Consider the following 56,296-nt stretch of genomic DNA (forward strand, 5'->3'; position numbering starts at 1 on the left):
GGCCGGACGAACTCCCACTCCGCATCGGACAGCTCATGACGACGAATCACCCCACCATGATCCACCAAGCAAGATCAATTGAAGACACGCCCTAGGGGGAATCCCCGAGAAAGTGGCGGCGTGTCGGGGTGGGCGGATCGGGGGTGGGTCCGGGTGGGGACCGGCCGTTCGGCCGATACGGGGGAAGGGGGCCGGGCCGGACGATGGTCGCATCGCATTCGGCACATCGACTTCGGGGGATCTCATGCACCTTCGCCGGACGACCGTCCTCGCCGCGTCGCTCTCCGCGTCACTCGCCCTGGCGCTGGCCGTCGGTCCGCTGGCGGCGCCGGTCTTCGCGGCGGGCTCGTCGGCGGGGGTCTGCGAGCCGGCCGGGACTTTGGCGGTGAGCCCGCAGGCGCCGGTGACCCGGATACCGGTCGCTCAGACGCCGTTCACGCAGACGTCGACCACTCAGACGCCGGCCCCGCAAGCGCCGATCACACAGGCCCCCGACGCGAAAGCCCTGAGCGAGGCCATAGCCGGGCTGCCGGGCTCCGACGCGACGGCCGCGCTGGTCCGTGTCGGAGGGACGGCCGGGTCCTGGCGGGGCAGTTCGGGTGTGCGGGACATCGAGAGCGGGGCCCCGGCCGACCCGAGCGCCCGGTTCCGGGCCGGCTCGACGACGAAGGTGGTGACGGCGGCGACGGTGCTGCGGCTCGCGGCGGAGGGGAAGGTGGACCTCGGGGCGCCCGTCCAGCGGTATCTGCCGGGCCTGCTCAGCCGGGAGTTCCAGCCGATCAGCATCCGGCAGTTGCTGAACCACACCTCGGGCATCCGGCCCGGTGACGAACTCGGTGACACCTTCGAGGAACAGTACGCCCACCGCTTCGAGACGCTGACACCCCGCCAGGTCGTGGCCTCGGCGGTGGCGAAGGGCCCCGAGTTCTGTCCCGGCGCAGGTCAGCACTACTCCAACATCGGGTACACGATCCTGGGCCTGCTGATCGAGAAGGTCACCGGTCGCCCGTACGCCACCGAGGCCACCCGCCTGGTGCTGGCCCCCGCCGGGATGCGCGACACGTACTTCCCGGGCGCCGACCCGCGTATCGCCGGCCCCCACCACCACCACGGCTACCAGGCGGTCCGGCGCGCCGACGGGACGACGGAGCTGGTGGACGTCACGGAGTGGAACCAGGCGGACCGTGCGGCGGCCGGCGACATGATCTCGACGACGGCCGACCTGGAGCGGCTGATCACGTCCCTCTTCCGGGGCCGGATAGTCCCCGGCCCCCAGCTGGAGGAGATGTTCACGGTCCCGGCCGGCATCACGGGGGCCACCTACAGCGCCGGGCTCCAGCGCGGTGAGGTCAACGGCAAGGTCTTCTGGCTCAAGACCGGCTCCCGTCCCGGTTTCATCGCGATAGCGGGGGCGACCAGGGACCTCTCGCGCACGCTGGTCTATTCGATCAACGCAACCGACGCGAAGGGGAAGGACATGAACGCGGTGGCCCAGCGGGTCGTGGGGGCGGCGGTGAGGTAGGGCGGGCGCGACCCCGGAGAGGGGCGGTGCGGGGGCGGGCCGGTACGGTGGCGGTCAGCTTTTCTTATACCCCACAGGGGTATAGAGTCAGAGCCCTGTACCCCCCTGGGGTATACCGTCGGAGAGGCAGAAGAGGGAGCCCGTCATGAGCCCACTCCAGAAGATCGGTGCTTTCGGTGCCGCGCTAGCCGTGTCGTTCGGGGCCGCGTACGGGGTGGGTGCGCTGGTCGGACCGTTCGACAGCGGCTCGAAGAGCGAGGCGAAACAGTCGGCACACCAGGGGGCGGGACATCAGGAGGCCGACGCCGAGTCGGAGACCGAGGGTGCTGCGAGCCCCGTCGTCCCGGCCGGGCTCCAGGTCACCGAGGGCGGGTACTCGCTGGATCTGGCGACCACGGCGCTGGTGGCGGACCGTGCGGGGGAGGTCAGGTTCACGGTGCGGGGGAAGGACGGCGCGCCGGTGACCTCGTACCGGGTGGAGCACGAGAAGGAGCTGCACCTGATCGTGGCCTCGCGGGACCTCACCGAGTACCGGCACCTCCACCCGACGCGGGCGGCGGACGGCACATGGAGTGCGCCGGTGACGTTGGAGGAGGCGGGCAGCTACCGGGTGTTCGCGGACTTCACGCCGGCCGGCGCGGCGAAGAACCTGACGCTGGGGTCGGATCTGACGGTCACCGGGGCGTACGCGGCGCGGCAGGCGCCGGAGCCGGTGCGGGAGGTGACGGTCGACGGGTACACGGTGAGGCTGGACGGCGAGCTCGTGGCCGGGAAGGGGAGCGAGCTGGGGTTCACGGTGAGCAGGGCGGGACGCCCGGTGGCGCTGGAGCCGTACCTCGGGGCGAACGGACACCTGGTCGCGCTGCGGACCGGGGACCTCGCCTACCTGCACGTGCACCCGCACGACGACAAGGCCGGCGCGACGAAGGTCGCGTTCACGGCGGACGTGCCGAGCACGGGGTCGTACCGGCTGTTCCTGGACTTCAAGGCGGACGGGAAGGTACGGACGGCGGCGTTCACGGCAGGTACGGACCAGCATGCGCACGGATGACCGTGCCATGGCGGTCTTGACCGGTGTTTGAGAGGTCGGCGAGCTGTCCATGGGAAGCCGTTGAACCCATCCTGACCTGCGACGACAGTAGATTGACAGGGGATTCGACAGGCTTGTAGGACGTGGGGGTCAGGCTCCTTCACAGGTCTTTCCTAAGGACGATCGTGTCCCTTTCTCCCCGTGTCCGCGTGCTGCGCGCGACACGTCTCATAGGTGTTCCGGCCGCAGCCGCGGCCCTCTGTCTGGCCGTCGCGGGCAGCGCGTCGGCGTGCGACATCCGTGACTTCTCCGCGTCGGCCGAGTGCGGCGCGGACGGTCACGGCTTCATCCGCGTCACGGACGTGGACCCGACCGGCACCCCGGCCACCGTCTCGGTGCAGATCAAGCTCTCGATGCCGGACGACCAGTACCGCGACGTCGGCAGCAGGACGATCGAGCACTCCAGCGCGCAGGGCACGAGCGTCGACATCCCGGTCGACTGGACGCCGGACTGGACGTACAAGATCCACGTCAAGGCGGGCGGGTACGTCGACGAGGACATCACGCCGATGCTGACGACCCCGTCGAAGGCGTGCCCGGCCTGGTACCCGTCGCCGAGCCCGACCCCGTCGGCCCCGGCCTCCCCCTCGCCGTCCCCCTCGGCCTCGCAGTCGACCTCGCCGTCGCCGCAGCCCTCCCCCTCCGACTCCACGCCGGCCGCCCCGACCCCCGCGGGCAACGCCCCCACCCCGGCGGGCGGTTCCACCCACCTGGCCGAGACCGGCGCCTCCGACTACACCGCCCCGGCCGCCGGTATCGCCGTGGGCATGATCGCCGTCGGCGCGGGCACCGTCTTCGCGCTGCGCCGCCGCAAGGCCGCCGGCAACTGAGCCACCCCCGCACCCGCGAAGGCCCGCAGCTCCCCCTGCGGGCCTTCCGCGTTCCTGTCGGGTTTTGACCATCGGCGGTCCGAAGCGCACCGGGACGATCCGGCCACACCCCCGTACGTTGAAACGGGGGCCCGCGGGTCCCCGGCAGGACGCACGGCGCGAGACGAGGGATGCGGCAGCGATGGTTCAGGACACCTTCCGTGACTGGCTGGACGAGGCGGACGGGGTGCTCGTCGCGGCGGGCGCCGGGCTGAGCGCGGCGGCCGGGTACGACTACGGCGACACCGACCGGTTCCGGGAGCTGCTGCCCGCGCTGCACCGGCTCGGGCTGCGCTCGCGCTATCTGCTGGGTGTGCCGTTGCCGCCGGACATGATGTGGGGGTACTGGGCGGTCCACATCACCGACATCCGGTTCGCCGCCGCCCCGAACCCCCTCTACCGGCGCCTGCGCGAGCTGGTCGGCGACCGTGACCACTGGGTGATGACCTCGAACGTCGACGGGCTCTTCGCCCGCAACGGCTTCGACGCCGACCGGGTCTTCACGCCGCAGGGCGACTACGGGTTCCTCCAGTGCAGGACGCCCTGTACGCGTGAACTCTGGCCGAGCGGGCCGTTCCTCGACCGGGTGCTCGCGGCGTACGACCGGGAGAGCGGGCGGGTGCGGGACGCGGCGGCGCTGCCGGTCTGCCCGAACTGCGGGGGTGAGGTGTTCCCCAATGTGCGGGTCGGGCCGGAGATGGTGGACGACCCGTACAGACCCGCCGGAGAGCGACTGGCAAAATGGCTGAGCCAATTCCAAGTGGCTGAGCCACTCAGCCACTCGTCCACTGAACCAACACCCGCCGCCCGACCGACGCCCACCACCCACCCGACGCCCGCCTCACCGCGGACGCGGACCCTCCTCGTCATAGAGATCGGCGCCGGCTTCAACACCCCCGGCGTCATCCGCCTCCCCCTGGAGAACCTCGTGCGACACACCCCCACCGCCCGCCTGATCCGCGTCAACCCCGACCACCCCGAAGTCCCCGCCGACCTGGCCGCGTCCGGAAGAGCGCTGCCGGTCCCCGCAGGGGCGGACGAGTTCCTGGTGCCCTGACATGCCGAACTCCCCCCTGACCCCGCCCCCCTCGCCCTTCCCCATCCCCCGAAGGGACCCCGCGGTCCTCCCCCTCTCCGCCTACCGGGACGCCATCGCCCTGGACACCCCCTTCACCCCCGCCGCACCCCCCTCCCCCGCGGACCGCCTCGACACCCACCTCCGCGAAACCCTGCGCCTGATGAACGGCGACCCCTCGATCGCCCGCCTCGGCCTCTCCCCCGGCTCCCTCCCGGAGCTGACGGACCCGGCGACCGCCCGTCAGGTCCTGCGCGCGCTCCTCACGGTCCGCGACCCCGGCTCCCTCCCCGAGGGCACGGACCAGGAACTGGACGCCCTCCTCGCCGGCGAACGCGACCTGCGTCCGACGACCCACCCGGCCGGCCTCCCGACCGTCGACGGCACCCCCGACGGCCGGACGAGCCTGTGGCGCGGCGACATCACCACCCTCGCGACGGACGCGATCGTCAACGCCGCGAACAGCGGCCTCCTCGGCTGCTTCCGCCCCCTGCACCCCTGCATCGACAACGCGATCCACTCCGCGGCGGGCCCCCGCCTGCGGGACGACTGCAAGACGGTGTACGACGCGCAGGGCGCCCCCGAGCCGACGGGCGTCGCGAAGGTGACCCGGGGCTACCACCTGCCCGCCCGGTACGTCCTGCACACGGTCGGACCGGTGGTCCAGGGCCGCCCGGCCGCCGGCGACGCCGAGGCCCTCGCCTCCTCCTACCGCGCCTGCCTGGACCTCGCGGCCGAACTGGACGACATCCGCACGGTCGGCCTCTGCGCGATCAGCACCGGCGTCTTCGGCTACCCGAAGGAGGACGCCGCCCCCGTCGCCGTCCGCACGGTCGCCGACTGGCTCGACGCGCACCCCGGCCGGTTCGACCGCGTGGTGTTCACGGTCTTCGGCGAGGACGACGAGAACGCGTACCGCCGGGCACTGGGCGAGTGACTCAGCGGTGGTGCGGCGACGTCAGGTAGTGCTGTCGCAGCAACTCCTTGCCGTAGTCGTTCCCGTTGGGCGTCCGGATGATCGAGTGGACGTGCTTCTGGGTCGGCGTCCCGCCCTGCGAGGCCCCGTACGCGCCGGCCAGCGGCCCCGGTGACTGGCAGTCGACCTCGACCCAGACGACGGGGCTGTGGACGCGGACGTAGAAGGCGTCGGCGTCGCCGGTGCCGCCGGCCCAGGTGACGTAGGTGTCGGACAGGTGCTTGCGCACCTCGGCGAGATGGGCCTTGGAGACGTCGGCCTTGGCCCGTCCGGCGAACGCCTCGACGATCCCCAACAGCTTGGTTTTCTGGGCCGCGTTGAGGACGTTGCCCCGCAACCCCGTGTACGCCTGGACGGTGTTGTCGGAGAACGCGCCCGCCTTCATCGACTCGTTGGACTTGGTCGCGGAGGCGACGGCGACCGAACGCTGGGCGTCGGTGAGGGAGTTGATGAAGGCGAGGGAGGCGGCGACCTCCTCGTGGCAGACGGTCACGGTCTCGCCGTCGATCTCCATGACGGTCGGCTCGGAGCCCCAGAAGCAGGGGCTCATGACGACCTGCTTCCCCAGCACGAAGTAGTTGACGACGAGATGGTGGCCGTCGAACTGGAACCCCCAGGGCTCGGTGGCCGACGGCGTGCCCATCACGGTCCAGTAGTAGGCGTCCTCGTTGAAGGACCCGGTGTTCCCGATCGCCTCCCCCGCCGCCTGGTTGATCCGCCGGATCTTCTCGGTGGTCTCCAGTCCGTCGGCGCTCAGCGCGGACCGCAACAGGGCGGTGCCGAGCGCCTTCTGAGCGTCCGTCAGGTCGGCGAGGGAGACACCCTGACGGCCGTAGGAGTCGATGTTGCTCCACAGGCGCCACTCCGTGGAGTGGACGGTGAACTGCGTCTCCGTCCGCTGCGCGTCGGTCAGTCCCGCGAGGAACGCGTTCGCGGCGGCGATGACGGGCGCGGTGTCGACGCCGGTCGAGTGGACCGTGAAGAGGTCGTCGATCCGCTTGCCGTCGGTCGTGAGGCCGAAGAACTCCTCGGTGAGCGACTGGTTCCCGGGCCCGCCGCCCCCGGGACCGCCGCTCGGCGCACCGCTCGACACCGCGCTCGGCTCGGCCGTCGGCGTCCCCGTCTCGTCGGCCGCGAGCGCCGTGAACGCGCCCGCCCCGCCCATCGCGGCGACGGCGGTCGCGCCCGACGCGAAGAACACCTTCCGCATGAAGTTCCGACGACCCGCGTGCTGCTCGCCCATGATTCCGCGCACTCCTCCCTCAGGGGGGCCTCAACGCCCCGTCGAACCCCACCCTGAGGCATCCAACTGAGGCTCACCTGAAGGGAGTTGAGAATCCCCGGCGAAAGGCAGCCACACCCTGAACTCCGTCCGCCCAGGCTCGCTCTCCACCCCGATCGACCCCCCGTGCGCCCCCACGATCGCCGAAGCGATCGCCAGCCCCAGCCCAGCCCCACCCCCCAGCCCAACTCCACCCCCCAGCTCACCCCCACCCCCCACACCCCGAGACCGAGAAGCCCCCTCCCGCGTGAACCGCTCGAACACGTTCGGCAACAACTCCCCAGGAATCCCCGGCCCGTCGTCCCGCACGACCACCAGACACCCCCCGCCCCCACTCCCCGCCCCCGCCCCCGCCTCCACAACCACCTCCACCCGAGTCCCCCCAGGCGTATGCGCCCGAGCGTTCGCCAGCAGATTCACCACCACCTGCGTCAACCGCCCCGCGTCCCCCACCACCACCGCCGGCTCCGCCAGCCGCAGCGCGAGCCCCCACTCGTGCGAACCCCCCGCCGCCCGCGCGTCCCACACCGCCTCCGCCACGAGCGTCGCGAGATTCACCTCCGCCCGCTCCAACGGCCGCCCCTCGTCCAGCCGGGCGAGCAGCAGCAGATCCTCCACGAGCCCCGTCATCCGCGCGGACTGCGCGGACACCCGCCGCCAGGCGAGCCCCGGCTCCAGCGCGGTCACCCCCTGGTCCATCAGCTCGGCGTACCCTGCGATGGAGGCGAGCGGCGTGCGCAGTTCGTGGCTCGCGTCGGCCAGGAACCTCCGCATCCGGTCCTCGCTGCGCTGCCGCTCCCCGAGCGACGACTCCACCCGGTCGATGAGCCGGTTCAACGCGGCCCCCACCTGTCCGACCTCCCCCTTGTCGGCCACCTCGACGACGCGCGGCAGCCCGCTCACCTCGCCCCGGTCCAGCGGCGCCCGCGCGACCTCGGCGGCGACCCCGGCGACCCGCCGCAGCGGCCGGAGCCGGCGTCGTATCACCACCGCGGACACCCCGCCCGCCACCACCAGACCGGCGGAGGCGATGACGGCCTCGGTGACGATCAGGTCGTGGAGGGTGTCCTCGACGCCGGTGGTGGGGAGGCCGGCGAGGACGCCGGGGCCGTCGCCGCTCGCGGCGGTCAGCCGGTAGGTGCCGAGCCCGGGGATCGTGCGGGTGTGCAGCGTGCCGTCCGCGGTGATCCCGGTGAGGGCCGCGCGCTGGGCGGCCCTCAGCACCGTCTGCTGGCCGTCGCCGGTCACGACCTCCGCCGCGACGACCTTCCCGGCCGTGAGCCGCGCGGCGACCGTCCCGGCGGGCTGTCCGCGTTCGTTGAGGAACCCCAGGTCGGTGGCGTCCCCGGTGCGCCGCTGGAGGCCGCCCTGGCTGCGGTCGGCGGCGTCGCGGACGCGCTGGTCGAGGGTGGCGTAGAGGTTGGCGCGCTGGACGAGGACGGTCGCCGCCGCCATCGTCGTACAGACCGCGACCAGCATCCCGGTGACGAACAGGACCAGCCGGCCGCGCAGGGAGTTCATCTCTCGCCCGCCGCCCGGATGACGTAGCCGGCGCCGCGCACGGTGTGGATCATCGGGGCCCGGCCCCGGTCGAGTTTGCCGCGCAGGCTGTAGACGTAGACCTCGACGAGGTTGCCCTCGCTCTCGAAGGAGCTGTTCCACACGTGGTCGAGGATCTGGGCCTTGCTGAGGACCTGCCGGGGGTGGCTGACGAGGAACCGCAGGAGGTCGAACTCCTTGGCGGTGAGCGGCACTTGCTCGCCGCCGCGCTGCACGACCCGGGTCCGCTCGGCGAGCACGAGGTCGCCGAGGACGTGCACGGACTCGTCGGCCGACGCATCCTCCGCGCCCGACCTGCGCAGCAGTCCGCGCAGCCGGAGCATGACCTCCTCCAGCGAGAAGGGTTTCGTGACGTAGTCGTCGGCGCCCGCCGAGAGCCCGTCGAGCCGGTGCTCCAGCGCGTCCCGCGCGGTCAGCATCAGCACGGGCAGGTCGGCGTTCTCGTACCGCAGCCGGCGCAGCACCTGGAGTCCGTCGAGGTCGGGCAGCATGCCGTCGAGCACGACCGCGTGCGGCGCGCAGCCCCGCGCCAGCGTCAGCGCCGTGCGCCCGTCCGGCGCGAGGAACGGCCGCCAGCCGGCCTCGGTGACCGCCAGAGCGAGCAGCTCGGTCAGCTCGGGTTCGTCGTCGACGATCAGGACACGGGTGGGCGCGGACATGCCCCGAGCCTCCCGCGACGGCCTGTCGGTTCCCTGTGCGCGGGCTGGGGACACCCCATGACGACGACGCGAGCCGCCGTCGTACGACAATCGCTTCGTACGACGGCGGCTCGCATCCCGAGCGGACCCGAACCCGCCCCGTTAGACCCGCACCGCTAGACCCGCACCGGCTCCTGCGCCGGTGTCTCGTCGGCCCGCTTCGTGAGCGCCTCGCCCTCGATGTCGACCTTGGGCAGGACGCGGCCGAGCCACTTGGGCAGCCACCAGGCGCGGTCGCCGAGGAGGGCGAGGACCGCCGGGACGATCGCCATGCGGACGACGAACGCGTCGAGCAGGACCGCCGTCGCGAGGCCGAAGCCGATCATCTTGATCATCGACTCGCTCTCCCCGATGAACCCGGCGAACACGGCGATCATGATGAGCGCGGCGGCGACGACCACGCGGGCGCTGTGCCGGAAGCCGGAGACGACGGCCTCGTGCGCGGAGTCGCCGTGGACGTAGCCCTCGCGCATCCGGGAGACGAGGAACACCTCGTAGTCCATGGCGAGTCCGAAGACGATGCCCACCAGGAAGATCGGCATCAGGCTCATGATCGGACCGGTCTGGTCGACGCCGAACAGGCTCGCCGCGTGGCCCTCCTGGAAGACGACCACGACCGCGCCGAGCGCCGCGAGGACGGACAGGAGGAAGCCGAGCGCCGCCTTGAGGGGGACGAGGACCGAGCGGAAGACGATCAGCAGGAGCAGGACCGCGAGGCCGACGATCGTGACGAGGTAGGGGATCAGCGCGCCCTGCACCTTGTCGGAGATGTCGATGTTGAGGGCGGTGGTGCCGGTGACCTCGAACTGCGCGCCGGTCCGCGCCTCGGTCGCCGGTCGCTCCGAACGGATCGTCTTGACCAGCGTCTTCGTCTGCTCGGCGGTCGGGGCGGTGGCGGGCGTCGCGCTGAACACGGCGGTGTCGCCGGCCTCGTTCAGCCGGGGCTGGGAGACGGAGACGATGCCCTTCGTGGCGGCGATCTTCTCGCTGATCGCCGCGGCGGCGGTCTTCGCGTCGCCGGTGCCCTTCGCGTCGACGACGATCGTCAGGGGGCCGTTGAACCCCGGTCCGAAGCCGTCGGCGAGCGCGTCGTAGGCCCGCCGCTCGGTCGTGGACGTCGGCTTCGCCTCGTCACCCGGCATGCCGAGCTGGAGCCCGGTCGCGGGTATCGCGAGCGCGCCGAGGCCGACGACACCGAGGATCAGGACGGGGAGGGGGCGGCGGAGGACGAAGCGGGCCCAGCGGGTGCCCATGTTGTCGGCGGGCGCCGACCCGGGAGAGACGCCGGTGCGGTCGTCGGCCTGCTCGGTACGGGCCGCCTTCTTGCGGAACCCGCGGCCTCGCGGAGCGGACGCGCCCCCCTTCCGCTCCGCCCGCTTCAGCACCGCGTTCGGCCAGAACCCCAGCAGCGCCGGCACGACGGTCAGCGCGACGAACACCGCGACGACCACCGCCCCCGCCGCCGCGAGCCCCATCTTCGTCAGCATCGGAATCCCGACGACCGCGAGCCCGGCCAGCGCGATGACGACGGTCAGCCCGGCGAACACGACGGCCGACCCGGCGGTCCCGACGGCCAGCCCCGCCGCCTCCCGGGGCTCACGCCCCCGCGCCCGCTCCTCCCGGAACCGCGACACGACGAACAGCGCGTAGTCGATCCCGACCGCCAGCCCCAGCATCATCGCGAGCGTGCCGGTGCTGCTGGACAGCCCGAACGCGTCGCCGAGGAGGGTGATCGCCAGCATCGTCAGCGCGACGCCGATGATCGCGGTCAGCAGCGGCAGCCCGGCCGCCGCGAGCGAGCCGAACGTGATGAGCAGGACGACCGCGGCGACGGCGATGCCGATGATCTCGGCGACCCCGCCGGGCCCGCCGCCCGCGTCCATCGCGGTGCCGCCCGCCTCGACGGTCAGCCCGGCGTCACGGGCCTGGCCGATCGCCTTGTCCAGCGCGGTGTGGCTGGCGTCGGAGACGTCGTTCGCGGTCACCTTGTAGGTGACGACGGCGTACGCGGTGGTGCCGTCCTCGCTGACCGCCTTCGCGGTGAACGGGTCGGCGACACCGGCGACCTGGGAGCCGTCCTTGAGGGAGCCGACGGCCTCCTCGATGGCCTGCTTGTTCTCGCCGGCGGTGACCTTCTGCCCGTCCGGGGCGACGAACACGACCCGTGCGGTGGCGCCGTCGGCAGCCGCGCCCGGGAAGCGCTGCTCCATGAGGTCGAACGCCTTCTGGGACTCGATGCCGGGCATCGAGAACTCTTCGTCGGTGGTGCCGGGGGCCTTCATGGCGCCGAGGCCCACGAAGGCCAGGACGGCGGCCCAGATCAGGACGACGTACCAGCGTCGTCGGAAGGCCAGGTGGCCCAGTCGGTACAGGAAGGTGGCCAAGGCGGTACTCCACATCGGGTCTCGGGTACGCCTCAAGCCTGGCCGGGCGGGGTGCCCCGGGGCATCGTCCCCCGATGGGCACTTCGCCCTGCTGAAACCGTGGAAGGCGGTACCGAAACCGTGGTACTTCCGGCCTCCCCCGCCTCCTACCCGAGGACTACACCCAGGACCGCCGCGGCCATCCCGGCCTCTCCCCGCTCGTTGGGGTGCACGGGCGCCGCGGGCGCGGTCGGCATCAGCGGCTCGACCCACCGCACGTCCTTCGCGGCACAGGCGCCCCGCCCCTCGGAGGGCCGGTACGTGTCGACGTACGACGCCCCCGCCCCCGAAGCGGCTTTGCGCAACGCCGAGTTGAGCCGCTGCTCCTGTTCGCGCAGGAAGCCGACGTCGCCCGGCGCGAGCCCGAGCTGCCCGCCGCAGGAGGCGGCCTCGTCGTCGCCGGGGAAGATCTCGGGGTACCCGACGACGTACACCTTCGCGTCGGGCGCCCGGCGTTCGATCTCCTGGAGGGCGCGGGTGAGTTTTCCGCCGAGGGCGCCGATCTTGTCGGTGACCTCGGTGTCGTACTTCTTCTCGCAGGGCGCGTCGGCGTCCGCCGATCTGAAGGCGCTCTCCAGCTGGTGGCGGACGCCGAGTTTGACGCACTCGGTGATCGTCGAGGCGAAGCCGACGTCGTTGCCGCCGATGCCGAGGGTGACCAGCCTCGTGTCCTTCGTCAGGGCGGTGAGCTGGGCGGGGTTGGTGCCGTCGTCGGTGTCCTGGGCGGCGCTCAGGTCGTCGAGGGTCGCGCCGGAGCAACTGACGTCCGTGAGGGGGGTCTTGAGCTGCCGGGCGACCAGCGCCGGGTAGTTCCGGTCGGAGCGTTCGCAGCCGGCGGGGGTCCCGGTCTGCGCGGGGATCTTCGGCCCCGAGGTGTACGAGTCGCCGAGCGCGACGTACGGCCCGACGGGCTTGCCGCCGTCTCCGCCCCCGCCGTCTCCGCCGTCCCCGCGCCCGATCCCGACCGCCGTCACCAGTACCGCGCAGGAGACGACCCCCGCGAGCCCCAGCCGTGTCCGCGTCCTCATACCCAGGGTGTCCCGTCTTCCGCCGCCGGCCTCACCCCTCCAGGCTCATCGACGGCCGCGCTCCCGTCGTCGTACCACCGCCGTCACCTGGGTACTGCGAACGCGGTACGTCAGAACGCGTGGGGGGACGGCCGTACCAGTCCTGTCTGGTAGGCGATGACGACGAGCTGCGCCCGGTCCCGCGCGCCCAGTTTGGTCATCGCCCGGTGGATGTGGGTCCGTACGGTGAGCACGCTCAGCGTCAGTTCGTCGGCGATCTCGTCGTTGGACTTCCCCTCCGCCGCGAACACGGTCACCTCCCGTTCCCGGGGCGTCAGTTCGGCCAGCCGTTCCGGGGTCGCCAGCAGGTTGCCGGGGGCGGCGGGGGAGGTGAGGAAGCGGGTGATCAGCGCCCGGGTGGCGCCGGGTGACAGCAGCGACTCCCCGGAGGCGACCACTCTGATCCCGGTCAGCAGGACGTCGGTGGTGACGTACTTGCCCAGGAAGCCGCTGGCGCCCAGGCGCAGCGCCTGCGCCACGTACTCCTCGGTCTCGAACATGGTCAGGACGAGCACCCGGGTGCCGTCCAGTCCGGGGTCGGCGCAGATCTCGGCGGTGGCGGCGAGTCCGTCGGAGCCGGGCATGCGGATGTCCATCAGCACGACGTCCGGTCTGCGCTCCCGGGCCAGATCGACCGCCTCCCGGCCGTTCGCCGCCTCCCCGACGACCTCCAGGTCGTCGCAGGAGTCGATGAGGAGCCGGAAGGTGCCGCGCAGGAGGGCCTGGTCGTCGGCGAGCAGGACACGGATGGTCACAGGGGGAACTCTTCCTCGGGGCGGGCCAGGGGGTGCAGGGGCAGGGCGGTCGTCACCTGGAAGCCGCCTTCCGGGCGGGGGCCGGCCTGGAGGTCGCCGCCCACCGAGTGGGCGCGTTCCCGCATGCCCATCAGGCCGAAGCCGCCGGGGGCGGGGGTGGCGGGGGCGGCGGTGTCCTCGTTGGTGACGGTGATGACGAGCCGGCCGCGCTTGTAGGTGAGCCGGACCTCGGCGCCGTGGCCGCGGCCGTGCTTGGTGACGTTCGTGAGGGCTTCCTGGATGATCCGGTACGCCGTGAGGTCGACGCCCGGCAGCAGGGGGCGCGGGTCGCCCTCGGTGACGACGCTGACGTCCAGGCCGGCCGAGCGGCAGCCGGCGATCAGGTCGGGGAGGCGGTCGAGGCCCGGGGCGGGTTCCAGGGGGTCGGGGTCGTCGGGGCGGCGCAGGATGCCGACGGTCGCCCTCAGCTCCAGGAGCGCCGAGGACGTCGTCCCCGCGAGTTCGGCGAGGATCTTCTGGGCCTGTTCGGGGTGGGTGCGGGCGAGGTGCGCGGCGGTGCCGGCCTGGGCGTTCGCGACGGCCATGTGGTGGGCCACGACGTCGTGCAGCTCACGGGCGATGCGCATCCGCTCCTCCGCGACCCGCAGCCTCGCCTCCTCCTCGCGGGTGCGTTCCGCGTGCGCGGCCCTGGCCTGCACCGACTCCAGGTACGCGCGCCGCAGCCGACTCCTCGACCCCACGGCTACCGGGAACAACAGCCACAGCCCGACGCCGACCGTCCGCAGCAGGAACAGGTCCCAGCTGGGGTTGGTCGCGACCCCGGTGGCCGCGAGCACCCCCGTCACGGTCCACCCGTGCACCCGGCTGGTCCGGTGATCGGTCAGCGCCGCCAACCAGTACAACGACGCCATCACCGGCGCCAGCAGCATCGGACTCGGCAGGTAGTTCATCGCCAGCAGCACCATCGCGCACCCCGTGGTGAGCGCCAGAATCCCCCGCGGACACCGCCGGCACCACAACACCGCCAGACACCCCACCACCGCCAGCACATCCGGCACCCACGTGTCCGGCGGCGGACTACTGCTGTCGGTCCCGATCGACGCCCCGAACAACACACAGGCGTACAACGCCACAACCGTCAGCACATCCACAGTCCGCGGATGCAACTCCGCATACCGCTCCAAACTGCTACTCATCCACCCTCTCCGCCCACCGACACCCGTCCACCCCCCACGATGCCGCCCCGATCCCACGGAAGCATCCTGCTGAGGCGGGGGGTGGGGGTACTGGAGGGGGAGGAGGGGGTACTACGGCTGCGGTACGCGGGTGCGGGGAGAATGACCTCGGCGGTCGCCGTCCGCCCTGTCCGAGGAGCGCGGGATGCAGTACGTCGAGACCGCCTGGGACTCCACCGGCTTCCGCCTGGACCCGACCGCCTACCTGGCCGCGCTCCCCGGCCTCCACGCCTGCCTGCCGCCCGGGGCCCGCTCCTTCGCCACCGATCCCGGGCACTACGACATCCCGGGCGCCACCCGTTGCGTGAAGGACCTGGAACTGGCGGACATCCGTCTCGCCACCGACAAGAGCGGCGGCCTGGTCCTGGAGTTCGCGCCGAACCCGTGGAAGCACGACACCGGCCTGCGCATCAGCTACTCCGGCGTACGCCACTTCTCCGTCGACTACGGCCACGCCATCGACTGGATGCCCGCGGACACCGTCCTCCTCGACGAGATCCTCCCGAACGACGACGGCTGCGTCCACGAGATCGCGCTGACCGACGCGACGATCACGGTGCGCTGCGCGGATCTGCGGGCGACCTGGGAGTGACCCTAGCCCCGCCCCCTACAACCCCACGATCCACAGGGGGTTGGCGGCGAGGGCGGCTGTGTCGGGGGATGCGCCCAGGAAGACGCGACGGGCGAGACCGGAGTCCCGCCCGCCGCGGCCGTACCCCGCCGTCTAGCCGTCCAGCGACGTCATCACGTGCTTGACGCGCGTGTAGTCCTCGAACCCGTACCCGGACAGGTCCTTGCCGTACCCGGACTTCTTGAAGCCGCCGTGCGGCATCTCGGCGACCAGGGGGATGTGCGTGTTGATCCACACGCAGCCGAAGTCGAGCCGCTTGGACATGCGCATGGCGCGCCCGTGGTCCTTGGTCCAGACGGAGGAGGCCAGCGCGTAGTCGACGCCGTTGGCCCACTCGACGGCCTGGTCCTCGTCAACAAAGGACTGGACGGTGATGACCGGGCCGAAGACCTCGTTCTGGATGATCTCGTCGTCCTGCTTCAGACCGGAGACGACGGTCGGTGCGTAGAAGTACCCGGTCTCGCCGACCCGGTGACCCCCCGCCTCGACCTTGGCGTGCGCGGGCAGCCGCTCGACGAACCCGGAGACCTGCTTGAGCTGGTTCGGGTTGTTGAGCGGCCCGAACAGCACGTCCTCGTCGTCCGGGTGCCCGGTCTTCGTCTCGGCGGCGGCCTTCGCGAGCGCGGCGACGAACTCGTCGTGGATCGACTCCTGGACGAGGACGCGCGTCGCCGCCGTACAGTCCTGCCCGGCGTTGAAGAACCCGGCGACGGAGATGTCCTCGACGGCCTTGGCGAGGTCGGTGTCCTCGAAGACGACGACGGGAGCCTTGCCGCCCAGCTCCAGGTGGACCCGCTTGAGGTCCTTGGACGCGGACTCGGCGACGGACATCCCGGCCCGCACGGACCCGGTGATGGAGGCCATGGCCGGCGTCGGGTGCTCGACCATCAGCCGCCCGGTGTCACGGTCGCCGCAGACGACGTTGAAGACGCCGGTCGGCAGGATCGACCCGAGGATCTCGGCGATGAGGACGGTCGACGCGGGCGTCGTGTCGGACGGCTTCAGCACGACCGTGTTGCCCGCGGCGATGGCCGGCGCGAACTTCCAGACGGCCATCATCATCGGGTAGTTCCAGGGCGCGACCTGCGCGCAGACCCCGACCGGCTCCCGCCGGACGATCGAGGTCATCCCCTCCATGTACTCCCCGGCGGAGCGCCCCTCCAGCATCCGCGCGGCCCCCGCGAAGAACCGGATCTGGTCCACCATCGGCGGGATCTCCTCGCTGCGGGTGAGCCCGACCGGCTTGCCGGTGTTCTCGACCTCGGCGGCGATCAAGTCCTCGGCGCGCTCCTCGAACGCGTCGGCGATCTTCAGCAGCGCGCGCTGCCGCTCGGCGGGTGTGGTGTCGCGCCAGCCGGGGAACGCGGCTGCGGCGGCGGCCATCGCGGCGTCGACGTCGCCGGCCCCGGAGAGCGGGGCGGTCGCGTAGGTCTCGCCCGTGACGGGGTTGACCACCTCGGTGGTCCGCCCGTCGGCGGCGTCACGGAACTCGCCGCCGATGTAGTTGCGCAGCCGACGCGGTTCGGTGCTCACGGCCGGTTCCTCCCAGAGTGCAGGTGTCCACTGACTGAGACACCACCCTAAGCCGCCGTATCGGCTTTCCGACACCCCTACCCCGCTCACTCTTGCGAAATCCGCAGATCTGAGCCGCCGTAACAACGGATTTCATCGAAACGGCCTTGCGGGACGAACGAGACGTCATGCAGAGTGGCCCTCGTGGCCAACCGAAGCACCGACAAGCACCTCGACGCCGTCAGCCTCGCGATCATCGAGCAGCTCCAGGAGGACGGCCGCCGCCCCTACGCGGCGATCGGCAAGGCCGTCGGCCTCTCCGAGGCGGCCGTGCGCCAGCGCGTGCAGAAACTGCTCGACCAGGGCGTCATGCAGATCGTCGCGGTCACCGACCCGCTGACCGTCGGCTTCCGCCGCCAGGCGATGGTCGGGGTGCACGTCGAGGGTGACGTCGAGGCGGTGGCGGACCGGCTGACGGCCATGGACGAGTGCGAGTACGTGGTGATGACCGCCGGCTCCTTCGACCTGATGGTGGAGATCGTCTGCGAGGACGACGACCACCTCCTGGAGGTCATCAACCACCGCATCCGGGCCGTCCCCGGCGTGCGCTCCACCGAGAGCTTCGTCTACCTGAAGCTCAAGAAGCAGACCTACATGTGGGGAACCCGATGAAGGACCTGAGCAAGTCCGCCTACGACCACCTGTGGATGCACTTCACCCGCATGTCGTCGTACGAGAACTCCCCCGTCCCGACGATCGTGCGCGGCGAGGGCACCTACATCTACGACGACCGGGGCCGCCGCTACCTCGACGGGCTGGCCGGCCTCTTCGTCGTCCAGGCCGGGCACGGCCGGACCGAGCTGGCCGAGACGGCGTTCAAGCAGGCGCAGGAGCTGGCGTTCTTCCCCGTCTGGTCGTACGCGCACCCGAAGGCGATCGAGCTGGCGGAGCGCCTCGCGGGCGAGGCCCCCGGCGACCTCAACAAGGTGTTCTTCACGACCGGCGGCGGCGAGGCCGTCGAGACGGCGTGGAAGCTGGCCAAGCAGTACTTCAAGCTGACCGGCAAGCCCACGAAGCACAAGGTCATCTCCCGGACGGTCGCCTACCACGGCACCACCCACGGCGCCCTCTCCATCACCGGTCTCCCCCCGCTGCGCGCCCCCTTCGAGCCGCTCGTCCCCGGCGCGCACAAGGTCGCGAACACCAACATCTACCGCGCCCCGATCCACGGCGACGACCCGGTCGCGTTCGGCCGCTGGGCCGCCGACCAGATCGAGCAGCAGATCCTCTTCGAGGGCCCGGACACGGTCGCCGCCGTCTTCCTTGAGCCCGTCCAGAACGCGGGCGGCTGCTTCCCGCCGCCGCCCGGCTACTTCCAGCGGGTCCGCGAGATCTGCGACCAGTACGACGTCCTGCTCGTCTCGGACGAGGTGATCTGCGCGTTCGGCCGGCTCGGTACGACGTTCGCGTGCGACAAGTTCGGCTACGTCCCGGACATGATCACCTGCGCGAAGGGCATGACCTCGGGCTACTCCCCGATCGGCGCCTGCGTCATCTCCGACCGCCTCGCCGAGCCGTTCTACCGCGACGGCAACGCCTTCCTGCACGGCTACACCTTCGGCGGGCACCCCGTCTCCGCGGCCGTCGCCCTCGCCAACCTCGACCTCTTCGAGCGCGAGAACCTCAACCAGCACGTCCTCGACAACGAGTCCGCGTTCCGCGCGACCCTGGAGAAGCTCCACGACCTCCCGATCGTCGGCGACGTCCGGGGCAACGGCTTCTTCTACGGCATCGAGCTGGTCAAGGACAAGGCGACGAAGGAGTCCTTCGACGCCGACGAGACCGAGCGCATCATCTACGGCTACCTCTCCAAGGCCCTCTTCGAGAACGGCCTCTACTGCCGCGCCGACGACCGCGGCGACCCGGTCGTCCAGCTCGCCCCGCCGCTGATCGCGAACCAGGAGACGTTCGACGAGATCGAGCAGATCCTGCGGACGACGCTGACGGAGGCGTGGTCGAAGCTGTAGCCTCCGGCGGCTGAGCCGTTCATACGACCCGGGGTGCACCCTTCCGAGTGAGAAGGGCACACCCCGGGCCGCGTGCTGTCCGACGTTCACTTCCCCCCTCTTTAGCGTGCCTGGTAACCGATCAGCCCCGCCTTCGTTCACCCGCACGGGGGATCGGACACGGGAACTACGGATCTGAACGAAGGTGTACGCCCATGGAGGCCCCGCCGGACAACGACGTGCTCTGGGCACGCTCCCTGCACTTCACGCACCGCGACGGCACGCCGGGGCTCGGCGGTGTCTCGCTGGGGGTCCGGGAGGGCGAGATCCTCGCCGTCACCGGCCCGCGCGGCAGCGGCAAGACGACGCTGCTGCACTGTCTGTCGGGGCTGACCCCGGCGCAGCGCGGCGAGGTCTGGTTCAACAGCGTCCCCGTCCACACCATGGGTCCCGTCGCCCGCGAACGGCTGCGCCGTGACCGCTTCGGCTGGATCGACCCGGCGCCGGTGCTGGTGCCCGAGCTGAACGTGTGGGAGAACGCGGCGCTGCCCCTCATGCTGCGCGGCACGGGCCGGCGGCGGGCCAAGGCGGCGGCGCTGGAGTGGCTGGAGCGGCTCGACATCGGTGACAAGGCGCGCCGGGACACCCGGGAGCTGACCCAGGCGGAGCGGCAACGGGTGTGCATCACGCGGGCGTTGGCGCCGGCGCCGGCCGTCCTGTTCGCGGACGAGCCGACGGCCCCGCTGCACCAGGCCGACCGGGCGCACGTGCTGCGGACGCTGACGACGGCCGCCCGTTCCCACGGCATCACGGTCGTGCTGGCGACCGGGGACCCGGACACATCGGCGCTGGCCGACCGGACGATGCCGATGCTGGACGGCCGGCGCGTGACCACCGTCCACCTGCCCCCGCCCACCGACCCGGAAGGGCGCCCCGCGTGCTCGCTCTCCGCCTGACCCGAGCCGCCCATCCGGCGGTCCACGCGCGGCGCCTCGCGGTGGCGGCGGCAGCGGCGGGAACCGGCTTCCTGCTCCTGTCCACCCTCGGCCACGCCCTCACCCACCCCGAGGCGACGGCGTCCTCGGCGCTGCGGCTGGCCTGGTGCGCGATCCCCCTGACGGCCACGGTCCACTTCGCGATGGCGGTGGCCCGCACGGACCCGGCCACCCGCCCCCGCCCCGGCCTCGCGGCGATCGGCCTGGGCCCGGCCCGGCTGATGGCGGTCTCGGCCACCACAACAGCGTTGTCCACCCTCCTGGGCTCCACGCTGGCCCTCCTGGTCTTCCTCCACCTCCGCGGCGACCTCACGGGCCTCCCCTTCGACGGCGCGGCGGCGGATTTCCTGGCCGCCGCCCACCCCCTCCCCCTCCCCGCCGCCCTGACCCTGCTGGCCCTGGTCCCCCTGGCCTCCTCAGCGGCGGTGGCGTTGATGCTGCGCCCGCGAGACACCCAGGTGGCGGCCCGGGCGACCCACCGGGCCTTCGGCGGCTTCACCAAACGAGCGGGGCGAGAGACGTTCGGCTCGTACGGCCGCTTCGGAGCGCGCGGAGCGGCGGCCACCTCTCAGCCCGAGCCCGCGGACCCCGCTGCGGACAGCGGCCCCGCCCCCCGGCCACCCGCACCCACCCCCACCTCCATCCCCTCCCCCACAGCCCTCCCCTGGGGCGCCGCCGTCCTCGCCGCCGGCCTGGCCGTCGAGGCGTACGCGGCCCGCACCACCCCCACCACCGCCCTCCTCACCCTCCCCGCCGGCCTCCCCACCGGTCCCGCGGCGGTGCTCCTCGGCTGGACGCTCACCGCCGTGGGCCTGGCGCTGGCCGGCCCGGGCCTCGCCCACCTCTGCGGCCGGCTCCTCCAGACCCTGCGCCCCGGCGCCCTGCGCCTCCTCGCGGGCCGGGGCCTGATGGAGGAGTCGTCGAGGATCGGCCGCCCCCTGGGCGTACTCTGCGCGGTCCTCTCCGGCGCCTACACGATGGCGTCCCTGAACGGCGACCGCCCCTCGGGCCCCCTCTCCACCCTCGGCGCCCTCCTGGTCACCGGCTGCGCGCTCGGCACCCTCCTGACGGCGGCGGTCGAGTCCCGCCAGTCGAGGGCGGACACCACGGCGGCCCTGATCCGCCTCGGCGCCCCCGCCACCACCCTGCGCACGGCGGCGGCCCTGCGAGCGACGGCCCTCCTCCTCGTCTTCACCCCCCTCACCCTCGCGGTGGCCCAACTGGCGACGCTGCCGCTGACGACGTGAAAACACGTACGAAAAAAATCCCCGGCCACCGATGAGTAGTCGCGGCCCCCACGGTCTACCCCTCGAACACAACGGACCGACACCACCGGAGACCCCGAGATGACCACCCCCGCGTACCAGCAGATGATCTTCGTCAACCTCCCCGTCGCGGACCTCGCCGCCTCGAAGAAGTTCTTCACGGACCTCGGCTACGCGCTGAACCCCCAGTTCAGCGACGACAACGCGGCCTCGGTGGTGATCAGCGACACGATCGTCGCGATGCTCCTGGCGAAGCCCTTCTACGCGACGTTCACGACGAAGGAGATCGCGGACGCCACGAAGACCAGCCAGGTCATGCTCGCCCTGAGCGCCCAGACCCGCGCCGCCGTGGACGAGCTGACGGACCGCGCCCTGTCCCTCGGCGCGACGGAGACCCGCGACCCCCAGGACCACGGCTTCATGTACGGCCGCGCCTTCGACGACCTCGACGGCCACACCTGGGAGATCGTCTGGATGGACCCGTCGGCGATCCAGGGCTGAACCCCGCCCGCCTAGCATGGGCGGGTGCCTCAGACACCCGCCCAGCCGTACGACGGCTACCCCGACCGTGAGATCGAGTCCCTCGCCGAGTTCGACGAGGTGATCGCGACCGTCGGCACCCTGGCCGGCTACCGCGTCCAGGCCGTGGACCTGACGGCCCGTACGGACGCCCTCCTCGCCACCGACACGACCGGCGCCGTCTTCCTCGGCTGCCCCCTCGCCCCGGCGGCGGACACCCACGTCAGAGCGGCCGGCGCGCTCGTCTTCCCGCCGGTCCCGGGCCTCCCCTTCGACCCGTACCGCGCCTTCCTCTACACCCCGGACGAGCTGTTCGACGGCCTGGCGGACGGCTACGACGCGACCCCGGACGCCCGGACGTACGCGTGGTTCCAGGAGACGAAGGCGAACGGCGACGTCTTCGCGTCGATGCTCCGCTCGGTGCACGACGACGCCGTGTCGGACGCGCTGGACGAACTCCTCGTCGGCGCACGGGTCGTAGGGGTCATGGGCGGCCACGCGATGGCGCGCGGGACGGCGGAGTACGCCGGTGCCGCGCGGCTCGGCCGCTCGCTGGCCCGCGCCGGGCTGACCGTCGCGACGGGCGGCGGTCCGGGCGCGATGGAGGCGGCGAACCTGGGCGCGTACGCGGCCCCGTTCGAGGACGGCATGCTGGAGGAGGCGCTGCGACTCCTCGCGAAGGCGCCGACGTTCACACCGTCGGTGACCGAGTGGGCGGCGGCGGCCTTCGAGGTGCGCGCCCAACACCCGGGCGGCGGGCCCTCGGTGGGCATCCCGACCTGGTTCTACGGCCACGAGCCGCCGAACGCGTTCGCCTCCCATACCGCGAAGTACTTCTCCAACGCCACCCGCGAGGACGGCCTGTTGGCGCGCTGCACCGCCGGTGTCGTCTTCCTGCCGGGTGCCGCCGGGACCGTACAGGAGATCTTCGACAACTCGACACCGAACTACTACGAGTCGCGGGGCGAGCCCCGGCCGATGGTGCTGGTGGACGAGGCGCACTGGACCCGACTCCTGCCCGCCTGGCCGCTGTTGGAGGCGCTGGCGAAGGACAGGGCGATGGCGGGGCGGATCGTGCTCGTCGACCGGATCGAAGAGGCGCCCGACGCCTTGAAACGCGCGGGTAATTAATAAGCAAGCAAAGCCGGGGGGCAAATGGGATGCGCGCATTGACACTACTTATGGCGCGCTTATACACCTGTGAGCCTCAAGGGGATGTCGATGCGCCCCGCTTGGGGTCATCTCCTCTCCAGCCCCCCGCAGTTGCGCCTCCCGCAAAGGACAAACGTGTCCATATCCCGCCGCACAGCCGCTCGTTCGGCCCGTATGCTCGGCGTCGCCGCCGCGTCCGCGGCCGTCGTGCTCTCCGCGTCCTCCAGCGCGCTCGCCTGCAACATCCGGGACTTCTCCGCCTCCGCCTCCTGCGACGGTGACAAGGGCGTCATCACCGTCACCGACACGGACGCCACCGGCGTCACCGCCACCGTCGCCGTGTACCTGGAGAACAACGGCAGCGACCTCCGCAAGGTCGGCGAACAGGAGGTGAAGGGCAGCCTGACCGGCACGACCATCACCTTCGCCGAGGAGTGGCAGCCGAACGCGGAGTACCGCGTCCACATCACGGCCGGCAAGCTCGTGAACGAGGACATCTCCCCGAACCTCACCACCCCCTCGAAGGCGTGCAAGACCGAGGAGTCCCCCTCCCCGTCGCCCTCCCCCTCGGAGTCGGACTCCACGAGCCCCTCCCCCACCCCCTCCGACTCCGCGTCCAGCCCGCAGCCGTCGCCCACCCCCAGCGACAGCGAGAGCGGCACCCCGGTCGTGAACAACGCCCCCACCCCCGCGGTCGGTGACTCCCACCTCGCCGAGACCGGCGCGAACTCCAACACCGGCCTGATCGCCGGCATCGCCGCGGCCCTCGTCGTGATCGGCGGCGGCGCGATCTTCTTCGGCATGCGCAGGAAGGGCGGCAGCAACCGCTGACGCCCCGAGAGGTGGGCGTCCCACCGGACGCTCACCTCATCGTCGCCCGCTCCAGCCAGTACTCCAACTTCGGCCGCTCCCCCAGGACTTCGACGGCGTCGAGCGGCAGCCGCCGGTAGAACGCGAGCATCACGTCGGTGAGCGGCCCCCGCATCACGACGTCCGCCCGCTCGTGCCCCCGCCGCCACGCGACCCCGCCCGGCCCCCACTCCACGAGCCACTCGGCGCCGGGCACGTCGGTCGCGTGCAGATGCAGACTCGCCCGCGCCCCCTCCCCCAGCTCCTCGGCGGCGGCGTGCGGCATGGTCCGCTGCACCCAGACGACGATGTCGAGCCACTCGTCGAGCGTGTCGGCGGCGACCTCGCCCGCCACCTCGTACGGCAGCCCGGCCGCGAACGCCGCGTCGGCGCCGTGCACGGTCAGCTCGTGCGCCATCCGGCGCGCCCAGAACCCGGAGCCGGACCGCGCCGCCCACGCCCACGTCCACACCGGCGCCTCGGCCCCGGCCGCCCGCAGCGCCTCCACCACCCCGTGCCCGGTCTCCGCGAGCCACGCGTCGAGCGCCGCCGCGTCCCCCGCGAACTCCGGTGCCACCACGTCCGGGAGCTGCTCCGGCGACCGCTCCCGCACCATCCTCTCCACCCACCCGAGCGCGCTCCCGACATGCCGCAGCAGATCCTCCAGGGACCAGTCCGGGCAGGTCGGGACCGCCTTGCCGAGATCCGCCCCGGACCCGGCCACCGCCCGCAGCCCCGCCATCCGCAGGGCGATCTCGTCGCAGTAACGGTCGTGAGAGAGAAGCGTCATGCCCTCACGCTAAGCGGCTTCGGCTCCCCCGAGAACGACCACTTCGGCCGCGTCGAACCCGACCTCCACCTCGGCCCCGACCTCGGGCGCGTCCCGCAGCGCGACCGCCGCCTCCAGCCGGGGCCCGTCCCCCTCCGGCGCCAGCCGCACCGTGACGTGCGCGCCCTTGAACGTCCGCCCGACGACCGTGCAGCGCAGCCCCTCCCCGATCCGCACCCCGGCCGACCGCACCAGCACGTCCCGCTCCCCCTGCGCCGACCCGGCGGGCACCGGCACCTTCCCCCACGGAGTGAGGGCGGTCTCGCCCTCGACGGTCGCGGGGACGACGTTCTCGAAGCCGAGGAACCTCGCGACGAACGCGTCGGCGGGCCGCTGCCACACGTCGAGGGGCGTACCGGACTGGGCGATCCGCCCGTCGCGCATCACCACGACCCGGTCGGCGAGCGCGAACGCCTCGCCCTGGTCGTGCGTGACGGCGAGGACCGTCGTCCCCAACCGGCCGAACAGCTCCCGCAGTTCGACGACGAGCCGCTCCCGCAGCGAGCGGTCCAGCTGGCCGAGCGGCTCGTCCAGCATGAGGAGCCGGGGCCGGGGAGCGAGCGCCCGCGCCAGCGCGACCCGCTGCTGCTCACCCCCGGAGAGCGCGGCGACGGCCCGCCTCCCGGCCCCGGGCAGCCCGACGAGTTCGAGCAACTCCTCGACACGGGAAGCCTGTTCGCTCTTCGACGAGCCGTGCGCCCGCAGCCCGAACGCGACGTTCCCGGCGACGTCCCGCTGCGGGAACAGCTGATGGTCCTGGAACATCAGCCCGACCTCCCGCCGGTGCACCGGCACCCCGGCCTGGTCCTTCCCCCCGAGCAACACCCGCCCGGCATCGAGGGGTTGGAGCCCGGCGACGACTCGCAGCAGCGTCGACTTCCCACTCCCGCTCGGCCCGAGCACACACACCACCTCGTGCTCGACGACCGCCAGATCGACGGCGTCCAGCACGGCCCGCCCCCCGAACCGCACGGTCGCGCCCTCAAGCCCGAGCATCAGAACTCCCCGCTCCGGTCGGTCCGCAGCCGCTCCAGCACCAGCAGAGCCGCCGCGCACACCACCATCAGAATCGTCGAAAGGGCCATCGCCTGGCCGTAGTTGAGCTCACCGGCCCGCCCCAGCAGCCGTGCCACCGCGACCGGCAGCGTCGGGTTGTCGGGCCGTGCGATGAACACGGTCGCCCCGAACTCCCCGAGCGACACGGCGAACGCGAACCCGGCGGCGACGAGCAACGCCCGCCGCACGAGCGGCAGATCGACCTCCCGCCACACCCGCCACGGCGACGCCCCGAGCACCGCCGCCGCCTCCCGCAGCCGCTGGTCCACCGCCCGCAGCACCGGCAGCATCGTCCGCACCACGAACGGCACCCCCACCAGCGCCTGCGCCAGCGGCACCAGAATCCAGCTGCTCCGAAGGTCCAGCGGCGGTTCGTCCAGCGAGATCAGGAACCCGAACCCGACGGTCACCGCCGACACCCCGAGCGGCAGCATCAGCAGCGCGTCGAACCCCCGCACCAGCCGCCCCGCGTCCCGCCGGGCCAGCGCGGCGGCGGCGAGCCCCCCGATCAGCACGGCGATCCCGGTCGCGACGGCCGCGTACTCAAGGGAGTTGCCGATCGCGTCGATCGGCGGGACCAGGAACACGTTGCCCTCGTCGGACGTCAGCGCCCGGTAGTACGCGAAGTCCGTGCCGCCGAGGGAGCGCCCGACCAGGACCGCGAGCGGCAGCACGAGCAGGAGGGCGATCGTCGCCAACACCCCGGCCAGCAGCGCCCACTGGCCCGGTCCGCGCGGCCGGCGGGCGGTCGTCGACGCGTCCACCAGCCGCAGCGCGCTCTCCCGGCGCCGTACGGTCCAGGCGTGCACGGCGAGGATCGCGCCCACCGCCACGAACTGGACGACCGTGAGGACGGCGGCCGTCGTCAGGTCGAAGATCTCGGACGTCTGCCGGTAGATCTCCACCTCAAGGGTCGAGAAGGTCGGCCCGCCGAGGATCTGCACGACCCCGAACGACGTGAACGTGAACAGGAACACCATCAGCGCGGCGGCGGCGACGGCCGGGCCGAGCGCGGGCAGGGTGACCGCGCGGAACGCCCGCAGCCGCGACGCCCCCAGCACCCGCGCCGCCTCCTCCTGACGCGGGTCGAGCTGCGCCCAGAGCCCGCCGACGGTCCGGACGACGACCGCGTAGTTGAAGAAGACGTGCGCCAGCAGGATCGCCCACACGGTCGTGTCGAGCCGTACGCCCCACAGTTCGTCGGTGAGGCCGCCCCGGCCGACGAGCGCCAGGAACGCCGTACCGACGACGACCGTCGGCAGGACGAACGGGACCGTGACGACCGCGTGCAGGAGGCGGCGGCCGGGGAAGTCGAGGCGGGCGAAGACGTAGGCGCCGGGCAGGGCGATCAGCAGGGTCAGGGCGGTGGAGGCGAGGGCCTGCCAGGTCGTGAACCACAGGACGTGCCGGATGTCCGGCTGGGCGACGACGTCCCAGAGGCGGCCGAGGTGCCAGGTGCCGTCGGCGTGCAGGCCGCGCAGCAGGATCGCGGCGACCGGGTAGGCGAAGAAGATCCCGAAGAACGCCAGCGGCAGGGCCATCAGGCCCAGCCGGACTACTTGAGGACGAGAGAGGCCCACGTCTTGACCCAGTCGTCACGGTCGGCGGCGATCTTCGCCGGGGCCATGGTCTCGGGGGACTTCGCGGCGGGACCGTACTTCGTGAACTCCGCCGGGACCGCCGCGCCCTGGAGCACCGGGTACACGAACATGTTCAGCGGCATGTCCTGCTGGAACTCCTTGCCGATCAGGAAGTCGATCAGCGCCTTGCCGCCGGCGGTGTTCTTGGCGTTGCTGAGCAGGCCGGCGAACTCGATCTGCCGGAAGCAGGTGCCTTCGGCGACGCCGGTGGGCGCGGCCGTCGGCTTCGGGTCCGCGAAGATCACCTCGGCGGGCGGGGAGGAGGCGTACGACACGACGAGCGGCCGGTCCCCCTTGGCCTTCTTGCCGCCGGCCGACCCGGAGAACACCTCGTTGTACGCCTGGTCCCAGCCGTCGACGACCTCGACGCCGTTCGCCTTCAGCTTCTTCCAGTAGTCCTGCCAGCCGTCGTCGCCGTACTTGGCAGCCGTCCCGAGCAGGAAGCCGAGGCCCGGGGAGGACGTCGAGACGTTCTCGGTGACCAGGAGGTCCTTGTACTCGGGCTTGATCAGATCGTCGTACGACGCCGGCGGGGTCAGCTTGTGGTCGGCGAAGTACTTCTTGTCGTAGTTGACGCAGATGTCGCCGTAGTCGACGGGGGTGACCCGGTGCTTTCCGGCGTCGAGCTGGTACTCCTCGCCGACCTGCGCCAGCCCCTTCGCCTCGTACGGCTGGAAGAGGCCGTTGTCGAGGGCGCGGGAGAGGAGGGTGTTGTCGACGCCGAAGAAGACGTCGCCCTGGGGGTTGTCCTTCGTCAGGATCGCCTTGTTGACGGCCTGGCCGGCGTCGCCGTCGGTGAGGACCTTGACCTGGTAGCCGGAGGTCTTCTCGAAGTCGGCGAGGACGGTCTTGGAGACGGCCCAGGAGCTGTGGCTGACGAGGGTGACGGTCTTCGAGCCGGAGCTGGAGGTCTGATCATCAGACTTCTCGGACGATGATCCGCACGCGGAGAGCGCGACCAGACCGAGGCCCACGGCGACAACGACGAACTTCTTCACGGTGATGACCGAACTTCCTACCCAGAATGACCTGGGCGAGGTTCAGAGGGTCTGCGGCCTGTTCACCGCACTCTCAGCGCTGTCGCGCTCCCCTGTCGGATATATGAATGTATGACGACGCGAACGTCCGACGGTCAGCTTACCGCTCGGTCGCGGCGAGCTGGCCGCACGCCCCGTCGATCTCCTGGCCCCGGGTGTCCCGGACGGTGACCGGCACGCCGTGCGCCGCGATCGCCTCCACGAACGCCTTCTCGTCCTCGGGCCGCGACGCGGTCCACTTCGAGCCGGGGGTCGGGTTCAGCGGGATCAGGTTGACGTGCACCGGCTTGCCGCGCAGCAGCCGGCCGAGCCGGTCGCCCCGCCATGCCTGGTCGTTGATGTCCCGGATCAGCGCGTACTCGATCGACAGCCGGCGGCCCGACTTCTCGACGTACTCGAACCCGGCGTCGAGGACCTCGCGGACCTTCCAGCGGGTGTTGACGGGGACGAGGGTGTCGCGGAGTTCGTCGTCCGGGGCGTGCAGGGAGATCGCGAGGCGGCACTTGAAGCCCTCGTCCGCGAACCGGTGGATCGCCGGGACGAGGCCGACGGTCGAGACGGTGATCCCGCGCTGCGAGAGGCCGAGCCCGTCGGGGTTCGGGTCGGTCAGCGCGCGGATGGCGCCGACGACGCGCTTGTAGTTGGCGAGGGGCTCGCCCATCCCCATGAAGACGATGTTGGAGAGCCGGGCGGGCCCCCCGGGCACGTCCCCGTCCCTGAGCGCCCGCATGCCGTCCACGATCTGGTGCACGATCTCGGCGGTCGACAGATTCCGGTCCAGACCCGCCTGCCCCGTCGCGCAGAACGGGCAGTTCATCCCGCATCCGGCCTGCGAGCTGATGCACATCGTCACCCGGTCCGGGTACCGCATCAGCACGGATTCGACGAGCGTCCCGTCGAACATCCGCCACAGCGTCTTGCGGGTCGTGCCCTCGTCGGTCGACAGATGCCGCACGACAGTCATCAGCTCAGGGAACAACGCCTCCTGAAGCTTCCCGCGCGACCCGGCCGGGATGTCCGTCCACTCCGCCGGGTCGTGCGCGTACCGCGCGAAGTAGTGCTGCGAAAGCTGCTTCGCACGAAACGGCTTCTCCCCGACCTCCGCGACAACCTCTTTCCGCTCGGCGGGCGAGAGATCGGCAAGGTGCCGCGGCGGCTTCTTGGCTCCGCGGGGGGCGACGAACGTCAATTCTCCGGGCTTAGGCATAACACCAACCAGTGTCGCAGATCCCCGCGAGTACGCCGACCGGGTCAGAAGAGCGCCAGCACAGCACCGATCACGTTCGCCGTGTACGACTTCGTCCGATGCCACGGCCCGCAGTACAGCTTCACCCGCCGCCGCCCGTTCTGACTCAGGAGCGCACCACACCACCGGCACTGTAAGTCGCCGTGGTAGGTGCCGTCCTCTTCACGTCTCGCACGCTGCATGCGCGCACTTTACGCAAGCCCCCACCGCCTGAGAACCCCGGCCCGTCAGTTCGCGAAGAGATCGAAGAGCGGGTCGAGGGCGCTCGTGACGTACCGCTTCACCCGGTGCCACCCCCGGCAGTACCGCCGCACCCGCCGGCGCCCGTCCTGCACGATCGGTGCCTCGCACCACGCACACGGCAGCGCCCCGTAGAGCCTGCCGTCCTTCCCCCGCCTGGCCAGCATGCGCCGCACCCTACGCAAAGAGCCCCCGCCCGGAAAGGGCGAGGGCTCGGTGCGACCGGGAGTCAGCCGGTGCCGACGAACAGCACCAGCAACGACCACACCACCGGCGCCGTGGGGAGCAGGGAGTCCAGGCGGTCCATGATGCCGCCGTGGCCCGGCAGCAGCGTGCCCATGTCCTTGATGCCCAGGTCCCGCTTGATCATCGACTCGCCGAGGTCGCCCAGCGTGGCGCTGGCGGCGACGGCGAGGCCGAGGAGGAGGCCCTGCCACCAGGTGCCGTCCTCGATGACGTACTGCATGAGCAGGGCACCGGCGACCATCGCGAAGGCGATCGCTCCGAGCAGGCCCTCGCGGGTCTTGCCGGGGCTGATCCGGGGCGCGAGCTTGTGCTTGCCGAAGCGCCAGCCGACGGCGTACGCACCGGTGTCGCTGACGACCGTCAGCACCAGGAAGACGAGGACGCGGCGGTGCCCGTCCTCGGCGGTCAGCATCAGCGCGACGAACGTGGCCAGGAACGGCACGTAGAACGCGGCGAAGACCCCGGCCGTGACGTCCTTGAGGTACCCCTCGGGAGGTTCCGTCATCCGCCAGACCAGCACCGCCAGGGCCGTGAGCGCCATGGCGACCCAGGCCCCCTCGGGCCCGCGGACGTACCCGGCGACGACCATCGCGGCCCCGCCGACGGCGAGCGGCACCAGCGGCGCCTTGATCTGCTTGCGCTCCTGGAGCCGACTGGTCAGCTCCCACAGCCCCACGACGACGGCGACCGCTATCACCCCGACGAACACGGCCTTGACGATGAACAGCGAGGCGACGATCACCGCCCCGAGCCCGATCCCGACCCCTATCGCCGCGCCCAGGTCACGCCCCGCGCTCTTCTTCTGCGGCGCGGCCTGCCGCTCGTCGGCCATGGGCTCCGGTTTCTGCGGCACCGCCGCCTGAGGCTGCGCCGACGGGATCTCGTCGCGGAACAGGGGACCACCGCCCGCTGCGGCGGTCCACCGGTCGTCATCCTGGTCTCCGCCATGAGCGGGTACGTCGGGCACGATGGGCATGGGGCGAGTCTGCTGCGCCTGCGGCGCATCGTACGCGGGACCCGCCGGAGCGCCCCCCCAATACCCGGCCTGTCCGGCCTGTGGCGGCGCCCCCCAGGAAGAGTCGTTCATCAGACTTCGAGCAGCTCCGCTTCTTTGTGCTTGAGCAGCTCGTCCACCTGGGCGACGTACTTCGCGGTCAGGTCGTCGAGTTCCTTCTCGGCGCGGCGCACGTCGTCCTCGCCGGACTCCTTGTCCTTGACCAGCTTGTCGAGGGTGTCCTTGGCCTTGCGGCGGACGGCGCGGATGGAGACCCGGGAGTCCTCGGCCTTGCCGCGCGCGACCTTGATGTAGTCGCGGCGGCGCTCCTCGGTCAGCTCCGGGAAGTTGACGCGGATGATGTTGCCGTCGTTGCTGGGGTTGACGCCCAGGTCCGAGTCACGGATCGCCTGCTCGATGTTGCGCAGCGCCGTCTTGTCGAACGGGGTCACGACGGCCATGCGCGGCTCCGGCACGGAGAACGAGGCCAGCTGGTTGATCGGCGTCGGCGCACCGTAGTACTCGGCCACGATCTTGTTGAACATCGCCGGGTGCGCACGCCCGGTGCGGATCGCGGCGAAGTCCTCCTTGGCGACCACGACGGCCTTCTCCATCTTCTCCTCGGCTTCGAGGAGGGTCTCTTCGATCACCACTTGCTCCTGCGTGTCTTGAGTAGGCCCGGCTGCGGTTCCCTGTCGGTGGCGGCGGCCGGCTGCGTCGCGTCTTCTTCCTGCACGGTTCCCGACCGGCAGGACATTGTCCATCCCCCGGTCAGGCCCGGGTGTCCTGGTCACCCACCAGCGTGCCGATCTTCTCACCCTTGACGGCGCGCGCGATATTGCCCTCGGTCAGCAGCTCGAAGACGAGGATCGGCAGCTTGTTGTCGCGGCACAGCGTGATCGCGGTGGCGTCGGCGACCTTGAGGTCGCGGGTGATGACGTCGGCGTAGCCGAGCGCGTCGAACTTGACCGCGTCGGGGTTGGTCTTCGGGTCGGAGTCGTAGACCCCGTCGACCCCGTTCTTGCCCATGAGGAGGGCCTCGGCGTCGATCTCCAGGGCGCGCTGGGCGGCGGTGGTGTCGGTGGAGAAGTACGGCATGCCCATACCGGCGCCGAAGATGACGACGCGGCCCTTCTCCAGGTGGCGCACGGCGCGCAGCGGGATGTACGGCTCGGCGACCTGGCCCATGGTGATGGCGGTCTGCACCCGGGAGTCGATGCCCTCCTTCTCCAGGAAGTCCTGGAGGGCGAGGCAGTTCATGACGGTGCCGAGCATGCCCATGTAGTCGGAGCGGGCCCGGTCCATGCCGCGCTGCTGGAGCTCGGCGCCCCGGAAGAAGTTGCCGCCGCCGATGACGACGGCGATCTGGGCGCCGTCACGGACGACGGCCGCGATCTCCCGGGCGATCTTGTGCACCACGTCGGGGTCCACACCCAGTCCGCCGCCACCGGCAAACGCCTCGCCGGACAGCTTCAGCATGAACCGGCCGCTTACCTTGCCGTCGTCGCTCTTCTGGGTGGTGGTCATGGGTGTTCCCGCCTCTTTCACGTGGTGCACATACTGCGCATACGAAGAAGGCCACTGCCGGTGGGGTGTGTTCGCAACCCGTGCGCGGCAATGGCCTCCTCGTCAGATCTGCTGTAGTCCGTGACGTGCGTCCGACCCTATAGCGGCCGGACGCCTGTCGAGGTACAGACTCAGATGCCGACCTTGATACGCGTGAAGCGCTTCAGGGTGACACCGGCCTCGTCCAGGACCTTCTGGACGGACTTCTTGTTGTCCAGCGCGTACGGCTGGCCGAGCAGCGTGGCGTCCTTGAAGAAGCCGTTCACGCGACCCTCGACGATCTTGGCGATCGCGGCCTCGGGCTTGCCCTCGGCGCGGGTGGTCTCCTCGGCGATACGGCGCTCCGACTCGACGATCTCGGCCGGGACGTCGTCCTTGGTGAGGTACTTCGGCGCGAAGGCGGCGATGTGCTGGGCGATGCCCTTGGCGACGTCGGCACTCGGCTTGTCCAGCTCGACGAGGACACCGATCTGCGGGGGCAGGTCGGGCATCGTGCGGTGCATGTACGCGAAGACGAAGCCGTCGCCGTACTGCGCGAAGCGGTCGAGGACGATCTTCTCGCCGAGGTTGGCGTTGGCCTCGTCGACGAACGCCTGGACGGTCTTGCCGGCCTCGATCTCGGAGCCGAGGAGGGCGGCGAGGTCGGCCGGGGAGGTCGCGACGACGTGCTCGGCGATCTGCTGGGCGACGGCCTGGAACTTCTCGCCCTTGGCGACGAAGTCCGTCTCGCACTTCAGCTCGACGAGGACGCCGGAGCTGTTGTCGTCCGCGATGATCGAGACGACGGCGCCGTTCTCGGCGGAGCGGCCCTCGCGCTTGGCGACGCCCTTCTGGCCCTTGATGCGCAGCGCCTCGACGGCCTTCTCGACGTTGCCGTCGGCCTCGTCCAGGGCCTTCTTGCAGTCCATCATGCCGGCACCGGTGAGCTCACGGAGCTTCTTGACGTCGGCGGCGGTGTAGTTCGCCATGAGTCTGTAAGTCTTTCTGGAAGTCTGGAAGATCTACCTGTCCCGGCCTACCTGTAGCGGTGGCGCGGGACCTGCGGATGAACGGCGGGGGCGGCCCGGATGTCGTGCCGCCCCCGCCGTCAACGCTGACGGTTGCGGGTCAGCCCTGCTCGGCCTCGGCGGCGGGCGCCTCGACGGCCTCGGCCTCGACGGCCGGGGTCTCCTCGGCGACCGGAGCGGCCTCAGCCTCGGCCTCGGCGACCGGAGCGGCCTCGGCGGCGGGGGCCTCGGCAGCGGGAGCCTCAGCGGCGGGCGCCTCGTCGGCCTTCTTCTCGCCCTCGAGGAGGTCGCGCTCCCAGGCGGCGAGCGGCTCGGCGGCGGCCTTGTCGCCCTTGTCACCGGTGTTGACGCCGGAGCGGGAGATGAGGCCCTCGGCGACGGCGTCGGCGATGACGCGGGTGAGCAGGGTGACGGAGCGGATCGCGTCGTCGTTGCCCGGGATCTTGTAGTCGACCTCGTCGGGGTCGCAGTTGGTGTCGAGGATGGCGACGACCGGGATGTTCAGCTTCCGGGCCTCACCGACCGCGATGTGCTCCTTCTTGGTGTCCACGATCCAGACGGCGCTGGGAACCTTGGACATCTCACGGATACCACCGAGGGTCTTCTCCAGCTTGGCCTTCTCGCGCGAGAGCACGAGGAGTTCCTTCTTGGTGAGACCGGACGCGGCGACGTCCTCGAAGTCAATGAGCTCAAGCTCCTTCAGACGCTGAAGGCGCTTGTAGACGGTGGAGAAGTTGGTGAGCATGCCGCCCAGCCAGCGCTGGTTGACGTAGGGCATGCCGACGCGGGTCGCCTGCTCGGCGATCGCTTCCTGCGCCTGCTTCTTCGTGCCGACGAACATGACCGTGCCGCCGTGGGCGACGGTCTCCTTGACGAACTCGTAGGCGCGGTCGATGTACGACAGCGACTGGAGCAGGTCGATGATGTAGATGCCGTTGCGCTCGGTGAAGATGAAGCGCTTCATCTTCGGGTTCCAGCGACGGGTCTGGTGACCGAAGTGGACGCCGCTCTCCAGCAGCTCCCGCATCGTGACGACGGCCATGGCCGCACTCCTCGTGTTTCTCGGTTGCCGCGGGAACCGGACGGCTCCCGCGCCTGACGCCCGCGGTGCGCCGAGCCACGAAGGACCGAGGGGCGCTGATACGGACCGTTTCCGATCCCGTACCGGGGCGTGCGAAGTCGACCCGGTGACCCGGATCGCCGCTAAAAGTGTACGGGACGCGTACACCCCCGAATGACGCCGCTGTCCACAACCCCGGAGTACTCCACAGGCGTGAACGCGTACGACCGCGAAACCGCAGGCTTCCCGCATGAACAAAGCCCTCTACGCCCTACTGCTCCTGTTGCCCCCGTCGGCCACCTGGCCCATCACCCCCCGCCCCCCGATCCTGCGCCCCTACGACCCGCCCCCGACCCCCTACGCGAAGGGCCACCGAGGCGTCGACCTCTCCGCACCCCCCGGCACCCCGGTCCGCTCCCCCGCCCCCGCCACCGTCACCTTCGCCGGCCGCATCGCGGGCAGAGGCGTCCTCACGCTGGAACTCCACGACACCGGCACCCCACCCCTCCACACCACCTACGAACCGGTCCTCCCCCAGGTCACGAAGGGCGACACCCTCACCGAGGGCCAGCTCGTCGCCACCACGGAACCCACCGGCTCGCACTGCACGACTCCGTGCCTCCACTGGGGCCTGAAACAGGGAGACACCTACCTCAATCCCTTGTCGCTCCTCCCCCGCAGCCTGCCCAGACTGCTCCCCTACCTGGACACCCCCCGCAACACCATCCCCACCGCAGCCTCGGCGACCACCCCCGGCTCCTCGACCCCCAGCTCGATCCGTCGCACGGCGGAGTCCACCACGCCCTGAACCAGCATCGCGGCCAGCCGGGGCTCCTCGTGCCCGAGCTCGGCCAGCGCCTCGACGATCATCGCGACGAGGCCCCCGTGGGCGGCGCGGATCTTCTCTCGCGCCCCCGCGTCCAGCTCGCTCGCGGAGATGGCGACGACAGCGCGGTGGCGCCGGTCCCCGACCAGCTCCAACTGCTTGCGGACGTACGCCTCGACCTTGGCCGCACCGCCCTCGACCGCCCCCATGGCCTTCTCGACCTCGGCGGACCAGACGGGGAAGTCGACCTCGCACAGCTCCTCGACAACGGCCGCGCGGGAGCGGAAGTACTCGTACACCGACGAGCGCGCGAGCCCCGTCCGCTCGGCGAGCGCCGGGAAGGTCAGCGCCTCCGTACCCCCCTCGGACAGCAGGGACCGGGCCGCGTCCAACAGGGCGGCGCGCTGCATCGACCGGTGCTCGGCCACGGAGGCCGCTCGAATCCTTGGCACACGTCCACTGTACGGACGCCCCGCCCCGCACGGGAGACTCAGCGTCCGAACCCGGCCAGCTTCGCCCGCAGCTGGAGCACCGACTTCGTGTGGATCTGGCTGACCCGGCTCTCGGTCACCCCCAGCACGTTCCCGATCTCCGCGAGCGTGAGCCCCTCGTAGTAGTACAGCGTGACGACGGTCTTCTCCCGGTCGGGCAGCGTGTTGATCGCCCGCGCCAGGAACCGCCGCAGCTCCCGGTCCTCCGCCACCTCCACGGGATTGTCCGCGGCGTGGTCCTCCAGCGTGTCCATGAAGCTGAGCCCGTCGCCGCCCTCGCTCCCGACGTGCAGCAGCTCGTCCAGCGCGACGACGTTGGCCAGCGACAGCTGGCTGAACACGGCGTGCAGGTCCTCGACGGCGATCCCCAGCTCCGCCGCCACCTCCTGCTCGCTCGGCGTCCGCCGCAGCCGCGCCTCCAGCGTCGCGTACGCCCGCTCCACGTTGCGCGCCTTCTGCCGCACCGACCGCGGAATCCAGTCCAGCGCCCGGAGTTCGTCGATCATCGCCCCGCGGATACGGGTGATCGCGTACGTCTCGAACTTGATCTCCCGGTCGACGTCGAACTTCTCGATCGCGTCGATCAGCCCGAAGATCCCGGACGACACGAAGTCCGCCTGCTCCACGTTGGGCGGCAGCCCCACGCTGACCCGCCCCGCCACGTATTTCACGAGGGGCGAGTAGTGCAGGATCAACTGCTCCCGCAGCCGTTCGTCCCCCGTCTCCTTGTACGACCGCCACAGCTCGTCGAGCGTCGAGGGAGCGGGACGCACGCTGCCACCGTCCCGGGCGGCTGGGGGGACAGCCGTCCGGTCGGACCCGGAGGTGTGCTGGGGCATTCGTCGCCTTGTGCCGTTCTGCCGTGAGTACGTGAGGTAGGAGTGCCTACGGCCGTTCTGTGCCGGAATCCCCGTGAGCGTAGCGTGACAAAGCTGTCGCGGTGTGCGAAGAACGGGGCCCGGCAGGTGCGCAGATACGTTCACTCCGCCGTCCCGCAGGGGCCGACTCGGTACTCGTGTGATCTGTCGCGTTCGTCAACTGCCGGAATTCCCAAGGGGTTACGCGTTCCCTCGGACGGCCGAACCGCGCGCCTCACCGGCCGCCCCGATCGCCGCGAACGGACATCACCGCCTGGCGTGTCAACTTCCAGCTCTCGCCGTGTCGTTCGACGTACCCGAGTGCCCGCAGTTCGTACAGCCGGACGACGGCGTCGTCCCGGGCGGTGAGGGCGGCCCGCGCGATCTCCGCGACGCCGGCCGCGCGGTTGCCCGGCAGCGCGTCCAGCACCTGCCGGGCCGCCGGGTCCAGCAGGTCCCGGGGCAGGACGGCTCCCCGCCGCTCCGGCCCCAGCTCACCCATCTCCCCCACCAGCTCCACGACATCGGCCGCGTCGGTCACCACCTGCCCGCCCCCGCGCAGCAGTTCATGCACCCCGGCGGACAACGCGCTGGTCACCGGCCCGGGTACGCCCATCGTGTGCCGCCCGAGCCGCTGCGCCGCCCTGGCCGTCACGAGCGAGCCGCTCCGCACGGCCGCCTCCACGACGACGGTCCCCCGCGTCAGGGCGGCGATGACCCGGTTGCGCAGTACGAACCGGCTGGGCGTCGGGTGTGCTCCCGGCGGCAACTCCCCCACCACGAGCCCCTGCTGGGCGATCCTCCCGATCAACTCGGCGTGCCCGCGCGGGTACACCTGGTCCACCCCGCACGCCAGCACGGCCACGGTCGCCCCGCCCACGCCCAACGCCCCCCGATGCGCGGCCCCGTCGACCCCATAGGCACCCCCGGACACCACCACCCACCCCCGCTCGGCCAGCCCCGCCCCCAGCGAGGCCCCCACATGCGCCCCGTACTCCGTACAGGCCCGGGCCCCCACCACCGCCACGGCCCGCAGCCCCCACACCCTGAGACTGGCCCGCCCCCTCACCCACAACCCCAAGGGCCGCCCATCCCCCAACTCATCCAGTGCGGACGGCCACTCCACCTCCCCCGGACAGACAAACCGAGCCCCAACCCCCTCCACCACCTCCAGATCCCGCCCCCCATCAGCCACCTCGGCCCTGGCCCGCATCCCCTCCCACCGCCGCTCGGTGACCCCCTCCGGCACCACCCCACCCCGCCGCACCCACCGCACCGCCTCCACAGCCCCGACCCCCCGAACCCACCGCCCCCCGACCTCGTCCCCAGGCTCGACAACCCGCCCGAGAAACACCCGCGCGACGCGCTCTTCCTCCGTCATGCGCCCTTCCTTCCGGTCCTTCCGGGAGGGGCCGCGCACCGGAGTACGCGGCCCGACCCTCTGTCTCAGGTCAACGCGCCGATCGCCATCGGCACCCCGCGCGGAACCCCGGTCCTCAGCTGGAGGGCCAGGGCGACGTCGGTCGCGTCGGGACGGTCGTGGCCGACGAGGTCGGCGACCGTCCAGGCGACCCGCAGGACCCGGTCGACACCCCGGGCCGTGAGGACACCGCGTTCGAGACCCCGTTCGGCCTCGTCCATCGCACCGGGCACCGCGTGCCAGCGGCTGCGCAGCTCCCGGCCGGGGATCTCGCTGTTGGTCCGCCAGGGAGTGCCGACGAACCGGGCCGCCGCGCGCTCCCGGGCGGCCAGCACCCGGGCGGCGACCGTCGCCGTGGACTCACCGCCGGGGCCCCGGTGCGTCAGTTCGGCGCGCCCGACCGGGTCCACCTCGACCCTCAGGTCGACCCGGTCGAGGAGGGGCCCGGAGAGCCGGGCCTGGTAGCGCCGGATCACCGAGGGCGGGCACTCGCACGAGGTGTCCCGCAGCGAGAACCGCCCGCAGGGGCACGGGTTCGCCGCGAGCACCATCAGGAACCGCGCCGGGAACCGCACGACGCCGGCGCTGCGGGCGATCACGACGTGCCCCGCCTCCAGCGGCTGGCGCAGGGCGTCGAGCGCGGTGCTGTTGAACTCCGGGGCCTCGTCCAGGAAGAGGACGCCCCGGTGTGCCAGCGACACCGCTCCGGGCCGGGCGATACCGGGGCCGCCGCCGACGAGTGCCTGCATCGTGGCCGAGTGGTGCGGGGCGCAGTACGGGGCCACGTCGACGAGCGGCTTGCCCGGCGGCAGCAGACCGGCGACCGAGTGCACGGCCGTGACCTCCAGGGACTCCTCCCGCCCGAGCGGGGGCAGCACGGCCGGCAGCCGTTCGGCCAGCATGGTCTTGCCGGCTCCGGGCGGGCCCTCCAGGAACAGATGGTGGCCGCCCGCCGCCGAGACCTCCACCGCCGTACGGGCCGAGAGCTGGCCGACGACGTCGGCGAGATCGTGACCCTGGTCCTGCTGGGCGGCGCCCATGCTGTGCATGCCGGTCGCCGCGCCCGTCCCGGGCACCCGCAGGCCCGCCAGCAGCGGATCGGGGCGTCCCGCCTCGTCCGGTACCTCCTCGGGCACCGGCTCGTCCGCGAGGACCGCGATCAGCTGGCGCAGGCTGCGCACCCCGAGCACGGAGACCCCGGGCACCAGCGACGCCTCCGCCGCCGCGCACTCCGGGACGACGACCTGCTGGTACCCCGACTCCGCGGCGGCCAGCACGGCGGGCAGGATGCCCCGCACCGGACGGACCCGCCCGTCGAGGCCCAGCTCACCGATCATCACGATGTCGGCCAGCACCCTCGGGTCGATCCGCTCCGCCGCGCCGAGCACCGCGCAGGCGACGGCGAGGTCGAAGCCGGAGCCCGCCTTGGGCACCGACGCCGGGCTGAGCCCGACCGTGAGTTTCTTCTGCGGCCACTCGTCACCCGAGTTCACCACCGCCGCCCGAACCCGGTCCTTGCTCTCCGTCAGGCTCTTGTCCGGCAGCCCCACCAGTGTGAAGGCCGCCACCCCGGGCTCCAGGTCCGCCTGGACCTCGACGACGACGCCCTCGACGCCGACGAGGGCCACGGAGCAGGTGCGTGCGAACCCCATCTCAGGCCACCCCCCGGACGTGCTCGACGACGGCGGCACCCCGCCGGGGCAGGAGGACCGCGACGACGTCGATGCGGACGCCGCCGGGCGGCGCGCCGCCGTGGGTGTGGAGCCAGTGTTCGGCGAGCCCGCGCAGGCGGTCCGCCTTCCGGGGCGTCACGGCGGCCAGGGGATGCTGAAAGGGCCCGTCCCGCCGCGTCTTCACCTCGCAGACGACCAGGACGTCCCCGTCCCGCGCCACGATGTCGATCTCACCGGCCCTGCCGGAGCGCCAGTTGCGCTCCAGGACCGTCATCCCGGCCTCGGCCAGCCGCCGTGCGGCCAGCTCCTCGCCGTACTCTCCGATTGCCTTGCGTGCCAGATCCGCGTTCATGTCGGCACCACCTCCGGCACCGACGATCACGCATCCGACCACCCCGAAATGATCTTGGTGGACAGTCCGCGGCCTGTGGAAAACCCCGTCACCCGGCAGGGTGACGCGATCAGTTCCCCGGCAGCTCCAGATCGCTCTTGTTCAGCTCCTCGATGTTCACGTCCTTGAACGTCAACACCCTCACCTGCTTCACGAACCGAGCCGGCCGGTACATGTCCCACACCCAGGCGTCCGCCATGGACACCTCGAAGAACACCTCACCCTGGACCGAGTGCACCTGCATCTCGTAGTCGTTGGTGAGATAGAACCGCCGCTCGGTCTCGATCACGTACTTGAACAGACCGACGACATCGCGGTACTCCCGATAGAGCTTCAGCTCCATCTCGGTCTCGTACTTTTCGAGGTCCTCGGCGCTCATGGCATGTTCCCCTTCAGCCGTGCGGTCCCACCATTGTGCGCCAGTCCCGCGCGCCCCTAGACGATTTCCGTGTCAAGGGTCACGGGACTGGGCGGGGGCCCTTCGTCGAGCAGCCGGCGCAGCAGCTCGGCAAGTCTGGTCGGGTACACCGTCTCATGCGCCCGGCCCAGTTCCTGACAGGTCCACCAACGCGCACCGGAGACGCTGCGGCGCTCCAGCTCGGTGAGGGCGGTCGCCCGGGTCACCGTCGTCGTCGTACGCGCCAGGTAGTACCACTCGTCCTGCTCCCAGCGGCGCCCCGCGAACGGGAACGAGCACACCCTGCGCCACAGCACGGGCCCGAGCCGGACGTCGCTGATCCCGGTCTCCTCGACCAGTTCCCTCAGCGCGGCCTCCTCCCGCGTCTCCCCCTCCTCGACGCCCCCGCCCGGCGTGAACCACCAGTCGTCGGCGGCGTCCTCGGGCTCATGCCCGTGCAGCAGCAGAATCCGGTCCTCGGGATCGAGCAGCACGACCCGGGCGACCCGCCGCAACCGCCCCGCGGCCCCCAGCCCCTCCAGCACGGCCCCAGCATCCCCGGCACCTTCCACAACGGCACCGGCCCCGACCCCGTCGACACCGATCCCGACCCGATCGCCTCCAGCCCCGACCCGGTCGCCACCCACCCCGGCCCTGTCCACACCCACCGCCACATCACCGGCCCTCACCCCCGGCCCCTCCCCGGCGCAACCCCCCGACACACCCTCAGCCCCACCGCTCCCCGGTCCCCGCCCACCGGCCACGACCCCCTCCGAGCCCGGCCGACCCGTCACCGACGCCCCGCCTGCCGAACCCCCACCCGCCCCCGCCACCTCAGGCCGCACCCGCAGCCGCCCCCGCCGGCCCCCGCCGCAGCTTCCCGGCCCACCCCGCGATCGGCCCGTACGCCGCCCCGCCGAGGACCAGCACACCGCCCACGACGATCAGCCCGACGATCAGCCGGACCGGCCCCGGCCGGGACAGCGCGCCCAGTTCCTCGAAGCCGGTGGGCTTCTTCAGCATGCCGTTCATGGGCCAGATGACCGCGTCGACCCGTGCCTTGACGGCGCTGCGGGCGACGGTGCCCTGGGCCGCGTCCGTGAGGTGGGCGGTGGAGTCGAGGGAGCCCTGGCGTTCGTCGCCGAGGAGGAAGAGCCGACCCTCCGGCACGGTGATCGTCGCGAAACCGGTGACCTCGGCGATCCCGTCGACCAGGTACGGCTCGGTGATCTGCTTGCCGTTGACGGTCAGCTTGCCGCCGGTGCAGCAGGCGACGGTGTCCCCGCCGACCGCGACGACCCGCTTGACGACGGCCGCGTTCTCGACCCACGACTTGTCGGTGAAGACGACGACGTCGCCCCGCCGTATCTCGCCGCCGCCCACCCGCTCCGCGAGCACCCGGTCGCCGGCCTGGATGGTGGGCGACATGGAGCTGGTCGGGACGGTGTACGGCCGGTACACCAGGGCCGCCCAGACGAACCCGCCGAGGAACATCACGATCCCCAGCGCGACGACCGCCCCGGACAGCCGATGCCCGAGCCGTCCGCCCGCCGGACGTCCGCCCGCCGAAGCCTGTCCGCCGCGCGGAGCCGTACGCGTCACACTCTGACCACCCATGACCCGGCACCCTACCCGGCGGTACCGAACCCGGTCAGCCCTTCCCCTACGCCCAGCACACAACCTTGGCAAAAGGCTCCCCCGCACACACCTCGGGCCCGCCGGCACACGCGAGGTGTGCCGGCGGGCCCGAAAGGGAACTCGGTGGATCAGTCCCGCTCGGCCGAAGCCCCCGTGTACTTGCGGCGGCGCCACAGGACCACCGGGACCATGCCGACGAGGGCGACGGCCGGAGGCGCGGCGTTCAGGGCGGCCGAGGACTGGTTGTTCAGGCCGGACTGGTCGAAGGTGTCCGGGACCGGGAGGGTGCCCCAGCGGTTGATGGGCCACGCCTTGACGATGGCCCGGCCGACGACCTCGTCGACGGGAACCATGCCGTGGTTCTTGTCGGACTGGTTGTAGCGGGAGTCACGGGAGTTCTGGCGGTGGTCGCCCATCACCCAGATCATGCCCTTGGGCACCTTGACCGTGAACTGCCCGCCCTGGTCGTCCATGGAGCAGGGCGTGTTGCCGGGGTAGACGTACGGCTCGTTGAGGGCCTTGCCGTTGACCTTGAGCGGCCCGGTGCCCTTGCACTCGATCGTGTCGCCGCCGACCCCGACGACCCGCTTGATCAGGTCCTTCTCCTGCGCGGACGGCATGAGGCCGATCCAGCTCAGGAAGGTCTGGATCGCGTTCGGGTCGGCGGTCGGCTCACCGGCGAGCCAGTTGTCCGGGTCGTGGAAGACGACGACCTCGCCGCGCTCGGGCTCGGAGCCGAACCACGGGGTGAGCTTGTCGACGAGCACGCGGTCGCCCTGCTGGAGCGTGTTCTGCATCGAGTCCGAGGGGATCGAGAACGCCTGCACGAGGAACGTCTTGATCAGCAGCGCCAGGACGAGCGCGATCCCGATGAGGATCGGCAGCTCCTTCCAGAAGGAGCGCGGCTTCTTCACCTTCGGCGCGGACCCGTCCCCCTCTCCGGAGGACCCGGCTTCTCCGGAGGCCCCGGTGGGTCCGACGGGCCCGGAGGACCCCAGGGAATCGGGGGCGTCGGGGCTCCCGGAGGCACCGGAAGGCCCGGCAGCCCCGGAGGCGCCCCCGGCCCCGGGTGGCAGCCCCGCACCGGAGCCGCCCTGCCCGCCCGCCGGAGGTTCATTCCCGGAGGTCACGGCGTCGTCCGTCCCCGGGACGGCGTCTTCCACGGAACGTCCGCGGTGATCCTCGCCGTCCTGACCGGACCGTGCGCCAACCGCCACATCCCCCACGCCAGCTCCTCACTCTGTGCCGCTGCCTGCCCCACGTACGGCGCAGGCCCACCACTCCCATAACGAGCGGGAGTTCCGCAGGGCTCGGGAGTCGGACGGTTCCGTTCGGATCGTCCTGGGCAACCCTATGCGACGGCGAGGAGGCGGCGGCCTTCTGTGACGCGGACTTGGCCACAGAAGCAAAGGTTTGCGGATCTTTGAAGCTCGTCCAGTGCCCGACCGGCCAGGCGATGACCATGGCCCGGCCGACGACCTCGTCCTCGGGGACCGTGCCGCCGTAGGACGTGTTCTGGTGGGAGCGGGAGTCCGCGGAGTTGGCCCGGTGGTCGCCCATCACCCACAGCCGCCCCTTGGGGACGGTGACCTCGAAGGGCGTCTGGGAGGGCTCGTTGCCCGGATACAGGTACGACGCCTCCTCCAGGGGCACGCCGTTGACGGTGACCTTGCCGTTCGTGTCACAGCACTTGACGACGTCGCCGCCGACCCCGACGACCCGTTTGATCAGGTCTTTCTCGTTGTCGGAGGGGAGCAGTCCGATGAAGGTGAGGACTTCCTTGACCTGTTTGACGACGACGGGGTCGCTCTTCTTCGCCGTCGTCTGCTCGTCCTGGAGCCAGCCGCCGGGGTCCTTGAAGACGACGACGTCACCGCGCTGCGGCTTGGAGCCGAACCAGGGCGTGAACTTGTCGACGAGGACCCGGTCCCCGATCTGGATGGTCTGCTCCATGGAGCCCGAGGGGATGACGAACGCCTGCACCAGGAACGTCTTCAGCACCAGGGCGATCAGTACGGCGACCCCGACGAGCAGCGGTATCTCCCGCATCGCGGAGCGCCGGCGCTTGCGCTTGACCTTGCGCTGGAGCTTGCGCCGCTCCGCGCGGGAGCGCCCGTTGGCCGACGCCGGTCCCGCCGACGTCCGCCGCAGTCCGGTCGGCAGGAGCTGTTCGGCCGCGCTCTCCGGTTCCCCGCGCGGCCGGCCGCGGTTACCCATGCGCTCCCTCCGGCACGCGCCCGTAGGCGCCCTCCTCGTCGGGCACCCGCCCGATCCGCCCCCAGGGCCAGACGACCCACTGGGCGCGCCCGACGACGGAGCCGACGGGGATCATCCCGCCGCCCGGCGAGCCGAGGTGGTCGCGGGAGTCGCTGGAGCGACCGCGGTGGTCACCGAGGACGAAGAGCGTGCCCTTCGGCACGACCACGGCGAAGGGCACCGAGGACGGGCTGTCGCCCGGGAAGAGGAACGCCGACTCGTCGACGGACCGGCCGTTCACCTGGAGCCTCCCCTCCTTGTCGCAGCAGACCACACGGTCACCGCCTACCCCCACTACGCGTTTGACGTAGTCGGAGTTCCCGAAGTACCCGCTGCCGTCGAACACGATGACGTCGCCGCGGCGCGGCTCGGCACCGAAACGGTACGCCAACCTATTTACGAGAACCCGGTCCCCGATCCTCAATCCGTTTTCCATGGATGCGCTGGGAATCAGGAAGGGCTTGGCCACGAAAGTGTTGAGGAGCAGCAAAAAGACCAGGCAGAGGAGGAGGGAGAGGGTGATCCGGCCGCCGGGAAGCCACTCGGTGAGCTGCCGCGCCCATGCGAAACGCGACCGGCCCACCGGGTCGTCCGCCGGATCGGCGGGACCTGGGGAGCGGTCGCGTTCGGTTGATCGTACTTCGGTGTCCATCGGGGCCAGATGCTATCCGGCCCCGCTGTGACGACCGCCGTGAGATCAGCTGTCGCGCTTCTCCTTGATCTTCGCGGCCTTGCCGCGCAGCTCACGGAGGTAGTAGAGCTTGGCGCGACGGACGTCACCGCGGGTGACGAGCTCGATCTTCTCGACGATCGGGGTGTGCACCGGGAAGGTGCGCTCGACGCCGACGGAGAAGGAGACCTTGCGGACCGTGAAGGTCTCGCGGACACCGGCGCCCTGGCGGCGGATGACCACGCCCTTGAACTGCTGCACACGGGAGCGGTTGCCCTCGATGACGCGGACGTGGACGTTGACGGTGTCACCCGGGCGGAAGGCGGGGACGTCGCTGCGCAGCGACGCGGCGTCGACGGTGTCGAGCAGGTGAGACATTTCGTCTGCTTTCTTCGCCCATGCCACAGGTCATGAGCGGAACATAGGGTTTTCGGTCTGAAGGTTGCCGCCTGACCGCGAGGGCGGACGTCGTGTCCCCCTGTGGCAGGGGCGCACACCGGACGGCACAGCAGCAGCGACCTATTCTTCCACGTCAACCACACGACGCCAAAATCGGCCGTACGGCGCCCCCGCCGGGTCGGGTGCCCAGCCGAGGATCGAGAGCATCTCCCGGTCCTTCTTGCCGAAGCCCTTCGGGTCGGCGCCCGCGATCAGGTCGGGCCGGTTGGCGGTCGTGCGCCGCAGGGCCTCGTCGCGCCGCCAGCGGGCGATCTTCCCGTGGTGGCCGCTGAGCAGGGTCTCCGGGATCTCCCGGCCGCGCCATGCGGGCGGCTTGGTGTAGACGGGCCCTTCGAGGAGGTTCGCCATCGCGCCGGGCGCGAAGGAGTCGTCCCGGTGCGACTCGGCGTTCCCGAGCACGCCGGGCAGCAGCCGGGCCACGGCCTCGGTGACGACGAGGACGGCCGCCTCGCCGCCGGCGAGGACGTAGTCGCCGATGGACACCTCGTACACCGGCATCCGGGTCGCGTACTCGTCGATCACGCGGCGGTCGATGCCCTCGTAGCGGGCCGGGGTGAAGACCAGCCAGGGCCGCTCGGAGAGTTCGACGGCGAGTTCCTGGGTGAAGGGGCGTCCGCTGGGGGTGGGGACGATCAGGGCGGGCTCGCGCGCGCCGGTGTCGTACCCGTCGGCGAGGATCTCGTCGAGGGCGTCCCCCCAGGGCTCGGTCTTCATGACCATGCCGGGGCCGCCGCCGTAGGGGGTGTCGTCGACCGTGTTGTGGCGGTCGTGGGTCCAGTCGCGGAGGTGGTGGACGCGGACGTCGAGCTGTCCGCGGGCGCGGGCCTTGCCGACGAGGGAGACGTTCAGGGGGTCGAGGTACTCGGGGAAGATCGTGACGACGTCGAGCCGCATTACGCGTCGTCCCCGTCCTGCTCGTCCCGGGAGGAGACGATCTCGGCACGGTCGTCGATGAGACCCGGCGGCGGGTCGATGACCGCGCGCTGTTCCTCCAGGTCGATCTCCGTGACGATCTCGGAGACGAACGGGATCAGCACCTCGGTGCCGTCGGGGCGCTCGACGATGAAGAGGTCCTGGGAGGGCAGGTGGGAGATCTCGGTGATCCGGCCGACCTCGGTGCCGTCGACGGTGACCACGTCCAGGTCCATGAGCTGGTGGTCGTAGTACTCGTCCTCCTCCTCGGGCAGCTCCTCGGGGTCCACGTCCGCGATCAGCAGGGTGTTCCGCAGGGCCTCGGCGCCGTTGCGTTCGGTGACGCCCTCGAAGCGCAGGAGGAGACGGCCGCTGTGCACCCGGCCGGTGGCGATGGTGAGGGGACCGGCGGAGGCCGGATCGGTCGTGAGGACGGCCCCCGGCGCGAGCCGCAGCTCCGGCTCGTCGGTGCGGACCTCCACGGTGACCTCGCCCTTGATGCCGTGGGCACGGCCGACGCGAGCGACTACCAACTGCACTGTGCTTGATCTCCTGTCGAAAACGACCTGTCGAAAACGGTCCACCGGTACGACTACGGGCCGGGGACAGCCCCTAGAAGGCCCTCCCCGGCCCGAGCCGGTGCTGCGTTGCGATACGTCAGCGCACGTGGTCCACGTCGACCAGGTCGACCCGGACTCCACGACCGCCGATGGCGCCCACGACGGTACGCAAAGCGCGCGCGGTGCGGCCGTTGCGGCCGATCACCTTGCCGAGGTCGTCGGGGTGCACCCGGACCTCCAGCACGCGCCCGCGGCGCAGGTCGCGCGAGGCGACCTGCACGTCGTCGGGGTTGTCGACGATGCCCTTCACGAGGTGCTCAAGCGCCTCTTCGAGCATGCTGCTCAGACCTCGGCCGACTCGGACTCAGCCGCGGCCTCGTCCTTCTTCTCGGCCTTCTTCTTCTGGGTGATCGCCTCACCCTTGCCCTCGTCCTCGCCACCAAGGGCCTCGAACGAGACGCGAACCTTCTTCGGCTCGGCCACGAGCAGCGGAGCCGGGGCGGGCTCGCCCTTGAACTTCTGCCAGTCGCCGGTCTTCTTCAGGATCGCGAGGACGGGCTCGGTCGGCTGCGCGCCGACACCCAGCCAGTAAGCGACGCGGTCCGCGTCCACCTCGATGACCGACGGGTGGTAGGTCGGGTGGTACTTGCCGATCTCCTCGATCGCACGGCCGTCACGGCGGGTGCGGGAGTCGGCGACGACGATGCGGTAGTGAGGCGAACGGATCTTGCCCAGACGCTTCAGCTTGATCTTGACTGCCACGGGAGTGGACTCTCCTGTTTTTGACGTGGTTGGGCACGGCGAGCGAGCCGCGTGGGGTTGCGGTACCCGAGTGCCCGATGGACGCGTCAGCCGGAGGAGAGAGGGGTCCTGTGCGACTGTCGAGTACAGCGGACCATTGTGCCACAGGGCGGGAGGGGCTACAGCCGCGGGTGGGCGCCGTGCGCGGGGATGCGCACGGCGCCCCGACGGCCGGACCGGCAGCCACGAGATGCCGGTGCGTACGACGGACCTCTACGACCCCTACGCGGCCCCCGCGATCTCGGGGATGCGGAACGGCTTCCCGCACCCCCCGCAGACGATCGGCGCCTGGGCCAGGACCGAGGGGACGACCCGGACGTTGCGCCCGCAGTCGCAGACGGCCTTGACGCGGACACCGCCCCCGGAGGAGCCGTGCCGGGCCGCGGGACCCCGGAAGGCCCGCGTCGTCTCCGCGGTGGTCGCCGCGGTGTGGGCCTTGAGAGCCCGCTGGAGCCGCTCGATGGTGGGCCGGTAACGCCGCTTCGCCTCGGGACTCAGCGTCACCAGGGAGAACCCGCTGCTGGGGTGCGGCTCCTCCGGGTGATCGAGCCCGAGCTCTTCGGCGATCGCGAGGAATCTGCGGTTGTGGTACCGCCCCGCGCGGGACGTGTCACGCACGCCGCGCGCGGCGGCGATGCCATGGACTGCTTCGTGAAGCAGTCGCTCGAAGGAGAGTTCGTGACCGCACGCGGACGACGACTCCCCGATCAGGGACTCTGGCGCGGCAAGGTCGGGCAGTTCGGGGTGGTACCGCTGGATATCGGCCCACGCCTCCGCCAACTCTGCGGCGAGAACAGGTGGTGTCTGTGTCGTGCTCACGTAATGACAACGAGCGGGAGTGCCGCTGTGTTCCTATTCCGGGCCATCCCAAATAATTTGCACGTACCCGTCAGTTGGCACTGATGCGCGGAGACGAGGGCGGGTGCGCTGATCTGCGGAGAAGCCTCACAGCTCACCGCAAGGTGGTGCGTAGTCACAGATACGCCCCGGCGTGTACGCCGTCTCCACGCGCCGGGGGAGCTGTGATCCCCCGGGGCGCAAGAGGTCTTTCGGTCGCGCTCACGCCCCCGGGGCCCCGGACTCAGTACGCGCGGGCGACGACTGCGACGTTACCGGGTGCGTCCCCGTCGTCCGGCACCGACCCGTCCTCCGCGAGCAGACACCGTACGGTCAACGCCCGTTCCCCCAGCCTGACTTCGCCTTCTTCCCCGAGCACCGACCACGGCACCCGCGCCCAGCCGCCCGCCGAAGCGGCCTCCACCGCCTCCTCGTACGTCGCGCAGTCCGCCGTACGGGACTCGCGGCGCTCCCGGGACTGGCGGAGCAGGAGTGCCTGGTCGTCCTCCAGGTACCCCGGGAGCAGCGCGGGAAGCGCGTCGAGGGCGACGGGTTCCTTGGTGCCGGGGACGCGGCGGACGAGGGTCGCGGTGCCGTTCGCCAGGTCACGCGGGCCGACCTCGACGCGCGCGGGGACGCCCTTCAGCTCCCAGTCGACCGCGCGGCGGCCGAAGGGGGTGTCCGTACGGTCGTCCACCCTGACCCTGAGGCCCGCCGCGCGCAGCCGTCCGGCGACCTCGCGGACCTTGGCCAGAACCGCGTCGTCGTCCTTCACCGCGACCACGGCCACCTGGACGTGCGCGAGCCGGGGCGGGACGCGCAGCCCGTCGTCGTCGCCGTGGGTCATCACCAGGGCGCCGATCAGCCGGGTCGTCGAACCCCAGGACGTCTGCCAGACGTGCTCCTGCGTGCCGTCCTTGGAGAGGTAGCGGGTGCCGAACGCCTTCGCGAAGTTCTGGCCCAGCTCATGGCTGGTGACCATCTGGAGGGCCTTGCCGTCGCCCATCATGCTCTCCAGCGTGAGCGTGTTGATCGCCCCCGCGAACCGTTCCTTCGGTGTCTTGCGGCCCGCGACGAAGTCGATCCCGAGGACGTTCCGAAGGAAGTCGCCGTACACCTCGTGCTGAATGCGCGCCGCGAAGTCCCGGGCCTCCTCGTACGTCGCGTGCGCCGTGTGGCCCTCCTGCCACAGGAACTCCGTCGTGCGCAGGAAGAGACGAGGGCGCAGCTCCCAGCGGACCACGTTCGCCCACTGGTTGATCAGCAGGGGCAGGTCGCGGTAGCTCTGGACCCACTTCGCGAAGTACTCGTTGACGATCGTCTCGGAGGTGGGGCGGACCACCGCCGGCTCCTCCAGCTCCTTGCCGCCGCCGTGCGTCACGACCGCCAGCTCCGGCGCGAACCCCTCGACGTGGTCGGCCTCGCGGGTGAGGTACGACTCGGGGATCAGCAGCGGGAAGTACGCGTTCTCCGCGCCCGCCGCCTTGATCCGGGCGTCCAGCTCCGCCTGCGTCCGCTCCCACAGCGCGTACCCGTACGGTCGGACGACCATGGTGCCGCGCACCGGACCGTTGTCGGCCAGTTCGGCCTTGGTGATCAGATCCTGGTACCAGCGCGGGAAGTCGACGTCGCGCGGCGTGAGAACGGGTGCTTTCGCCATGGCGGGATGCTACGGGCCCACGTTGCCGGTATGTGAATTCTTTTCGCTCGCGCCGACAGGCCCGTAAACGGGGCCCCACGACCCCTGGACGGCTCCCCCGTCCGGGAGTTACCTGGAAAAGTGCCGCGACGCACGGGGGCCACGCGGATCACCACGCTTCGAGAACTCTCGGCGGATTGGGGCGCTCTTCGATGACACCTACGCTCGTGCGCCGGACCCACCCCCGGGCGGACACCGCCCCGCACCCGGAACCGGGCGCCCGCGCGCGTGACTGGTCCGAGATCCAGGAACGGATGCTCGTCCCGCTCTACGAGGCCGCCTACGACCGCCTCGACGTCGGCCCCGGCACCCGGCTCCTCGCCCTCGGCTGCGGATCGGGCCTCGCCCTCCTCATGGCCGCCGCCCGGGGCGCCGACGTCACCGGGGTCGAACGCGACCGCCCCGACCGCCTCGCCCTGGCCCGCGAACGCCTCCTCCCCGACGCCGGCCCGCCCCGCACCGGGGAGCACACCCGCCTGGCCGACACCCTCGCCGGGCCGGCGGCCTCCGGGGCGGAGCGGCCGTACACGCTCGTCACCGCCTTCGACGACACCGGGCTCCTCGCCGACGCCGTACGCCTCGCCGAGCGCGGTGCGCCGGTCGTCCTCGCCGGGTGGGGGCCGGCCGAGCGGTGCGCCACCTGGAACGTCCTGCGGGCCGCCGACCCCGAGCACGACCTGCCGCACCCCGCCCGCCGCGACGATCTGGAGGACCTCGCCCGCCGGGCGGGCCTCACCCCCGACGGCTCCGGCCGGGTCGCCTGCCCCTTCGGCTACGCCGACGCCGACAGCGCGGTGCGCGGACTGCTCGCCACCGGGCTGCTCGACGCGGCCGACCCTGAACAGGTCGCCAAGGAGCTGCGGGAGGCGCTCCACCCGTACGTCCGCCGGGACGGCACGGTCTGGATGCCGAACGTCTTCCGCTACCTGATCGCCCGCACCCGTTAGTCCCCTCTAGTCCACGTCTTTCGTCAGCCGCGTGACCCCGGCGACCCGGTACGCGTCCGCCTCCTCCAGCGTCTCGCTCTCCAGCAGCGCCTCCGCCAGCGCGTCCAACTGGCCCCGGTGCTCGGTGAGTTTGCGGCACGCCTCCTCGTAGCACTCGTCGACGATCCGCCGCATCTCGCCGTCGATGACGTCCAGGGTCTGCGGCGCGGCGGCGAGGCCGTACGCGGACTGGGCGTCGTTCGGGAGGGCCGACAGGCGGCCGACGCGCTCGCTCATGCCCCAGCGGGCGACCATCCCGCGCGCGATGTTCGTGACCTGCTCCAGATCGCTCTCCGCGCCGGTCGTGATCACTCCGTACACCACCTGCTCGGCCGCCATCCCGCCGAGCGCGCCGATGATCCGGCCGCGCAGGTATTCCTCGGTGTACGCGTACTTGTCGGAGTCCGGCGTCGACAGCGTGACGCCCAGCGCCCGCCCGCGCGGCACGATCGTGATCTTGCGGACGGGGTCGGCGCCCGGCTGGAGCATGCCCAGGAGCGCGTGCCCGCCCTCGTGGTACGCGGTACGGCGCCGCTCCTCCTCCGGCATCACCAACGGCCGCTCCGCGCCGAGCTGGACCTTCTCCAGGGCCTCCGAGAGGTCGGTCTGCGTGACCTGCTCCTGCCCCCGCTTGACCGCGAGGAGAGCCGCCTCGTTGGCGAGGTTGGCCAGCTCCGCGCCCGTCATGCCGGGGGTCGTGCGGGCGACCTGGGCGAGGTCGACGTCCGGGGCCAGCGGGATCTGCCGGGTGTGGATCTCCAGGATCGCCTTCCGGCCGCCCCGGTCCGGCGGGGAGACCTGCACGACGCGGTCGAAGCGGCCGGGGCGGGTCAGCGCCGGGTCCAGGACGTCCGCCCGGTTCGTGGCGGCGATGACGATCACGCCCTCCGAACCCGAGAAACCGTCCATCTCCGTCAGGATCTGGTTCAGCGTCTGCTCACGCTCGTCGTGCCCGCCCATCCCCGAACCGCCGCCCCGCGCCCGGCCGATGGTGTCGATCTCGTCGATGAAGATGATCGACGGCGCCACCTTCCGCGCCTCCGCGAACAGCTCCCGCACCCGCGACGCCCCGACGCCGACGATCATCTCGATGAACTCCGACGCGGACGCCGAGAAGAACGGCACCCCCGCCTCCCCGGCCACCGCCCGCGCCAGCAGCGTCTTGCCGGTCCCGGGCGGGCCCGCGAGGAGCACACCGCGCGGCATCTTCGCGCCCATCTTGCGATAGGCGTCCGGGTTCTTCAGGAAGTCGACGACGTCGTTCAGCTCGCCCTCGACCTCGTCGATCCCGGCGACGTCCTCGAACGTCGTCCGCTTCTCCCCCGCCTCCAGCTCCACCGGCTTCGGCGCGGACCGGCGGCCCAGCATCCCGCCCGCGCCGCCGAGCCCCCCGCTCATCCGGCGCGCGATGAAGATCCACAGCACGACCAGGAGCAGCATCGGAGCCAGCGAGATCAGCAGGTTCACCAGGAAACTGCGGTGCTGGACGACCGGCTCCGCCGTGACGGTGACGTTGTTCTTCGCCAGCCCCTCCCACAGCTTGTCGTCCGCGAACGTCGGCCGCTCGGTGTTGAACTTCGTGTACTTCTCACCGCCGTCCGGGTTCTTCTGCTCCTTCTTCAGCTGGCCCTGGATCGCGTCGCCCTTGGCGTAGATCTTGCTGACGTTGCCCGCGTCGACCTGCTTGCTGAACTCCGTGTACGAGATCGTCGGCTCGCCCTCGTCGCCGAAGTACGACAGGACGATGTTCGCCAGCAGGTACACGACCAGCGCGGTGAAGATCAGCCGCCACCAGCCGCCCCGCATCCGCCGCCCGCCCGGCGGCTTCGGCGGCTCCTCGGGGGTCCCCTCGGTACGCCAGGGCTGGTCCGGCGACTTGCGCGGCGGGGCAGGGTTCGTCATACCCGGACGGTACGACAGCGTTCCGTGCGAGGCACACGAAGGGCACGCTTCCGAAGAGGGGTGCCCTGGTGTCGTACAAGAATATTTACAGCCAAGCAGCTTTCGGCCTGAGCCGAGCCGCTGTCAGCCCATGAACTTCTTGAACTCGTCCGGCAGCTCGAAGTCCTGCGCGCCCTGCTGGGGCAGCCCGAACGCGTTGCCGCCCTGGGCCGCCGCCTCGCGGCGCTGCGCCTCCTCCAGCTCCTGCTGCTTGCGCTTCATCGGGTTGCCGGAGCGCTGCTTACCCTTGGCCTGCTTGGGCTGCTTCTTCGAACGGCCGGGACCGCCGCCCATCCCCGGGATGCCGGGCATGCCGGGCATCCCGCCGCCCTGGGCCATCCTCGACATCATCTTCCGCGCCTCGAAGAACCGCTCCACCAGGCCCTTCACGGCACTGACCTCGACGCCGGAGCCCTTCGCGATACGGGCGCGGCGGGAGCCGTTGATGATGTTCGGGTCCGTGCGCTCCGCCGGGGTCATCGACTTGATGATCGCGGCGGTGCGGTCGACGTCCCGCTCGTCGAGGCTGTTGATCTGGTCCTTGATCTGGCCCATGCCGGGCAGCATCCCGAGCAGCTTCGAGATCGACCCCATCTTCCTGACCTGTTCCATCTGGGACAGGAAGTCGTCCAGGGTGAAGTCCTGGCCCTTCTTCGACGCCAGCTTCGAGGCCATCTTCTGGGCCTCTTCCTGACTGAACGTCTTCTCCGCCTGCTCGATCAGGGTGAGGAGGTCACCCATGTCGAGGATGCGGGAGGCCATCCGGTCAGGGTGGAACGCGTCGAAGTCGTCCAGCTTCTCGCCGTTCGACGCGAACATGATCGGCTTGCCGGTGATCTGCCGGATCGACAGCGCCGCGCCGCCTCGGGCGTCGCCGTCGAGCTTGGAGAGGACGACACCGTCGAACCCGACGCCGTCGCGGAACGCCTCGGCGGTGTTGACGGCGTCCTGGCCGATCATGGCGTCGACGACGAAGAGGATCTCGTCCGGCGAGACCGCGTCCCTGATGTCGGCGGCCTGCTGCATCAGCTCCGCGTCGATACCGAGGCGGCCGGCGGTGTCCACGATCACGATGTCGTGGACCCTCGACTTCGCGAACTCGACGGAGTCCTTCGCGACCGTCACCGGGTCGCCGACACCGTTCCCCGGCTGCGGGGCGTACACGGCGACACCGGCGCGCTCGGCGACGACGCTGAGCTGGTTGACGGCGTTGGGGCGCTGCAGGTCGCAGGCGACGAGGAGGGGCGAGTGTCCCTGGTCCTTCAGCCACTTGCCGAGCTTGCCCGCGAGGGTCGTCTTACCGGCGCCCTGGAGGCCGGCGAGCATGATGACGGTGGGGGCGGTCTTGGCGAAGCGGAGACGGCGGGTCTCGCCGCCGAGGATGCCGACCAACTCGTCATTGACGATCTTGATGATCTGTTGAGCAGGATTCAGCGCCTTGGAAACCTCGGCGCCGAGGCTGCGCTCCTTGACGTTCTTGATGAAGGAACGGACTACAGGGAGGGCTACGTCCGCTTCGAGGAGCGCGATGCGGATCTCACGCGCCGTGGCGTCGATGTCCGCCTCGGAGAGCCGCCCCTTGCCGCGCAGGCCCTTGAAAGTCGCTGACAGGCGGTCGGAGAGTGTATCGAACACGGCGGCGTCGGTCCTCGGAGTCGGGAGCAGGATAAGTGCCTTCCAGGGTATCCGGCCGCGCCACGGATTCGCCCCCGCCCGCCGGATGAGCGGACGGGGGCGGAGAACCCCGCAGGCGCGGGGACCACTCTTTGACCACCTTGAGGACCTGCTGTCCGGGCGGACCACCCCCGCACCAGCGGGGACCACTCAGCTAAACGCACAAGCTGCCGAATAGTTACGCCCGCAGCGTCTCCTCCAGCTTCCGGGCCACCGCCCCCGCCTCCTCCCCCGGCAGCGGCGCCCCCGAGGCCGACGTCACATAGAACGCGTCCACGGCGTTGGCGCCCAGCGTGCTGACGTGCATGCTCCGCACCCGTACCCCGGAGTCCTCCAGCGCCGAGCCGATCCGGAAGAGCAGCCCAGGGGCGTCCTGGGCGCGTACCTCGATGACCGTGGCGTGCCGGGAGGCGGCGGAGGCGACGGTCACCCGGGGTGGCGGGGCCACCCAGCCCCGGCGCCGGGGATACGCCGCGTCCCGCTCTGCCAGTCGCCCAGCGATGTCCAACGAACCGTCCAAGGCGCGTACCAGGTCCGCGCGCAACCGCGCAGCCTGCGGCAGGGAGCCGTACTCGGCCGCCACCCGCCAGTCCAACAGCAGCACCGACCCCTGATCCACCCCGTCCGGCAGCTCCAGCTCGCGCAACTCCGCCGTGCGGACCGTCAGTCGGTGCATGGCCAGCACCCCCGCGACGGCGGGCAGCACCCCCGGCTGATCCGGGACGGCGATCAGCAGCTCCACGCCCAGCGGCTCGCCGGGGTCCATCTCCTCCTCGTGGGTCTGCGCGCGCAGTGCGAGGACCGGTCCGCCGGTGCGGTGGGCCTCGATGGAGAGGCGTTCCTGTTCGGCGGTGGGGGCGGCGGTGTCGGGGGCGGGGGGTTCGTCGCCCGCGAGAACCGCGCTCACGCGTTTCACCAGGTCCGTGACGAGGGAGCCCCGCCAGGACGACCAGGCGGCCGGTCCGGTGGCGAGCGCGTCGGCCTCGGTCAGGGCGTGCAGCAGCTCCAGCGTGCTCTGCGTGCCGACCGCCTCCGCGACGGAGCGGACGGTGGCGGGGTCGTCGAGGTCGCGCCGGGTGGCGGTGTCGACGAGGAGCAGGTGGTGGCGTACGAGGGCGGCCAGCACCGCGACGTCCGCCCGGTCGAAGCCGATGCGCGCGGCGACGTCCTTGACGATGATCTCGCCGGCGACGGAGTGGTCGCCGGGCCAGCCCTTGCCGATGTCGTGGAGGAGGGCGGAGACCAGCAGCAGGTCGGGGCGGCTCACCCGGCGGGTGAACTCGGAGGCGCGGACGGCCGTCTCGATGAGGTGGCGGTCGACGGTCCAGATGTGGACGGCGTTGCGCTGGGGGCGGCAGCGGACGCGTTCCCAGTCGGGCAGGAGCCGGGTGATGAGCCCCTCGGCC

General features: G+C 71.4%; 56 protein-coding genes and 1 riboswitch (1 of these 57 cut by a window edge). Of the genes, 15 read left to right on the forward strand and 41 right to left on the reverse strand.

All coding sequences use genetic code 11. The features are described from left to right. Positions 1-244 precede the first annotated feature (244 nt). The 5 genes from ABZX85_RS00005 to ABZX85_RS00025 all read left to right on the forward strand — a co-directional run bounded on the left by ABZX85_RS00005 (position 245) and on the right by ABZX85_RS00025 (position 5,493). A complete protein-coding gene (locus ABZX85_RS00005; protein ID WP_355860930.1) occupies positions 245-1,522 on the forward strand; it encodes a serine hydrolase in 1,278 nt (425 codons plus the stop codon). A 145-nt stretch (positions 1,523-1,667) separates the two neighbouring features. Continuing rightward, positions 1,668-2,573 (forward strand): hypothetical protein, encoded by a 906-nt coding sequence (locus tag ABZX85_RS00010; protein WP_355860933.1) that lies wholly within the window; start codon positions 1,668-1,670, stop codon positions 2,571-2,573. Between the two features lie 164 nt (positions 2,574-2,737). Beyond that, entirely contained in the window at positions 2,738-3,442 is a 705-nt protein-coding gene (locus ABZX85_RS00015; RefSeq protein ID WP_355860936.1) for an LAETG motif-containing sortase-dependent surface protein, read from the forward strand. Between the two features lie 181 nt (positions 3,443-3,623). Next, positions 3,624-4,538 carry an NAD-dependent protein deacetylase of SIR2 family gene (locus ABZX85_RS00020; protein ID WP_355860939.1) on the forward strand — a complete coding sequence of 305 codons (915 nt, stop codon included), beginning with the start codon at positions 3,624-3,626 and terminating at the stop codon, positions 4,536-4,538. 1 nt (position 4,539) lies between these two features. After that, positions 4,540-5,493 (forward strand): macro domain-containing protein, encoded by a 954-nt coding sequence (locus ABZX85_RS00025; protein WP_355860942.1) that lies wholly within the window; start codon positions 4,540-4,542, stop codon positions 5,491-5,493. A 1-nt stretch (position 5,494) separates the two neighbouring features. On the opposite strand, the gene ABZX85_RS00030 is transcribed toward ABZX85_RS00025, so the two are convergent. From ABZX85_RS00030 to ABZX85_RS00060, 7 genes are all read right to left on the reverse strand, one after another. Then, on the reverse strand, positions 5,495-6,775 hold the full coding sequence (locus ABZX85_RS00030) for a DUF3500 domain-containing protein (protein ID WP_355860945.1): 1,281 nt from the start codon (positions 6,773-6,775) through the stop codon (positions 5,495-5,497). 30 nt (positions 6,776-6,805) lie between these two features. Continuing rightward, complete coding sequence (locus tag ABZX85_RS00035) at positions 6,806-8,335, reverse strand: HAMP domain-containing sensor histidine kinase (protein ID WP_355860948.1); 1,530 nt, start codon at positions 8,333-8,335, stop codon at positions 6,806-6,808. Beyond that, positions 8,332-9,033 carry a response regulator transcription factor gene (locus ABZX85_RS00040; protein ID WP_355860951.1) on the reverse strand — a complete coding sequence of 234 codons (702 nt, stop codon included), beginning with the start codon at positions 9,031-9,033 and terminating at the stop codon, positions 8,332-8,334. The genes ABZX85_RS00035 and ABZX85_RS00040 overlap by 4 nt, the downstream gene beginning before the upstream one ends. 155 nt (positions 9,034-9,188) lie before the next feature. Beyond that, positions 9,189-11,456, reverse strand: a complete 2,268-nt coding sequence (locus ABZX85_RS00045) for an MMPL family transporter (RefSeq protein ID WP_355860954.1) — start codon at positions 11,454-11,456, stop codon at positions 9,189-9,191. A gap of 146 nt (positions 11,457-11,602) precedes the next feature. Continuing rightward, the gene (locus tag ABZX85_RS00050) at positions 11,603-12,523 is read right to left on the reverse strand and encodes an SGNH/GDSL hydrolase family protein (protein WP_355860957.1); all 921 of its coding nucleotides are present in this window, start codon (positions 12,521-12,523) and stop codon (positions 11,603-11,605) included. Between the two features lie 110 nt (positions 12,524-12,633). Further along, positions 12,634-13,317, reverse strand: coding sequence for a response regulator transcription factor (locus ABZX85_RS00055; protein WP_355860960.1), 684 nt, complete (start codon positions 13,315-13,317; stop codon positions 12,634-12,636). Then, the gene (locus ABZX85_RS00060) at positions 13,314-14,513 is read right to left on the reverse strand and encodes a sensor histidine kinase (protein WP_355860963.1); all 1,200 of its coding nucleotides are present in this window, start codon (positions 14,511-14,513) and stop codon (positions 13,314-13,316) included. Before ABZX85_RS00060 ends, ABZX85_RS00055 begins: the two co-directional genes overlap by 4 nt. 184 nt (positions 14,514-14,697) lie before the next feature. On the opposite strand from ABZX85_RS00060, the gene ABZX85_RS00065 reads away from it, so the two are divergent. Then, positions 14,698-15,144 carry a hypothetical protein gene (locus ABZX85_RS00065; RefSeq protein ID WP_355860966.1) on the forward strand — a complete coding sequence of 149 codons (447 nt, stop codon included), beginning with the start codon at positions 14,698-14,700 and terminating at the stop codon, positions 15,142-15,144. A gap of 132 nt (positions 15,145-15,276) precedes the next feature. Here the strand turns inward: ABZX85_RS00065 and ABZX85_RS00070 are convergent, their stop codons facing one another. Next, complete coding sequence (locus ABZX85_RS00070) at positions 15,277-16,716, reverse strand: gamma-aminobutyraldehyde dehydrogenase (protein ID WP_355860969.1); 1,440 nt, start codon at positions 16,714-16,716, stop codon at positions 15,277-15,279. A gap of 183 nt (positions 16,717-16,899) precedes the next feature. Here ABZX85_RS00070 and ABZX85_RS00075 point away from each other — a divergent pair, with 183 nt between their 5' ends. From ABZX85_RS00075 to ABZX85_RS00105, 7 genes are all read left to right on the forward strand, one after another. Next, positions 16,900-17,367 (forward strand): Lrp/AsnC family transcriptional regulator, encoded by a 468-nt coding sequence (locus tag ABZX85_RS00075; protein ID WP_355860972.1) that lies wholly within the window; start codon positions 16,900-16,902, stop codon positions 17,365-17,367. Next, positions 17,364-18,722 (forward strand): aspartate aminotransferase family protein, encoded by a 1,359-nt coding sequence (locus tag ABZX85_RS00080; RefSeq protein WP_355860975.1) that lies wholly within the window; start codon positions 17,364-17,366, stop codon positions 18,720-18,722. The genes ABZX85_RS00075 and ABZX85_RS00080 overlap by 4 nt, the downstream gene beginning before the upstream one ends. A 194-nt stretch (positions 18,723-18,916) precedes the next feature. Next, complete coding sequence (locus ABZX85_RS00085; RefSeq protein ID WP_355860978.1) at positions 18,917-19,657, forward strand: ATP-binding cassette domain-containing protein; 741 nt, start codon at positions 18,917-18,919, stop codon at positions 19,655-19,657. Next, positions 19,639-20,943 carry a hypothetical protein gene (locus ABZX85_RS00090; RefSeq protein ID WP_355860981.1) on the forward strand — a complete coding sequence of 435 codons (1,305 nt, stop codon included), beginning with the start codon at positions 19,639-19,641 and terminating at the stop codon, positions 20,941-20,943. The genes ABZX85_RS00085 and ABZX85_RS00090 overlap by 19 nt, the downstream gene beginning before the upstream one ends. 99 nt (positions 20,944-21,042) lie before the next feature. Beyond that, the gene (locus tag ABZX85_RS00095; protein WP_355860984.1) at positions 21,043-21,462 is read left to right on the forward strand and encodes a VOC family protein; all 420 of its coding nucleotides are present in this window, start codon (positions 21,043-21,045) and stop codon (positions 21,460-21,462) included. A gap of 24 nt (positions 21,463-21,486) precedes the next feature. Next, positions 21,487-22,611 carry an LOG family protein gene (locus ABZX85_RS00100; RefSeq protein WP_355860987.1) on the forward strand — a complete coding sequence of 375 codons (1,125 nt, stop codon included), beginning with the start codon at positions 21,487-21,489 and terminating at the stop codon, positions 22,609-22,611. A 195-nt stretch (positions 22,612-22,806) separates the two neighbouring features. Further along, on the forward strand, positions 22,807-23,463 hold the full coding sequence (locus ABZX85_RS00105; RefSeq protein ID WP_355862261.1) for an LAETG motif-containing sortase-dependent surface protein: 657 nt from the start codon (positions 22,807-22,809) through the stop codon (positions 23,461-23,463). Positions 23,464-23,494: 31 nt separating this feature from the next. On the opposite strand, the gene ABZX85_RS00110 is transcribed toward ABZX85_RS00105, so the two are convergent. The 12 genes from ABZX85_RS00110 to rpsB form a co-directional block, all read right to left on the reverse strand. Further along, entirely contained in the window at positions 23,495-24,271 is a 777-nt protein-coding gene (locus tag ABZX85_RS00110) for a maleylpyruvate isomerase family mycothiol-dependent enzyme (RefSeq protein WP_355860990.1), read from the reverse strand. Between the two features lie 9 nt (positions 24,272-24,280). Then, positions 24,281-25,306: an ABC transporter ATP-binding protein gene (locus ABZX85_RS00115; protein ID WP_355860993.1), complete on the reverse strand. Its 1,026-nt coding sequence runs from the start codon at positions 25,304-25,306 to the stop codon at positions 24,281-24,283. Continuing rightward, entirely contained in the window at positions 25,306-26,907 is a 1,602-nt protein-coding gene (locus ABZX85_RS00120) for an iron ABC transporter permease (RefSeq protein ID WP_355860996.1), read from the reverse strand. The genes ABZX85_RS00115 and ABZX85_RS00120 overlap by 1 nt, the downstream gene beginning before the upstream one ends. Before the next feature lie 14 nt (positions 26,908-26,921). Next, positions 26,922-28,010: a thiamine ABC transporter substrate-binding protein gene (locus ABZX85_RS00125; RefSeq protein WP_355862263.1), complete on the reverse strand. Its 1,089-nt coding sequence runs from the start codon at positions 28,008-28,010 to the stop codon at positions 26,922-26,924. Next, positions 28,001-28,108: riboswitch (TPP riboswitch) on the reverse strand. (Overlaps the previous gene by 10 nt.) A gap of 35 nt (positions 28,109-28,143) precedes the next feature. Then, a complete protein-coding gene (gene rlmN / locus ABZX85_RS00130; RefSeq protein WP_355860999.1) occupies positions 28,144-29,250 on the reverse strand; it encodes a 23S rRNA (adenine(2503)-C(2))-methyltransferase RlmN in 1,107 nt (368 codons plus the stop codon). A 44-nt stretch (positions 29,251-29,294) separates the two neighbouring features. Next, positions 29,295-29,471, reverse strand: a complete 177-nt coding sequence (locus ABZX85_RS00135; RefSeq protein WP_355861002.1) for a hypothetical protein — start codon at positions 29,469-29,471, stop codon at positions 29,295-29,297. A 45-nt stretch (positions 29,472-29,516) separates the two neighbouring features. Beyond that, complete coding sequence (locus ABZX85_RS00140) at positions 29,517-29,696, reverse strand: hypothetical protein (RefSeq protein ID WP_355861005.1); 180 nt, start codon at positions 29,694-29,696, stop codon at positions 29,517-29,519. A gap of 62 nt (positions 29,697-29,758) precedes the next feature. Continuing rightward, positions 29,759-30,862: a phosphatidate cytidylyltransferase gene (locus ABZX85_RS00145; RefSeq protein ID WP_355861008.1), complete on the reverse strand. Its 1,104-nt coding sequence runs from the start codon at positions 30,860-30,862 to the stop codon at positions 29,759-29,761. Beyond that, positions 30,862-31,419 carry a ribosome recycling factor gene (gene frr / locus ABZX85_RS00150; RefSeq protein WP_355861011.1) on the reverse strand — a complete coding sequence of 186 codons (558 nt, stop codon included), beginning with the start codon at positions 31,417-31,419 and terminating at the stop codon, positions 30,862-30,864. The genes ABZX85_RS00145 and frr overlap by 1 nt, the downstream gene beginning before the upstream one ends. 121 nt (positions 31,420-31,540) lie before the next feature. After that, positions 31,541-32,296: a UMP kinase gene (gene pyrH, locus ABZX85_RS00155; protein WP_355861014.1), complete on the reverse strand. Its 756-nt coding sequence runs from the start codon at positions 32,294-32,296 to the stop codon at positions 31,541-31,543. Between the two features lie 170 nt (positions 32,297-32,466). Continuing rightward, positions 32,467-33,303 carry a translation elongation factor Ts gene (tsf, locus tag ABZX85_RS00160; RefSeq protein ID WP_355861017.1) on the reverse strand — a complete coding sequence of 279 codons (837 nt, stop codon included), beginning with the start codon at positions 33,301-33,303 and terminating at the stop codon, positions 32,467-32,469. Positions 33,304-33,442: 139 nt separating this feature from the next. Further along, a complete protein-coding gene (gene rpsB, locus ABZX85_RS00165; RefSeq protein ID WP_355861019.1) occupies positions 33,443-34,384 on the reverse strand; it encodes a 30S ribosomal protein S2 in 942 nt (313 codons plus the stop codon). 268 nt (positions 34,385-34,652) lie between these two features. Between rpsB and ABZX85_RS00170 the strand changes: the two genes are divergently transcribed. Continuing rightward, entirely contained in the window at positions 34,653-35,210 is a 558-nt protein-coding gene (locus ABZX85_RS00170) for a M23 family metallopeptidase (RefSeq protein ID WP_355861022.1), read from the forward strand. Here ABZX85_RS00170 and ABZX85_RS00175 read toward each other — a convergent pair. The 18 genes from ABZX85_RS00175 to proS form a co-directional block, all read right to left on the reverse strand. Continuing rightward, entirely contained in the window at positions 35,102-35,656 is a 555-nt protein-coding gene (locus tag ABZX85_RS00175; RefSeq protein WP_355862265.1) for a helix-turn-helix domain-containing protein, read from the reverse strand. The two genes, ABZX85_RS00170 and ABZX85_RS00175, sit on opposite strands and share 109 nt — an antisense overlap. A 62-nt stretch (positions 35,657-35,718) precedes the next feature. Continuing rightward, positions 35,719-36,558 carry an RNA polymerase sigma factor WhiG gene (whiG, locus tag ABZX85_RS00180; protein WP_355861025.1) on the reverse strand — a complete coding sequence of 280 codons (840 nt, stop codon included), beginning with the start codon at positions 36,556-36,558 and terminating at the stop codon, positions 35,719-35,721. Positions 36,559-36,811: 253 nt separating this feature from the next. Next, a complete protein-coding gene (gene dprA, locus ABZX85_RS00185; protein ID WP_355861028.1) occupies positions 36,812-37,957 on the reverse strand; it encodes a DNA-processing protein DprA in 1,146 nt (381 codons plus the stop codon). 65 nt (positions 37,958-38,022) lie between these two features. Next, the gene (locus tag ABZX85_RS00190) at positions 38,023-39,648 is read right to left on the reverse strand and encodes a YifB family Mg chelatase-like AAA ATPase (protein ID WP_355861031.1); all 1,626 of its coding nucleotides are present in this window, start codon (positions 39,646-39,648) and stop codon (positions 38,023-38,025) included. A 1-nt stretch (position 39,649) separates the two neighbouring features. Then, positions 39,650-40,051 carry a YraN family protein gene (locus tag ABZX85_RS00195; RefSeq protein ID WP_355862267.1) on the reverse strand — a complete coding sequence of 134 codons (402 nt, stop codon included), beginning with the start codon at positions 40,049-40,051 and terminating at the stop codon, positions 39,650-39,652. A gap of 79 nt (positions 40,052-40,130) precedes the next feature. Continuing rightward, the gene (locus ABZX85_RS00200; RefSeq protein WP_010353840.1) at positions 40,131-40,439 is read right to left on the reverse strand and encodes a DUF2469 domain-containing protein; all 309 of its coding nucleotides are present in this window, start codon (positions 40,437-40,439) and stop codon (positions 40,131-40,133) included. Positions 40,440-40,495: 56 nt separating this feature from the next. Then, positions 40,496-41,002 (reverse strand): NUDIX hydrolase, encoded by a 507-nt coding sequence (locus ABZX85_RS00205; protein WP_355861034.1) that lies wholly within the window; start codon positions 41,000-41,002, stop codon positions 40,496-40,498. A 289-nt stretch (positions 41,003-41,291) separates the two neighbouring features. Then, positions 41,292-42,074, reverse strand: coding sequence for a signal peptidase I (gene lepB, locus ABZX85_RS00210; RefSeq protein ID WP_355861037.1), 783 nt, complete (start codon positions 42,072-42,074; stop codon positions 41,292-41,294). Between the two features lie 149 nt (positions 42,075-42,223). Further along, positions 42,224-43,258 (reverse strand): signal peptidase I, encoded by a 1,035-nt coding sequence (gene lepB, locus ABZX85_RS00215; RefSeq protein WP_355861040.1) that lies wholly within the window; start codon positions 43,256-43,258, stop codon positions 42,224-42,226. Further along, complete coding sequence (gene lepB, locus ABZX85_RS00220; protein WP_355861042.1) at positions 43,209-44,312, reverse strand: signal peptidase I; 1,104 nt, start codon at positions 44,310-44,312, stop codon at positions 43,209-43,211. The genes lepB (ABZX85_RS00215) and lepB (ABZX85_RS00220) overlap by 50 nt, the downstream gene beginning before the upstream one ends. Beyond that, complete coding sequence (gene lepB, locus ABZX85_RS00225; RefSeq protein ID WP_355861044.1) at positions 44,305-45,003, reverse strand: signal peptidase I; 699 nt, start codon at positions 45,001-45,003, stop codon at positions 44,305-44,307. The genes lepB (ABZX85_RS00220) and lepB (ABZX85_RS00225) overlap by 8 nt, the downstream gene beginning before the upstream one ends. Before the next feature lie 45 nt (positions 45,004-45,048). Continuing rightward, complete coding sequence (rplS, locus tag ABZX85_RS00230) at positions 45,049-45,399, reverse strand: 50S ribosomal protein L19 (protein ID WP_266522156.1); 351 nt, start codon at positions 45,397-45,399, stop codon at positions 45,049-45,051. Between the two features lie 141 nt (positions 45,400-45,540). Next, complete coding sequence (gene trmD, locus ABZX85_RS00235; protein WP_355861046.1) at positions 45,541-46,374, reverse strand: tRNA (guanosine(37)-N1)-methyltransferase TrmD; 834 nt, start codon at positions 46,372-46,374, stop codon at positions 45,541-45,543. Beyond that, complete coding sequence (rimM, locus tag ABZX85_RS00240; protein ID WP_355861048.1) at positions 46,374-46,931, reverse strand: ribosome maturation factor RimM; 558 nt, start codon at positions 46,929-46,931, stop codon at positions 46,374-46,376. Before rimM ends, trmD begins: the two co-directional genes overlap by 1 nt. Positions 46,932-47,049: 118 nt before the next feature. Continuing rightward, positions 47,050-47,289 carry an RNA-binding protein gene (locus ABZX85_RS00245; protein ID WP_005479813.1) on the reverse strand — a complete coding sequence of 80 codons (240 nt, stop codon included), beginning with the start codon at positions 47,287-47,289 and terminating at the stop codon, positions 47,050-47,052. Between the two features lie 5 nt (positions 47,290-47,294). Then, the gene (rpsP, locus tag ABZX85_RS00250; protein ID WP_355861050.1) at positions 47,295-47,714 is read right to left on the reverse strand and encodes a 30S ribosomal protein S16; all 420 of its coding nucleotides are present in this window, start codon (positions 47,712-47,714) and stop codon (positions 47,295-47,297) included. Between the two features lie 261 nt (positions 47,715-47,975). Further along, positions 47,976-48,572, reverse strand: a complete 597-nt coding sequence (locus ABZX85_RS00255) for a hypothetical protein (protein WP_355861052.1) — start codon at positions 48,570-48,572, stop codon at positions 47,976-47,978. Positions 48,573-48,834: 262 nt separating this feature from the next. Further along, positions 48,835-50,250, reverse strand: coding sequence for a proline--tRNA ligase (gene proS / locus ABZX85_RS00260; RefSeq protein ID WP_355861054.1), 1,416 nt, complete (start codon positions 50,248-50,250; stop codon positions 48,835-48,837). A 191-nt stretch (positions 50,251-50,441) separates the two neighbouring features. Between proS and ABZX85_RS00265 the strand changes: the two genes are divergently transcribed. Further along, positions 50,442-51,236 carry an SAM-dependent methyltransferase gene (locus ABZX85_RS00265; RefSeq protein ID WP_355861056.1) on the forward strand — a complete coding sequence of 265 codons (795 nt, stop codon included), beginning with the start codon at positions 50,442-50,444 and terminating at the stop codon, positions 51,234-51,236. A gap of 6 nt (positions 51,237-51,242) precedes the next feature. Here the strand turns inward: ABZX85_RS00265 and ftsH are convergent, their stop codons facing one another. The 3 genes from ftsH to ABZX85_RS00280 form a co-directional block, all read right to left on the reverse strand. Then, positions 51,243-53,177 carry an ATP-dependent zinc metalloprotease FtsH gene (gene ftsH, locus ABZX85_RS00270; RefSeq protein ID WP_355861058.1) on the reverse strand — a complete coding sequence of 645 codons (1,935 nt, stop codon included), beginning with the start codon at positions 53,175-53,177 and terminating at the stop codon, positions 51,243-51,245. A 123-nt stretch (positions 53,178-53,300) separates the two neighbouring features. Continuing rightward, positions 53,301-54,851, reverse strand: a complete 1,551-nt coding sequence (gene ffh / locus ABZX85_RS00275) for a signal recognition particle protein (protein WP_355861060.1) — start codon at positions 54,849-54,851, stop codon at positions 53,301-53,303. Positions 54,852-55,068: 217 nt separating this feature from the next. Then, positions 55,069-56,296, reverse strand: partial view of a [protein-PII] uridylyltransferase gene (locus ABZX85_RS00280; protein ID WP_355861062.1) — the 3' portion only. 1,211 nt of this gene lie beyond the right edge of the window; 1,228 of the gene's 2,439 nt are visible here — the last part of the coding sequence; the start codon falls outside the window, past its right edge — the gene reads right to left on this strand; its stop codon occupies positions 55,069-55,071.

It is taken from the genome of Streptomyces sp. NPDC004539 (assembly GCF_040610055.1).
In the GTDB taxonomy this organism is placed as follows: domain Bacteria; phylum Actinomycetota; class Actinomycetes; order Streptomycetales; family Streptomycetaceae; genus Streptomyces.

What these genes read in the sequence shown, in the direction of transcription:
- ABZX85_RS00005 (WP_355860930.1), top strand. Translation starts at nt 245, where the DNA reads ATGCACCTTCGCCGGACGACCGTCCTCGCCGCGTCGCTCTCCGCGTCA.
- ABZX85_RS00010 (WP_355860933.1), top strand. Translation starts at nt 1,668, where the DNA reads ATGAGCCCACTCCAGAAGATCGGTGCTTTCGGTGCCGCGCTAGCCGTG.
- ABZX85_RS00020 (WP_355860939.1), top strand. Translation starts at nt 3,624, where the DNA reads ATGGTTCAGGACACCTTCCGTGACTGGCTGGACGAGGCGGACGGGGTG.
- ABZX85_RS00025 (WP_355860942.1), top strand. Translation starts at nt 4,540, where the DNA reads ATGCCGAACTCCCCCCTGACCCCGCCCCCCTCGCCCTTCCCCATCCCC.
- ABZX85_RS00030 (WP_355860945.1), bottom strand. Translation starts at nt 6,775, where the DNA reads ATGGGCGAGCAGCACGCGGGTCGTCGGAACTTCATGCGGAAGGTGTTC.
- ABZX85_RS00035 (WP_355860948.1), bottom strand. Translation starts at nt 8,335, where the DNA reads ATGAACTCCCTGCGCGGCCGGCTGGTCCTGTTCGTCACCGGGATGCTG.
- ABZX85_RS00040 (WP_355860951.1), bottom strand. Translation starts at nt 9,033, where the DNA reads ATGTCCGCGCCCACCCGTGTCCTGATCGTCGACGACGAACCCGAGCTG.
- ABZX85_RS00050 (WP_355860957.1), bottom strand. Translation starts at nt 12,523, where the DNA reads ATGAGGACGCGGACACGGCTGGGGCTCGCGGGGGTCGTCTCCTGCGCG.
- ABZX85_RS00060 (WP_355860963.1), bottom strand. Translation starts at nt 14,513, where the DNA reads ATGAGTAGCAGTTTGGAGCGGTATGCGGAGTTGCATCCGCGGACTGTG.
- ABZX85_RS00065 (WP_355860966.1), top strand. Translation starts at nt 14,698, where the DNA reads ATGCAGTACGTCGAGACCGCCTGGGACTCCACCGGCTTCCGCCTGGAC.
- ABZX85_RS00080 (WP_355860975.1), top strand. Translation starts at nt 17,364, where the DNA reads ATGAAGGACCTGAGCAAGTCCGCCTACGACCACCTGTGGATGCACTTC.
- ABZX85_RS00085 (WP_355860978.1), top strand. Translation starts at nt 18,917, where the DNA reads ATGGAGGCCCCGCCGGACAACGACGTGCTCTGGGCACGCTCCCTGCAC.
- ABZX85_RS00095 (WP_355860984.1), top strand. Translation starts at nt 21,043, where the DNA reads ATGACCACCCCCGCGTACCAGCAGATGATCTTCGTCAACCTCCCCGTC.
- ABZX85_RS00105 (WP_355862261.1), top strand. Translation starts at nt 22,807, where the DNA reads ATGCTCGGCGTCGCCGCCGCGTCCGCGGCCGTCGTGCTCTCCGCGTCC.
- ABZX85_RS00110 (WP_355860990.1), bottom strand. Translation starts at nt 24,271, where the DNA reads ATGACGCTTCTCTCTCACGACCGTTACTGCGACGAGATCGCCCTGCGG.
- ABZX85_RS00115 (WP_355860993.1), bottom strand. Translation starts at nt 25,306, where the DNA reads ATGCTCGGGCTTGAGGGCGCGACCGTGCGGTTCGGGGGGCGGGCCGTG.
- ABZX85_RS00120 (WP_355860996.1), bottom strand. Translation starts at nt 26,907, where the DNA reads ATGGCCCTGCCGCTGGCGTTCTTCGGGATCTTCTTCGCCTACCCGGTC.
- rlmN (WP_355860999.1), bottom strand. Translation starts at nt 29,250, where the DNA reads ATGCCTAAGCCCGGAGAATTGACGTTCGTCGCCCCCCGCGGAGCCAAG.
- ABZX85_RS00135 (WP_355861002.1), bottom strand. Translation starts at nt 29,471, where the DNA reads ATGCAGCGTGCGAGACGTGAAGAGGACGGCACCTACCACGGCGACTTA.
- ABZX85_RS00140 (WP_355861005.1), bottom strand. Translation starts at nt 29,696, where the DNA reads ATGCTGGCCAGGCGGGGGAAGGACGGCAGGCTCTACGGGGCGCTGCCG.
- ABZX85_RS00145 (WP_355861008.1), bottom strand. Translation starts at nt 30,862, where the DNA reads ATGAACGACTCTTCCTGGGGGGCGCCGCCACAGGCCGGACAGGCCGGG.
- pyrH (WP_355861014.1), bottom strand. Translation starts at nt 32,296, where the DNA reads ATGACCACCACCCAGAAGAGCGACGACGGCAAGGTAAGCGGCCGGTTC.
- tsf (WP_355861017.1), bottom strand. Translation starts at nt 33,303, where the DNA reads ATGGCGAACTACACCGCCGCCGACGTCAAGAAGCTCCGTGAGCTCACC.
- rpsB (WP_355861019.1), bottom strand. Translation starts at nt 34,384, where the DNA reads ATGGCCGTCGTCACGATGCGGGAGCTGCTGGAGAGCGGCGTCCACTTC.
- ABZX85_RS00170 (WP_355861022.1), top strand. Translation starts at nt 34,653, where the DNA reads ATGAACAAAGCCCTCTACGCCCTACTGCTCCTGTTGCCCCCGTCGGCC.
- whiG (WP_355861025.1), bottom strand. Translation starts at nt 36,558, where the DNA reads ATGCCCCAGCACACCTCCGGGTCCGACCGGACGGCTGTCCCCCCAGCC.
- dprA (WP_355861028.1), bottom strand. Translation starts at nt 37,957, where the DNA reads ATGACGGAGGAAGAGCGCGTCGCGCGGGTGTTTCTCGGGCGGGTTGTC.
- ABZX85_RS00190 (WP_355861031.1), bottom strand. Translation starts at nt 39,648, where the DNA reads ATGGGGTTCGCACGCACCTGCTCCGTGGCCCTCGTCGGCGTCGAGGGC.
- ABZX85_RS00200 (WP_010353840.1), bottom strand. Translation starts at nt 40,439, where the DNA reads ATGAGCGCCGAGGACCTCGAAAAGTACGAGACCGAGATGGAGCTGAAG.
- lepB (WP_355861037.1), bottom strand. Translation starts at nt 42,074, where the DNA reads ATGGGTGGTCAGAGTGTGACGCGTACGGCTCCGCGCGGCGGACAGGCT.
- lepB (WP_355861042.1), bottom strand. Translation starts at nt 44,312, where the DNA reads ATGGGTAACCGCGGCCGGCCGCGCGGGGAACCGGAGAGCGCGGCCGAA.
- lepB (WP_355861044.1), bottom strand. Translation starts at nt 45,003, where the DNA reads ATGGACACCGAAGTACGATCAACCGAACGCGACCGCTCCCCAGGTCCC.
- rplS (WP_266522156.1), bottom strand. Translation starts at nt 45,399, where the DNA reads ATGTCTCACCTGCTCGACACCGTCGACGCCGCGTCGCTGCGCAGCGAC.
- trmD (WP_355861046.1), bottom strand. Translation starts at nt 46,374, where the DNA reads ATGCGGCTCGACGTCGTCACGATCTTCCCCGAGTACCTCGACCCCCTG.
- ABZX85_RS00245 (WP_005479813.1), bottom strand. Translation starts at nt 47,289, where the DNA reads ATGCTCGAAGAGGCGCTTGAGCACCTCGTGAAGGGCATCGTCGACAAC.
- proS (WP_355861054.1), bottom strand. Translation starts at nt 50,250, where the DNA reads ATGGCGAAAGCACCCGTTCTCACGCCGCGCGACGTCGACTTCCCGCGC.
- ABZX85_RS00265 (WP_355861056.1), top strand. Translation starts at nt 50,442, where the DNA reads ATGACACCTACGCTCGTGCGCCGGACCCACCCCCGGGCGGACACCGCC.
- ftsH (WP_355861058.1), bottom strand. Translation starts at nt 53,177, where the DNA reads ATGACGAACCCTGCCCCGCCGCGCAAGTCGCCGGACCAGCCCTGGCGT.